Annotated in this window: 55 protein-coding genes and 2 pseudogenes (1 of these 57 cut by a window edge); 31 read left to right on the forward strand and 26 right to left on the reverse strand. The window is 58.8% G+C overall.

Features of this window, described 5'->3' with window-relative positions:
* The 4 genes from ACWGTI_RS26035 to ACWGTI_RS26050 form a co-directional block, all read right to left on the reverse strand.
* Positions 1-523: the 5' portion of an NAD-dependent epimerase/dehydratase family protein gene (locus ACWGTI_RS26035; protein ID WP_454589776.1), read on the reverse strand. The gene continues 449 nt to the left of window position 1, outside the view; 523 of the gene's 972 nt are visible here — the first part of the coding sequence; the start codon lies at positions 521-523; its stop codon lies off the left edge, out of view.
* Positions 524-632: 109 nt separating this feature from the next.
* Positions 633-1,838: a pectate lyase family protein gene (locus tag ACWGTI_RS26040; RefSeq protein WP_454589777.1), complete on the reverse strand. Its 1,206-nt coding sequence runs from the start codon at positions 1,836-1,838 to the stop codon at positions 633-635.
* A gap of 50 nt (positions 1,839-1,888) precedes the next feature.
* Positions 1,889-3,673: an HAD-IIIC family phosphatase gene (locus ACWGTI_RS26045; RefSeq protein WP_454589778.1), complete on the reverse strand. Its 1,785-nt coding sequence runs from the start codon at positions 3,671-3,673 to the stop codon at positions 1,889-1,891.
* Between the two features lie 79 nt (positions 3,674-3,752).
* Positions 3,753-4,043 carry an acyl carrier protein gene (locus ACWGTI_RS26050; RefSeq protein WP_454589779.1) on the reverse strand — a complete coding sequence of 97 codons (291 nt, stop codon included), beginning with the start codon at positions 4,041-4,043 and terminating at the stop codon, positions 3,753-3,755.
* A 1,184-nt stretch (positions 4,044-5,227) separates the two neighbouring features.
* Between ACWGTI_RS26050 and ACWGTI_RS26055 the strand changes: the two genes are divergently transcribed.
* From ACWGTI_RS26055 to ACWGTI_RS26080, 6 genes and pseudogenes are all read left to right on the forward strand, one after another.
* Positions 5,228-5,443 carry a hypothetical protein gene (locus tag ACWGTI_RS26055; RefSeq protein ID WP_454589780.1) on the forward strand — a complete coding sequence of 72 codons (216 nt, stop codon included), beginning with the start codon at positions 5,228-5,230 and terminating at the stop codon, positions 5,441-5,443.
* A 9-nt stretch (positions 5,444-5,452) separates the two neighbouring features.
* Positions 5,453-5,809, forward strand: a complete 357-nt coding sequence (locus ACWGTI_RS26060; protein ID WP_454589781.1) for a DUF2958 domain-containing protein — start codon at positions 5,453-5,455, stop codon at positions 5,807-5,809.
* Between the two features lie 246 nt (positions 5,810-6,055).
* A complete protein-coding gene (locus ACWGTI_RS26065; protein ID WP_454589782.1) occupies positions 6,056-6,943 on the forward strand; it encodes a hypothetical protein in 888 nt (295 codons plus the stop codon).
* 128 nt (positions 6,944-7,071) lie between these two features.
* A pseudogene (locus ACWGTI_RS26070) lies at positions 7,072-7,344 on the forward strand (DNA -binding domain-containing protein); the annotation flags it as partial.
* A 438-nt stretch (positions 7,345-7,782) separates the two neighbouring features.
* Entirely contained in the window at positions 7,783-9,729 is a 1,947-nt protein-coding gene (locus ACWGTI_RS26075; protein ID WP_454589783.1) for a ParB/RepB/Spo0J family partition protein, read from the forward strand.
* A gap of 189 nt (positions 9,730-9,918) precedes the next feature.
* The gene (locus tag ACWGTI_RS26080) at positions 9,919-10,497 is read left to right on the forward strand and encodes a SprT-like domain-containing protein (protein ID WP_454589784.1); all 579 of its coding nucleotides are present in this window, start codon (positions 9,919-9,921) and stop codon (positions 10,495-10,497) included.
* Between the two features lie 119 nt (positions 10,498-10,616).
* Here the strand turns inward: ACWGTI_RS26080 and ACWGTI_RS26085 are convergent, their stop codons facing one another.
* From ACWGTI_RS26085 to ACWGTI_RS26125, 9 genes are all read right to left on the reverse strand, one after another.
* Positions 10,617-11,036 carry a hypothetical protein gene (locus ACWGTI_RS26085; RefSeq protein WP_454508524.1) on the reverse strand — a complete coding sequence of 140 codons (420 nt, stop codon included), beginning with the start codon at positions 11,034-11,036 and terminating at the stop codon, positions 10,617-10,619.
* A 334-nt stretch (positions 11,037-11,370) separates the two neighbouring features.
* The gene (locus ACWGTI_RS26090) at positions 11,371-11,886 is read right to left on the reverse strand and encodes a hypothetical protein (protein ID WP_454589785.1); all 516 of its coding nucleotides are present in this window, start codon (positions 11,884-11,886) and stop codon (positions 11,371-11,373) included.
* A 17-nt stretch (positions 11,887-11,903) separates the two neighbouring features.
* Positions 11,904-12,203 (reverse strand): hypothetical protein, encoded by a 300-nt coding sequence (locus ACWGTI_RS26095; RefSeq protein WP_454589786.1) that lies wholly within the window; start codon positions 12,201-12,203, stop codon positions 11,904-11,906.
* 69 nt (positions 12,204-12,272) lie between these two features.
* Complete coding sequence (locus ACWGTI_RS26100; protein ID WP_454508313.1) at positions 12,273-12,866, reverse strand: hypothetical protein; 594 nt, start codon at positions 12,864-12,866, stop codon at positions 12,273-12,275.
* 22 nt (positions 12,867-12,888) lie between these two features.
* Entirely contained in the window at positions 12,889-13,251 is a 363-nt protein-coding gene (locus tag ACWGTI_RS26105) for a hypothetical protein (RefSeq protein WP_454589787.1), read from the reverse strand.
* 26 nt (positions 13,252-13,277) lie between these two features.
* Complete coding sequence (locus ACWGTI_RS26110) at positions 13,278-13,787, reverse strand: hypothetical protein (RefSeq protein ID WP_454589788.1); 510 nt, start codon at positions 13,785-13,787, stop codon at positions 13,278-13,280.
* 47 nt (positions 13,788-13,834) lie between these two features.
* Positions 13,835-14,074: a hypothetical protein gene (locus ACWGTI_RS26115; protein ID WP_454589789.1), complete on the reverse strand. Its 240-nt coding sequence runs from the start codon at positions 14,072-14,074 to the stop codon at positions 13,835-13,837.
* A gap of 102 nt (positions 14,075-14,176) precedes the next feature.
* Positions 14,177-14,392: a hypothetical protein gene (locus ACWGTI_RS26120; protein WP_454589790.1), complete on the reverse strand. Its 216-nt coding sequence runs from the start codon at positions 14,390-14,392 to the stop codon at positions 14,177-14,179.
* Positions 14,389-14,760, reverse strand: coding sequence for a hypothetical protein (locus ACWGTI_RS26125; RefSeq protein ID WP_454589791.1), 372 nt, complete (start codon positions 14,758-14,760; stop codon positions 14,389-14,391). The genes ACWGTI_RS26120 and ACWGTI_RS26125 overlap by 4 nt, the downstream gene beginning before the upstream one ends.
* Before the next feature lie 208 nt (positions 14,761-14,968).
* Here ACWGTI_RS26125 and ACWGTI_RS26130 point away from each other — a divergent pair, with 208 nt between their 5' ends.
* Both ACWGTI_RS26130 and ACWGTI_RS26135 read left to right on the forward strand, forming a co-directional pair.
* A complete protein-coding gene (locus ACWGTI_RS26130) occupies positions 14,969-15,526 on the forward strand; it encodes a recombinase family protein (protein ID WP_454589792.1) in 558 nt (185 codons plus the stop codon).
* Positions 15,527-15,644: 118 nt separating this feature from the next.
* Positions 15,645-15,818 (forward strand): hypothetical protein, encoded by a 174-nt coding sequence (locus ACWGTI_RS26135; RefSeq protein WP_454589793.1) that lies wholly within the window; start codon positions 15,645-15,647, stop codon positions 15,816-15,818.
* Positions 15,819-15,880: 62 nt separating this feature from the next.
* Here the strand turns inward: ACWGTI_RS26135 and ACWGTI_RS26140 are convergent, their stop codons facing one another.
* Positions 15,881-16,087, reverse strand: coding sequence for a hypothetical protein (locus ACWGTI_RS26140; protein ID WP_454589794.1), 207 nt, complete (start codon positions 16,085-16,087; stop codon positions 15,881-15,883).
* Between the two features lie 597 nt (positions 16,088-16,684).
* Here ACWGTI_RS26140 and ACWGTI_RS26145 point away from each other — a divergent pair.
* Both ACWGTI_RS26145 and ACWGTI_RS26150 read left to right on the forward strand, forming a co-directional pair.
* Positions 16,685-19,357, forward strand: coding sequence for a condensation domain-containing protein (locus ACWGTI_RS26145; protein WP_454589795.1), 2,673 nt, complete (start codon positions 16,685-16,687; stop codon positions 19,355-19,357).
* 140 nt (positions 19,358-19,497) lie between these two features.
* Positions 19,498-20,439, forward strand: a complete 942-nt coding sequence (locus ACWGTI_RS26150; RefSeq protein WP_454589796.1) for a class I SAM-dependent methyltransferase — start codon at positions 19,498-19,500, stop codon at positions 20,437-20,439.
* A gap of 81 nt (positions 20,440-20,520) precedes the next feature.
* Here ACWGTI_RS26150 and ACWGTI_RS26155 read toward each other — a convergent pair whose 3' ends face one another.
* From ACWGTI_RS26155 to ACWGTI_RS26175, 5 genes and pseudogenes are all read right to left on the reverse strand, one after another.
* Positions 20,521-21,516: a D-alanine--D-alanine ligase family protein gene (locus ACWGTI_RS26155; protein ID WP_454589797.1), complete on the reverse strand. Its 996-nt coding sequence runs from the start codon at positions 21,514-21,516 to the stop codon at positions 20,521-20,523.
* 269 nt (positions 21,517-21,785) lie between these two features.
* The gene (locus ACWGTI_RS26160) at positions 21,786-22,334 is read right to left on the reverse strand and encodes a GNAT family N-acetyltransferase (protein WP_454589798.1); all 549 of its coding nucleotides are present in this window, start codon (positions 22,332-22,334) and stop codon (positions 21,786-21,788) included.
* Between the two features lie 148 nt (positions 22,335-22,482).
* Positions 22,483-23,730: an ATP-grasp domain-containing protein gene (locus tag ACWGTI_RS26165; protein ID WP_454589799.1), complete on the reverse strand. Its 1,248-nt coding sequence runs from the start codon at positions 23,728-23,730 to the stop codon at positions 22,483-22,485.
* 178 nt (positions 23,731-23,908) lie between these two features.
* Positions 23,909-24,072, reverse strand: a pseudogene (locus ACWGTI_RS26170) (IS30 family transposase); the annotation flags it as partial.
* Between the two features lie 256 nt (positions 24,073-24,328).
* Positions 24,329-24,649: a LysR family transcriptional regulator gene (locus tag ACWGTI_RS26175; protein ID WP_454589800.1), complete on the reverse strand. Its 321-nt coding sequence runs from the start codon at positions 24,647-24,649 to the stop codon at positions 24,329-24,331.
* 487 nt (positions 24,650-25,136) lie between these two features.
* Here ACWGTI_RS26175 and ACWGTI_RS26180 point away from each other — a divergent pair, with 487 nt between their 5' ends.
* The 8 genes from ACWGTI_RS26180 to ACWGTI_RS26215 all read left to right on the forward strand — a co-directional run bounded on the left by ACWGTI_RS26180 (position 25,137) and on the right by ACWGTI_RS26215 (position 33,696).
* Positions 25,137-26,249: an ABC transporter ATP-binding protein gene (locus ACWGTI_RS26180; RefSeq protein ID WP_454589801.1), complete on the forward strand. Its 1,113-nt coding sequence runs from the start codon at positions 25,137-25,139 to the stop codon at positions 26,247-26,249.
* Positions 26,250-26,285: 36 nt separating this feature from the next.
* On the forward strand, positions 26,286-27,326 hold the full coding sequence (locus ACWGTI_RS26185) for an extracellular solute-binding protein (protein WP_454589802.1): 1,041 nt from the start codon (positions 26,286-26,288) through the stop codon (positions 27,324-27,326).
* A gap of 82 nt (positions 27,327-27,408) precedes the next feature.
* A complete protein-coding gene (locus ACWGTI_RS26190) occupies positions 27,409-28,233 on the forward strand; it encodes an ABC transporter permease (protein WP_454589803.1) in 825 nt (274 codons plus the stop codon).
* A gap of 8 nt (positions 28,234-28,241) precedes the next feature.
* Entirely contained in the window at positions 28,242-29,138 is an 897-nt protein-coding gene (locus ACWGTI_RS26195; protein ID WP_454589804.1) for an ABC transporter permease, read from the forward strand.
* A 317-nt stretch (positions 29,139-29,455) separates the two neighbouring features.
* Complete coding sequence (locus tag ACWGTI_RS26200; RefSeq protein ID WP_454589805.1) at positions 29,456-30,517, forward strand: C45 family autoproteolytic acyltransferase/hydolase; 1,062 nt, start codon at positions 29,456-29,458, stop codon at positions 30,515-30,517.
* Positions 30,518-30,735: 218 nt separating this feature from the next.
* A complete protein-coding gene (locus ACWGTI_RS26205) occupies positions 30,736-32,040 on the forward strand; it encodes an NAD(P)/FAD-dependent oxidoreductase (protein WP_454589806.1) in 1,305 nt (434 codons plus the stop codon).
* Positions 32,041-32,351: 311 nt separating this feature from the next.
* A complete protein-coding gene (locus ACWGTI_RS26210) occupies positions 32,352-33,050 on the forward strand; it encodes a CoA transferase subunit A (protein ID WP_454589807.1) in 699 nt (232 codons plus the stop codon).
* Positions 33,051-33,066: 16 nt separating this feature from the next.
* Positions 33,067-33,696, forward strand: coding sequence for a 3-oxoacid CoA-transferase subunit B (locus ACWGTI_RS26215; protein WP_454589808.1), 630 nt, complete (start codon positions 33,067-33,069; stop codon positions 33,694-33,696).
* Between the two features lie 150 nt (positions 33,697-33,846).
* On the opposite strand, the gene ACWGTI_RS26220 is transcribed toward ACWGTI_RS26215, so the two are convergent.
* Positions 33,847-34,809: a LysR family transcriptional regulator gene (locus ACWGTI_RS26220; RefSeq protein ID WP_454589809.1), complete on the reverse strand. Its 963-nt coding sequence runs from the start codon at positions 34,807-34,809 to the stop codon at positions 33,847-33,849.
* Positions 34,810-35,360: 551 nt separating this feature from the next.
* Here ACWGTI_RS26220 and ACWGTI_RS26225 point away from each other — a divergent pair.
* On the forward strand, positions 35,361-36,128 hold the full coding sequence (locus ACWGTI_RS26225; RefSeq protein WP_454589810.1) for a class I SAM-dependent DNA methyltransferase: 768 nt from the start codon (positions 35,361-35,363) through the stop codon (positions 36,126-36,128).
* A 23-nt stretch (positions 36,129-36,151) separates the two neighbouring features.
* On the opposite strand, the gene ACWGTI_RS26230 is transcribed toward ACWGTI_RS26225, so the two are convergent.
* On the reverse strand, positions 36,152-37,927 hold the full coding sequence (locus tag ACWGTI_RS26230) for a CocE/NonD family hydrolase (protein ID WP_454589811.1): 1,776 nt from the start codon (positions 37,925-37,927) through the stop codon (positions 36,152-36,154).
* A gap of 518 nt (positions 37,928-38,445) precedes the next feature.
* Between ACWGTI_RS26230 and ACWGTI_RS26235 the strand changes: the two genes are divergently transcribed.
* The 8 genes from ACWGTI_RS26235 to ACWGTI_RS26270 all read left to right on the forward strand — a co-directional run bounded on the left by ACWGTI_RS26235 (position 38,446) and on the right by ACWGTI_RS26270 (position 46,501).
* Positions 38,446-39,219 carry an enoyl-CoA hydratase/isomerase family protein gene (locus ACWGTI_RS26235; RefSeq protein ID WP_454589812.1) on the forward strand — a complete coding sequence of 258 codons (774 nt, stop codon included), beginning with the start codon at positions 38,446-38,448 and terminating at the stop codon, positions 39,217-39,219.
* A gap of 2 nt (positions 39,220-39,221) precedes the next feature.
* Positions 39,222-41,342, forward strand: coding sequence for an acetate--CoA ligase family protein (locus ACWGTI_RS26240; protein ID WP_454589813.1), 2,121 nt, complete (start codon positions 39,222-39,224; stop codon positions 41,340-41,342).
* A 74-nt stretch (positions 41,343-41,416) separates the two neighbouring features.
* On the forward strand, positions 41,417-42,277 hold the full coding sequence (locus tag ACWGTI_RS26245) for a hydroxymethylglutaryl-CoA lyase (RefSeq protein ID WP_454589814.1): 861 nt from the start codon (positions 41,417-41,419) through the stop codon (positions 42,275-42,277).
* On the forward strand, positions 42,274-43,059 hold the full coding sequence (locus ACWGTI_RS26250; protein WP_454589815.1) for a crotonase/enoyl-CoA hydratase family protein: 786 nt from the start codon (positions 42,274-42,276) through the stop codon (positions 43,057-43,059). Before ACWGTI_RS26245 ends, ACWGTI_RS26250 begins: the two co-directional genes overlap by 4 nt.
* A gap of 480 nt (positions 43,060-43,539) precedes the next feature.
* Positions 43,540-44,013: an IS66-like element accessory protein TnpA gene (tnpA, locus tag ACWGTI_RS26255; RefSeq protein ID WP_454589816.1), complete on the forward strand. Its 474-nt coding sequence runs from the start codon at positions 43,540-43,542 to the stop codon at positions 44,011-44,013.
* The gene (gene tnpB / locus ACWGTI_RS26260; protein ID WP_059185244.1) at positions 43,994-44,347 is read left to right on the forward strand and encodes an IS66 family insertion sequence element accessory protein TnpB; all 354 of its coding nucleotides are present in this window, start codon (positions 43,994-43,996) and stop codon (positions 44,345-44,347) included. The genes tnpA and tnpB overlap by 20 nt, the downstream gene beginning before the upstream one ends.
* Before the next feature lie 54 nt (positions 44,348-44,401).
* A complete protein-coding gene (gene tnpC, locus ACWGTI_RS26265; RefSeq protein WP_454589817.1) occupies positions 44,402-45,973 on the forward strand; it encodes an IS66 family transposase in 1,572 nt (523 codons plus the stop codon).
* Positions 45,974-46,207: 234 nt separating this feature from the next.
* On the forward strand, positions 46,208-46,501 hold the full coding sequence (locus ACWGTI_RS26270; RefSeq protein ID WP_454589818.1) for a hypothetical protein: 294 nt from the start codon (positions 46,208-46,210) through the stop codon (positions 46,499-46,501).
* Here the strand turns inward: ACWGTI_RS26270 and ACWGTI_RS26275 are convergent.
* The 3 genes from ACWGTI_RS26275 to ACWGTI_RS26285 form a co-directional block, all read right to left on the reverse strand.
* Entirely contained in the window at positions 46,453-46,983 is a 531-nt protein-coding gene (locus ACWGTI_RS26275; protein ID WP_454589819.1) for a hypothetical protein, read from the reverse strand. The two genes, ACWGTI_RS26270 and ACWGTI_RS26275, sit on opposite strands and share 49 nt — an antisense overlap.
* A gap of 13 nt (positions 46,984-46,996) precedes the next feature.
* A complete protein-coding gene (locus tag ACWGTI_RS26280) occupies positions 46,997-47,392 on the reverse strand; it encodes a hypothetical protein (RefSeq protein ID WP_454589820.1) in 396 nt (131 codons plus the stop codon).
* An 84-nt stretch (positions 47,393-47,476) separates the two neighbouring features.
* The gene (locus tag ACWGTI_RS26285) at positions 47,477-48,622 is read right to left on the reverse strand and encodes a tyrosine-type recombinase/integrase (protein ID WP_454589821.1); all 1,146 of its coding nucleotides are present in this window, start codon (positions 48,620-48,622) and stop codon (positions 47,477-47,479) included.
* Positions 48,623-48,676: 54 nt separating this feature from the next.
* On the opposite strand from ACWGTI_RS26285, the gene ACWGTI_RS26290 reads away from it, so the two are divergent.
* Positions 48,677-48,859, forward strand: coding sequence for a hypothetical protein (locus tag ACWGTI_RS26290; RefSeq protein WP_454589822.1), 183 nt, complete (start codon positions 48,677-48,679; stop codon positions 48,857-48,859).
* Positions 48,860-49,503: 644 nt separating this feature from the next.
* Here ACWGTI_RS26290 and ACWGTI_RS26295 read toward each other — a convergent pair.
* Positions 49,504-49,719 carry a hypothetical protein gene (locus tag ACWGTI_RS26295; RefSeq protein WP_454589823.1) on the reverse strand — a complete coding sequence of 72 codons (216 nt, stop codon included), beginning with the start codon at positions 49,717-49,719 and terminating at the stop codon, positions 49,504-49,506.
* 290 nt (positions 49,720-50,009) lie between these two features.
* Between ACWGTI_RS26295 and ACWGTI_RS26300 the strand changes: the two genes are divergently transcribed.
* On the forward strand, positions 50,010-50,924 hold the full coding sequence (locus ACWGTI_RS26300; RefSeq protein WP_454589824.1) for an ArdC family protein: 915 nt from the start codon (positions 50,010-50,012) through the stop codon (positions 50,922-50,924).
* 71 nt (positions 50,925-50,995) lie between these two features.
* Here ACWGTI_RS26300 and ACWGTI_RS26305 read toward each other — a convergent pair whose 3' ends face one another.
* The gene (locus ACWGTI_RS26305; RefSeq protein WP_454589825.1) at positions 50,996-53,074 is read right to left on the reverse strand and encodes a DNA/RNA non-specific endonuclease; all 2,079 of its coding nucleotides are present in this window, start codon (positions 53,072-53,074) and stop codon (positions 50,996-50,998) included.
* A gap of 417 nt (positions 53,075-53,491) precedes the next feature.
* Between ACWGTI_RS26305 and ACWGTI_RS26310 the strand changes: the two genes are divergently transcribed.
* Together ACWGTI_RS26310 and ACWGTI_RS26315 are read left to right on the forward strand one after the other, a co-directional pair.
* The gene (locus ACWGTI_RS26310) at positions 53,492-55,159 is read left to right on the forward strand and encodes a DUF4403 family protein (RefSeq protein WP_454589826.1); all 1,668 of its coding nucleotides are present in this window, start codon (positions 53,492-53,494) and stop codon (positions 55,157-55,159) included.
* A gap of 37 nt (positions 55,160-55,196) precedes the next feature.
* On the forward strand, positions 55,197-55,904 hold the full coding sequence (locus ACWGTI_RS26315; RefSeq protein ID WP_454589827.1) for a hypothetical protein: 708 nt from the start codon (positions 55,197-55,199) through the stop codon (positions 55,902-55,904).
* The last annotated feature ends 409 nt before the right edge of the window (positions 55,905-56,313 follow it).

Here is a 56,313-nt window from a genome sequence, read left to right on the forward strand (position 1 = left end):
TAAGCCCGTAAAGGTGCGAATACGTGTATGAAATAAGTTCGTCGGCCCTTTTTGTCGCAGCGTAAAGGGACTGCGGCTCATCGGCTGGCGTATCGACAGAAAAAGGAACTGCGGAATTGTTTCCATATACAGAGGACGAACTGGCATAAACAGTGTGCACAAGCTGCTTTAGCTTACGGGCAAGTTCGAGGATAATGACATGCCCCATGATGTTAGATGTGACGTATGCATACGGGTCGATCAGTGAGTACCGAACGCCAGCCTGAGCGCCAAGATGAACAATATGGGTGATGTCTGGATAAGTCTCTGCCAACTCGAGCATTCTGTCCCGGTCGGACAAGTCAAGCCGATGGAAAATGAAGCCTTTTTGTGCGGTCAGTTTCTTGAGCCTGGCCTCCTTGAGGCTAACCTCATAATAGGAATTGAGGTTGTCTACACCGACGACCTCTTGCCCTCGCGCCAAGAGGGCGCCGGCGACGTGATATCCAATAAACCCAGCGGCGCCAGTCACCAGGATTGTCATTTGCCTACCTCTTGAATGGCCCGTAAGGGGATGGGAGCTTGCGTTCGGCGGCATTATCCAGACTTGGATTGCCGCTGCTCTGGATCTGGTTTAGCCGAGCCTCAAAGACCTACTGCACGCCGATGCCCGCAGGACATCGATCGATCGCGTAGCGAGTCTCCTCTGGTGTATTTCCCGCCTCACCGCGTATAAGCGCCGCTAATCCGGTGCTGGGTGCCTGAAAGGACGTGCAGTAGGACGGCATAGGCACCTTTTCCGGTTTGTAGTCCTCAATCCCCTGACGCGCGTCGCCGAGGTAGAGGTTGTCGCGAATGCGAATAAACGCCTTGAGATCGTGTTGATATTGGTACCGCCCGGTCGTCGCATCGTAGTTCTTTTCGTCCGCTTTGCCGTTGGGCAGCTGGGAATTGGCAGGCGCACTGGAGATATATTTGCAATAGTTCATCTCCGGTCCTTCCTTAGTTGCAAAGGTGCCGGGCTCCCGGCAGGACCGCGCGGCACTGTTGACGAAGATGTTTCCTTCGACCAGGGCGCTCGCTTCGAGGCTGAAACTCATGCCATAGACATCCCAATTCTCCAGCAGGTTGTTGTAAGCGTGCAAATGGCCAATTTGCACTCTCGGGTTTCGCTGGACGGTATTCAGGAAATAGGAGTGATGAAGCGTGACGCGCGCGATCTTGTCCCTGTCGTAGAAAGCAAAAAGGTCCTTCGAAGGAAGATTATTGATCAGCATCACCTTGTTGTGGTCGTGGAACTTCACCCACGAGATTGTCACGTCTGTGGAACCGCTCTTCACGTTGATAAGCCGATCGATGAAGCGTGAAAGATCCAGATGATCCACCCAGATGTCGTTTGAAAAATTCGCAATATTGACTGCCTGAGCGATTGTCTTGAATCGCCCGTCAATCGTCAGATGTGTAAGGATGACGCTGTGGGTGTGATCGGTGATGCTCGACCCGTAGTCGTGGAGCGTGATTATATGGCCGCGCCCGTCGACGGTGGTGTCGGAAGGAACCTTAAGTTGCGATTTCAATTCGATGGTCATATCGCTCGCAAAGCGGATCCATCGCCTGCCGTGGCCCGACAGCGCCTCTCGGAGCGAGCCGGGGCCGGAGTCCGAGGCTGATGTCACGGTCACGAACGCCCCGTTCAGCCCGCCTTCTGCTAGACGCCCATAGCCTTCCCGCTGGCTCAACAGCGATTGAACGAACGGGCACGCCTGGGTAGGCGAGGTGCAATCGTCTGCCGCTCTCGGACCTGGCATGAAGCAGGCCAGGGACAGCACAACCGTTACGGCAGCTGCGGCGACCTTCACGAACGGTCGCTCACAGAAAGCACGAGATAATGGAGCAAGCTTCATGGGCCTCAAAGCGCGCTTTCGATCTTCATGGGCAAGGATTGCAATGTATCGTCCCTGATGGAGACTTCGTAATAGACGGCGCCGTCGGCGTGCTCCTTCACCCGTGTCATTCCCAGCCGATCGAAATGCTCGCTCACCATCCCGTTCTTCTTGGTCGGCAGATAGCTGGCGTTCAGCGTGCGGACGCCCCGCTTCGCCAAGCTATTCAAAAGAACGCCGTAGATGGCCTCCTCAACCTTGCGGCCCAGGACGCGGCAACTCATGAGCCAGTCGGTAACCGTGGCACTGGCGCCGTCGATCGAGCTGGTCACCACGCCGATCAGCCCTAGGTCACCGAAGCGGTCGCTAAGCTTTGCCTGAAGCGTGACGATCGAGGGGTCCCCCTCCATAGAGGCGACCTCGTTCTCCGTGAGCCGCCTCGTAAGCAAGTTGAACTGATTGGATTTGTTCATTAACTGCGTGACCCTCGCGCGGTTTGAGGCGTCAATCGGCCCACATCGCAGTACCATGTCGAGAGAGGTGAGGTAGTCGCCAAGATCGCGCGCCTTGGCAAAGACTTCGGCGCGCTGTGCATCTTGCGCATACGAGGCCGCGCGCAGAACGTCGTCGCCGTTGAAGCTCACTGCTTCAAAGTATCCCGCTGCCAGTAGGGTGGGTGCGAAATATGCGGGGTCGGCGGGGAGTTCCGGAACAGCTACCATTGGCAGGGCCGCCCGAACGTGGCCGCGTTCGGCCGGATTGTCGTCCAGCAACACCAGCGAATCGATCCCGATGTTGAGCGCGTTGGCAATCGCCTCAAGGTTCGACGACTTGTCAGTCCAGTTGGCCTGAAAAACGGCGATGTCGTTCTCTTTTAGGATCATCTCCGTGTGCTTCCGGAACGCCGAACGGGCAACCTCGTCGTCGTTTTTCGAGCTGACCGCCAGGATAACGCCGCGCTCTTTTAGAGCCTTTGCGGTGCGCTGAACGCTCAGAAAGGCTTCGCCGGCGGCCGAACCCTGACCGAGCACAATCCCCTCGAGCCCCTCGTCACCAATCGCCCCGCCCCAAAGTGTGTTATCGAGATCCAGCACCAGGCATTTGCGGGCCTTACCCCGAATGGCGCCGAGTAACCGGCCCAGGCGGTCGGTGTAAAGAGCGCTGAAAGCCGGCGCGAAAGGTTGTTTTTGCGCGTTCCACGTAACGGGATCGAACCACTCGGCCACCCCGACCGAGTTCGCTATGGCGGCTACATCCAGTACGTAGGCGCCTTCGTCCCTCGCAAAGGCGAGGATGGCCTGGTTGACCAGGGCAATCTTCGACGCGAGAGATCCCGTCAGGCTTCGCTCGAAGCTGCCGAACAGCGCCTCACCGGGCGTCGCGAGCAGGGACAGGACCGGGGTTCCCCCGCTGTTGGTCTTGAAGTGGCGCGCCGCCTGGAGCAGTCGGGTCACAGCCCCTTCAACCTCTGCGCCAGATGGATCCACCGCCAAGCCAAGCCCAAGCCAGCGGTGGTCCACCGCCAGGAATACGGCGTCCGGATTGCTGGCGTTGACTTTCGACGTCGCGGCGAGTGCCTCTTGCATCACCACGTCGAAATCAGTTTCGATGACCTCAAGGGCGACGCCATGTCTCGCGGCCGCCGCCGCCAGATGGTCGACCACGAAGTCCATTGTCGCGTTTGAGACTATCGCCAGCTTGAAAGTTGAGAGGGGGCCCAAATCTTTTCCGGCCGCCTGCGCCTTGGCCATCGCACGGCGGAAGCCTAAGGCCTCGATTCCGTTGAGGCGGAAGCAGGACAGGCTTTGCAAATGTAGGCCCACCTCTTTTTCTATGCCGGCGAGGGCGCGGCATCGCGCTGAATAATCTGCCGGCGCCTCAGGGAGCCAATTAAGATCTCGCACTGTGCATTCCTCCAGCGCCCGACAGATCAGACCTCGCAGCCAATTTGGAAGATATCAGCGCGACCAACTCTCCAACATTCTCAGGCGCTGTAATCTCCTCGGGCGTGAATCTTATTTCGAACGCTTCTTCGATTGCCATGATGAGGCGGATATGGTTGGTACTATCCCAATCTGCGACGTCATCTGCTGTTGTTTCGTTGGTTGCGACCAAGTCTTCTTCGTCGAAGACATCCTTCATTAGACCATTGACCGAGGACAATATCCTGAGGTGGTCCATGCTCCATTTCCTTCTTCTGGCAGACTAGTCGCCCTTGCTTGGTGGACACAGAACCACTCTGGACCTCTCAAAGAGCAATCTAACCTAGCGGTGCTCCAAAGCTCCCAGGGCCGGCGGGGCAAGCTCTGAACCATCGTTGCAACCCTTGTCAATGGGTTTTTGGAAATAGACCCAAAGATGACAACTCTGCGACAGAGGACTGATGATAAAAACGCGCAAAAGGCATGATAACATTACTGTTATCTGTCAGAACACGAGGAACAGACTTCGGTATTACAATTGCGTTTTCGAGGTGCGTTACTCGCACAGCAGTTCCTCTGACCGGGAAGGAGAAGGGTCATTCGTGAATCTCAATCGATTAAACTGCGATTTGGGGACATTGATCTCGGCCGCTGAGAGCTTTGTGAACTTGGCTCGCCTTCATATGCCGCGCGTAACGCGCCGGGTCGCTGCGAAGAAGCTTCAAAAAGGCCAGAATCTGGCTGGGGCTTTCCAGAAGTCGGCTTGATCTCGGCTCCGTTCATCGACTGGACAAGATCCGCAAGGATGACATTGCCAGGGCTGTAAAACATCACACCTGACTGGATCCATGTTCGCTCTCACAAACGCCTGGGCGGGCCAAGCCATCTGCTCTCTCACCCTCGAGCGACAAGGTGGGCTCTTAGAATCTGACAATCTCAAGAGGTAGCGGGCGAGGGCACTATCCTTGGTCCGCCCGTCACCGGCGGAGATGCGAAACCGACAACTATGGATGCGCATGCACCCCCCTGCAGAGTGCTTCTCCGTCATGGTCAGATCCCAATCGATCGCGACCGTGCCGGGCCGGCGGGTTTCGCGTCGACGGCATTGCAGGACTCAAGGGAAGCGGGCTCACGTCGCAGAGTTCATGGTTGACCACGCTAGGCGATCCATCGGGAAGGCTTATTTCCTAGTCCGACGGTCGCCAGTCGGCGTAATCGGCCGAAGCCCGGTCGGGGTCGTCGCATATCGTGATGTGGCTTGGCCTTTCCTGTTGCTGGATTGCCCGGAGCTGATGACGTTCCCTTCTATCCGGCCCAGCCGTCTTGTCCCGTTCCTGCCCGCTCCATTCGCTGCGCTCCCGTGTTGAGGACAAGCCGGCTCTGCGCGCCGTCTCCTTTGGAACCGTCCCCCGGGACAGAAACCAGCAACCAAAGGAAAAGACCATGACCAACAGACGTAACACCGAAACGAAACCCGAGCCGAAATCGCCGCTCTACCACGCCTATACCGTGCGCGACGGCAAGGAAGGCCAGAAGGGCTTCTGGACCCGCATCGGCTCCTTCTTCGCCCATGACGACGGCGAGGGCGGCACGCTCCTCCTCGAGGCCTTGCCCATCGACGGCCGCGTTGTCCTCCGCGCACCGAAGTCCGACGAGTAGGAGGCGGCCATGCAGATCCTGCCCCAGAGTCTGCGGGAAAAGCTGCTGGCGAATGGCCGCCAGCAGCAGCCCCTCCGCGGGACCGCACACGAAATCGACTTCGTCCCCGTCGTCAAGCTATTCACCCCGGACGCCGGCGCGACCTGGCTCCTGACCGAAATCGACCCGGATGACCCGGATATCGCGTTCGGACTCTGCGACCTCGGGCTTGGCTGTCCGGAAATCGGCAACGTAAGCCTCTCCGAGCTGTCTGCGCTGCGCGGGCAACTGGGCCTGCCGATTGAGCGAGACCTGTATTTCGAGGCGGACAAGCCCCTGTCGGTCTATGCCAGCGAGGCTCGACGCCTCGGTCGTATCCGGGTGTAGACGCTTCCGGCGTCGCTCAACGCCGTCCGTCGGGTCGGCGTTGAGTCGCGAAACTACCAGGGCGCGCGGTTCGCGCCTATGCGGGATATCCGCCAGCAAGGGTAGCTCCTAAGCCGTCTGGAGCCGCAGGGCAGTATGCAATTAGGTCGTGGCACGCGTCAGCGGTGTCCAACCCTGAGGTGTAATCTGCTACTGTGCCCGCCCATGCCGATTGGACGATTCAACGCAAAGGCCGGGGGACACCCAGTGGGAATTAGAAAGCTCTGGCGAGACTTTATCGCGGCGTTCCGGGCGGGACGGGCGGGCGGAGAAGCGCTACGGGAATTTCAGGACGAACAAGAGATTCAGCGGCTCGGCGCACAGTGGGGCAAGGCCAAGACACCTGCCGAGCGGGAGGCCGTCGGCTTAGAGGCCGTCAAATATGCGATCTATGGAGCTAGAGGTGAGCCCCGTGGGACCCATTTAGCTGAAAAGGACGAACTGGAATGGTCGGACGACCCCGGCGCGCACGAAGCCTATCTGATCAAAAGATGGAACAATCCATATTTTGGGCCGTCCAGGCGAGTCGTTTCGACAGAAGAGCTTTCTGAAGCCAGGCAGACCGACCACGACAAGTTCCTGCTCGCCCAGAACTCGTTGTCCGGTGTCGCAAAGGAAATTGGAGAGCTGCCCTCGCCAATGACAGTCGGCGACTTGCATAAAGCCCGGCAAAGCCTCGAAGAACTCATCCGATTTGCCGTGAGCGTCGGTGGCCCGGCGAAACATATAGCCGTGCAGGCTGACCAGATACGAGAAACCGTCATCTTGACCATACGTGAGGCCTATGCCGGTGACGAGGAAACGCTGGAGAAGATTGAGAGGGCGGATACTTATCACAAGGACCATGTCCGAAAATTCTATTTGCCGATCATGGCCGACATCATCGGCACAGAGAGAATCACCCCTGATGACGAGCTGGTTCCGTCGCTCGTTTCCGAAGATCCGGCCACAATTTCAACTGTCCTTGACATACTTCCCGAGGACGACCGCGTGGTTATGCAGGCAGCCGCTATGAAGCTGATTCTAAGAGTGCTGGAGGAAGGCTACATCGATCCCCAGCTCGATAAAAAGCTGGCCGTTCTTGCGCGTGAATAGCCCTTCATAGGATATCGATCGAGTCCAGTCGATCCGAATTCCCAAGCAAAGCCAAAGGGGTTGAAAGCGTCCCGATTGACGCTACTCTGGCGTGTAAGGGTGGGCTGTTGATTGAAAGCGAGATGTCAATGGTATTCAAATCACGCCAGTCGTCGGACAAAGCCGTTCCGACCGAAGTCCCGTGGTCGGATAATCTCACCGCATACGACAGGGAGCATTTCACAACCTATATGCAGTTTCTGGACGCCGGTGCGGATAATACCACTTACGAGGAAATGGCGGAACAAATCCTCGGCATCGACCCTGAACTTGAACCGGAACGCGCTCGCAGAGCCGCCCGCAGCCATCTCGACCGGGCGAACTGGATGATGACGATCGGCTATAAAGAGCTTTTTTCTAGTCAATCACCGAGATTCCACACGCCGGCAAGGTTCTCAGCTCGGCAATCATACGGTGCCCTTCGCCGGGGGCGGTCGGTCCCGCATCCCGCCTGACGGCGGCGCTATGCTGATGCTCCTACGGCCGCCCTGTTGAACCGGTCTCAGGGCCACGAACTTTCTCCAGCACCGAACTGACTTGTTCCCCCTTACGGGCATTTCGGTGCTTCCGCCTTGTACGCCCTTGTTTCTTTTGTCGGGAGAGAGGCGCGCGGCCCTCTCTCCCCGCAAGCCCCGACGGCGGTCTCCCCCATCTTCCTGCGCTTCGCTGCGTGCAGACCGGGGATACCCCTCCGCCGCCAACGCTTGCCCCCTCGCTCCCCGCTGCTCGCCGCGAGGCAGGGGTTCAGGGAGGCCTGAACCCTTCAGGTCAATCCCTGAAAGCAACCAAGGAGCAAGACTATGACCACGACAGAAACGACCATCCCACTCGGCAAGCTGGTGCCGAGCAAATCCAACGTGCGGCGCATCACCGACAAGGGCGACCGTGCTGCGTTGGCCGCCAGCATTGAACACCACGGCCTCATCCAGAACCTCGTCGTCCGCAAGGCTGACAAGGGCAACAAATACGAAGTGGTGGCTGGTGGCCGTCGCCTCGACGCCCTGAACCTTTTGATGAAGGACGGGCGCAACGTTGAGGGTGTGGCCGTCACCAAGGACTATCCCGTGCGGGTGGTGCTGAAAGCCGATGGCAGCGACACCGAGCTTTCCCTTGCCGAAAACGTGCACCGCGTCGGCATGCACCCGGTCGATGAAATCAGCGCCTATCGGGATATGGTCGAGCAGGGTGCGGAGGTCGAGAACATCGCCGCCCGGTTCGGGCAGTCGGTAGTGACCGTGCGCCAGCGGCTTAAGCTGGCGAGTCTCTCGCCGCGCATCCTCGACGTCATGCGCGACAATGAAATCAGCCTTGAGCAGGCGCGGGCGCTCGCCATCAGCGACGACCACGAGGCACAGGAGAAGGCTTGGTTCGAGCAGTCCAACTGGAACCGTGACCCGCGCAGCCTGCGGGCGTTCCTGACGCAGGCGCATGTGCGGGCGACCGACCGGCTGGTGCGCTATGTCGGGTTGGAGGCCTACGAGCAGGCCGGGGGCGGGGTGCTGCGCGACCTGTTCGCGGAGGATGCCACCACCTACCTCACCGACCGCCCCTTGCTGGTGACGCTGGCCAGCGGGCGGTTGGAAGTCGTCGCCGAGGAACTGCGGCAGCGCGGCTGGAAATGGGCCGAGGTCTCGCTGGAAAGCAATATCAGCTACGGCGGCGGCTTCGGGCGTATCCATATGCGCAACCGGGCGCTTGAAGAGGCCGAACAGGCTGAACTTGACGCGCTGGACGCGGAGTTCGACGCATTGGCTGAGCGTATCGACGGGTACGACGAAGGCGACCCGCAGCTTGAGGCGGACGAACAGCGGCAGCAGGAGGTGTCTGCGCGCATCGATGCCATCCAGTCGGCCAGTCAGACGTTTGAGCCGCAGGAAATGGCCGTGGCGGGCTGTCTTGTCGGTATCGGCTACGATGGAACGTTGGAGGTCGTTCAAGGGCTGGTGAAGCCCGAAGACCAGAAGGCGCTTGCTGCCTTGCAGAGGCCTGAGGGAGAGCCTGAAAAGGCGGACGATGAGGACGGTGACGGCGGGGAGGCCGACGAAAAGGCGAGCGGCCTTTCGGCAAGTCTGGTGGAGGAACTGACCGCTATCCGTACGGCGGCAATGCGCGTGGAACTGGTCGCGCGACCGGAGGTGGCATTGGCGGCTATGCTTATGCCCCTGCTGAGCCGCACCTTCCATGCCTACGCGCATCGTTCGGGTATGGATGCCGCCGTGGAAGTCCGGGGCGAATGCCTCACCCTGTCCACCAGCATCAAGGAGCCGGATGCCTGCCGTGCCCTGTCAGGCTGGAACGACATCATCGAGGGCTGGAGCCACCATATCCCCGGTGAACCGGCAGACCTGTGGCCGTGGCTGTTGAAGCAGGAGTTGACGCGTCTTCTCGACCTGTTGGCTGTGGTCGCCGCTGCGAACCTGAACGCCGTGGCGGGCCGCTATAACGCGAGCCGCAGCAGGCTTGCCCAGGCGGAAGGGATTGCCGAGGCCGTGGAACTGGACATGCAGCGGTGGTGGGAGCCCGGAGCGCCGTTTCTGGCCCGTTTATCAAAGGCCGACATCGCTGATGTCCTGCGCGAAGCCGGATGCACCGAAACCACCGCCAAGGCGGCCGAGCGGTCACCTAAGGACGAGGCAGTAGCTCTTGCCGAGAAGGAACTGGCCGGCAAAGGCTGGCTGCCGGTGCCGTTGCGTGGGCGCGAACAGCCCGCCGAGGCTATCGCGGCGCTGCCTGTAGCCGCCGAGTGAACGGCAGGCCCGGTGCCATCGGCACCGGGCTTGTTCTTTGGCCTGCGAATTGTATCGTACGAAACAACAGCGAGGACACCATGTCCAACGTCAATCCCACCACCACGACCTACGAGGGCCTGAACCGGGCCTACGGATTCTTCAACGAGCGCCTGTTCGGCGGCACCCTGCCGCCCTGCCTTCATCACCATGCAGCGTAAGGCCAAGGCCTACGGCTACTTCGCCGGGGGGCGTTTCGGCTCCAAGGACGGTGCAGTCGTCACCGACGAAATCGCCCTCAACCCGTCCCATTTCCACGAGCGCTCCACGGAGCAGAGCCTCTCCACCCTCGTCCACGAAATGGTGCATCTGTGGCAGCACCATTTCGGCAAGGTCTCGCGCGGCGGCTACCACAATGCGGAATGGGCCGCGAAAATGAAGGAAATCGGCCTCGTTCCCTCCGACTCCGGCCAGCCCGGCGGCAAGCAGACCGGCCAGAGGGTCAGCCACTACATTGCCGAGGGCGGAGCGTATCGCAACGCCTTCGGTGTGCTCGAGGCGAGCGGCTACGACGCGTTCTATGTCGAACTATGGGCCGAAGGGGCAGGGCGGGCGAAGCGCAAGGCCAAGAACGCCAGTAAAACCCGCTACACCTGCCCGCATTGCGGCCTCAACGCCTGGGCCAAGCCCGCCGCGCCGCTGGTCTGCGGCGACTGTGGCGTGCGCATGGAGGCTCCGGAGGACGAGGGGGGAGAAGAAGAAGCCGAGACCGTGCCGGAAGCCGCATAGGCTCCGGCGTCTCTGGCTTGGGGCGCCTCGGCGGTATCGAGCCGCCCACGCGCCAGCGAGGAGCCCTAGGCTCCCCTCCTCGCGCTCCTCCCACCCCGGATGTCCAGAAACGTGTCGAGCTACTTGGCTGGCGGGGACTGACGCCCACAGATCGTGACGATCGCGGCACTGCCCCATGCGGCGCGGGGTGAGAACGTAATGGAGTAGTCGCGGCTGCTGGGGGTCGGGCCAAACCAGAAATGCGGCGACGCGCTCGTCCACGCCGGCAGATCCGTTGCCGGTGTCCGGTCCTCATCGGCGGCCGGTGTCGGCAAGCCGTCCTGGCCGATGGTGATCATCGACACGCCGACATAGCTCCCGGCTTTAAAGCGGCCGACGAATTCGACCGCGTCGCCAATGTAGCGAAAGCACCCGTCACTTTGGCCGAGCTTGAATCTCTGGCTGGGGCCTGGTTGTGTCGGCTCCTCCTGGGCGCTGGATTGCCCCGGCAGGAAGGCGCCCGCCGCCACGGTGAACGCCAATATATGCCTGAAATCCATGCCGTCCTCTCACTTCAAATTTCGATAGAAGCGCCTCAAAAGCAAAACATGCCGCGCACGCAGATGTGAGCGGCACTACCCTAATGCACCGCCTCTGTCCTAGGGCGGACACCAGTCGCCATGTATTCTACGAACTGGAGGGCGGCCAGGAGCGTGTTCACATCGTTCACGTAGGACGCGTCATCTTGAATCTCGTCAAAGATCGGAACCAGCCTGTGAGCAAGAGCGGCTTGCTTATCCGGCAAGCCGTCTATCTGGCGGAGAAGAGCTGCCCTAGCTTCATCGCGGGTCAAAACCATTCAACTCCCGCTCCTGGCGCACTCGGATGACGGTGCTATTTTGTTTTGTAAGTGCTCAGAATGAACTCGTAATAGTTATCGGCGGAAACCCAAAAGCCCATGCCTGGAGGGAGGTATCGGCAATTGACGCGGTCGTTTTTGCCAAGCTCGCTGTTCGCGTAGCAAAGTTTGAGCGCATCGTAGATGGTCGGTGCAACCGTCTTCATAGGAGTTCCGGCTACATCGATCGCCGCAATTGTGTCCTGATAGAAGCGGTCGAACGTGGCGATATCGGACCGGTCGCCGACCCGCACGGTGAGGCTGTAACTCACGGACTTGTCATCGGCGGAAGTTCCAACTTCAACGTATGGAACGTGATATGCATTTCCGGCAAGTATGCAGCGAAGTGCCTTCCTCGTAGCCGACGAAACATCCTTGCACTGGGCGTTGTATTTGGTGGTGAGATAGCCGGTCAGTTTGCCGTAGTCGAGATTGGTTTCCTGGGCATAGGCCGCACCGGGGGAAGCGACTGAAAGGCCGAGCAGGCACGCTCCCAGCTTGAGAGTCATCATGGAATCCATCGTAATCCTCAGGGGTTGAAGGGCGGTGGTTCCGTTTCTAGAACAGCGGGTGACCGGCCCTCGTCGGCGGCCGGTGTCGGCAGGCTGTCGCGGCCGACGGTGATCATGGACACGCCGATATAGCTGCCGGCTTTGAAGTGGCCAACGAACTCGACGGCGTCGCCGACGTACCGGAAACACCCGTCGTCCCGGCCAAGCTTGAATTTCTGGACGGGTGCGGGCTGAGGCCGTTCGTCCTGGGCTTGCGCGGAGACTGACACCAGAATGGATGCTCCGAGAGCTCGCACCAGCGCGCGTAACAAGGTCATGTGGGCTCCTCGTTTTGCCAGGCAGAGCATTGCAGTGATCGTCCCACAGCGGCCAGCCGGACGGGGTCGTCAAATCCTACAAATCCTAGTCTTCAGGTACTGGACAGCCTCACTGAGGGCCTTTTCCTTCTGTTCCTTGTATCCATCTTGCTTTTCATCGACGTCGATCGGTCCGAACCGCACCAGGGTGCCTTTGGCGAAGTTCTTCTGCATCCATTCGCATTCGTTTCGGCCGCTGGTTAGACATTGAATTTTGGCGCCCCCCAACGCGATCGAGTCGGCGTTGCCGCCGTAGACGAGCTTGGCATCCGTGAGGGCCGAAAGGTCGATGCGCACTTGCCACGTCCCAAATGTACTCTGGTCCCCTTTGTCGACCACGCTGTATAGAAACGAGCAGTTGCCCTGATCGGTGACGCTGAAGGTTGCAACATGGCGGCTCTGCCCTTGGGCAGATCCGTTGATGGTGAGGACGAGCGGTTTGTCCTGGCTGGCCAGAACCTTCAGCTCGAGCTCTTTGTCTTTTCGAACAGTCCCTTTCTGGAAGCCGCTGAAAATGAACATCGCGACCTCCTCCGGCGACTGTCCATCAAAGGGATTGCTGGAGCCCGAGCAGGCAGAGAGCAGGACGCCGACAAGGGCACCTGCGAGCAACTTCGTTTTCATGACGTTTCCCCCGGGACGATGATTATGGTCTGAAGACGATCTTGTGGCGCAGCGCATCGCTCGGCACGTACCATGAAGCCTGAATGTCATAGCAGACAGCTGCGGAACCTCTGTTGGCTACGTCGCCCGGGAGGTCGATGTCTCTGACGTGCTGGTACTTGCCTTCCTGCTTGAGCTGGTCGGTGGTGAAGCCACCGGCCTGAAAATAAGCGGTGAGTTTGGCATGGTCGACGGCGAGCCCTGGGCAGTTCTTTTCGGCATATTCAGTGATCGCCAAGGTGGCCGCCGCTTCACCTAATTTCGGCGGTTTGGCGCTGGCGGCGGTGATACCGGCAGCAATCGCCATGATGGCGAGCGGACTCACTCTCGAAAGAATCTTTGTCATTATGAGAAGCTCCACAGCGCTGCGGTTCAGTTGTCGCACTTCCAGCCGCGGTACACGGCGCAGGCCTTGTACGTGGCGTCAGGACTGCATGCGGCAAAAATCGGCTCCGCCGCCGAGTGGGCCTTCATGAACTGGTTCAAGGTGGCATCCTTGACCACGAAGTTGTCCTCACAATCGTGGGGGTTATCGCCTCCATCTCCGCCGACAATGCAGGTGAACTTCGCGTCCGTGCCCGAGATCATGATGTCGCCCTTGCCGTCAGGAAAGCTGTCGGTCAGGCCGGAGAACGCGAAGACGTTTTTCGCCTTGGTGAAGTCATAAAGCCGCTGGAACGAGAGGTTGGGCCGGTTGATGCGGTAGTGGCAAAGGTCGATCTGTTCGACCATGTCAACCGTGACGTCCAGGGGCGAAAGGAGACCCGCGACGGCTTCCCGGACGATCCGACGGTTCTGCGGGTTGTCTTGGGGACCTGCGTGCGCCGTTACCGCGTTCGCGGCAATGCACGTGGCCAATAAGGCTGCTTTCCTAGTACTCATGAGATTTCTCCGGAAGGATGAACGAAGATTTGCATGCCAGCGGGAGGCTAGGCTTTGCGGGACGGCAGGAGCGCGCGGAGGATGCCGAAGAGCACGACGCCCCCGACAAGGCCGATTGCGCCGTAGGCCGTCAGATGGGACGTCAGCTCGCTGCGGAAGGGCGCATCCATGGGATTGGCGCTGAACAGAACCTCGAGCGGAATCTGAAAGCCGATATGGGACGGCCGGGTTGCGTAACCTACGAGAAGGCCAAGGATCAGGCCGGCGGGGATGAGCAGAATCGGCATTGATGGCTCCGGTAATGGGCTGGCGGGCGTTTGAGTGTGGAAGTGGCTGTTTCGAATAGGAGGCCGGCCCCTTGGCTGAGGGGCAGACGGGAGCCCAACTTGCTATTGGACCGCGTTCGTCTTCGGATGAATGCCGGTCTGGACCCATTCGACAAACTGCAGAGCGGCGAGGATGGTCCTGACGTTCGAGACGTAGTCCTCGTCGCTTCCCGATTCCTCCAGCGCCGCCATCATCGGGTCAAACGTCTCGTTTGACGGCGGAGAGGGGAGGCCCCGGACCTGCCGGATGATCGCAGTCCTGGCTTCGTCGCGGGTCATTGCTTGGTCAGGAAGATGTTGTCGCCCACCTTTTGCCACCCGTAAAAGCAGCTGGCTGGCGTAAAGCTGGCGTTGTTGGACGAGTCGAACTTAACCTCACAGCGACGGGTCTGGCCGGAGCTCGTTATCTGCAACTGGCCGCTTTCCAGGACCATCCAATCGCCCCAGTCCGCATGACCCCATCCGTCGAGATACTTCAATTTCCCATCGGCGGTGAATTGGGCATAGAGCGCTTGCCCATTGAGGTGCCATTCCGGGCTTTCCCAGCGGCCAATGATCTGCTCTTTCGGCTGAGGTTGGGCGGCGACGGCGTTGCACGCCGACAGTAGGACGCCCGCCAGCATCGGTAATGCCAGTCTGGTCTTCACGTGTCACCTGTTTCTGGAGGTTGCTCCGGGGCGACCTTTAGCCAGAAATCACGACTTTTGCGCACACCCTCGAGGGAGGCGCGCATGGCCTTTTGTGCTCATGCTTTGAGCAAAGTAGCTATCAGATAAGCCCAAAAAAGGGCAAAAACTAAATCTCGCGACTCTTGCAAAAGTCGTGATTTTTGAAGCAACAGGGAGGCGCATGTGAATGAAGTACGGATATGCGCGGGTCTCGACTGAAGGTCAGGACTTGACGGTGCAGGTCGAACGCCTGAGGACGGCCGGCTGCCAGCGGATCTTCTTTGAAAAACGAAGTGGCAAGGATGCGAACCGGCCTCAGCTCAAGTGCCTATTGAGGAGGCTAAAACCGGGGGATGTAGTTTACGCGGTGGTCAGCGACCGGGTCGCCCGCGATCCCTTCGACCTGCTCAGTATCCTGCGGACCGTCACGGCGGCTGGCGCCGGTCTCCGGCTCCTCGACGAGCCGTTCATTGATACCACCTCGGAAATGTCCGACCTGGTCTTGTTCCTGGTGGGATGGGCGGCCAAGTGGCAGCGGCGCAGGATTCTGGAGAACACGGCGAACGGCCGCGCCCGCGCTATGGCGATGGGGGTCAAATTTGGCCGCAAGCCGAAACTGTCCATGCAGCAACGTGTCGAAGCGCTGGCACGGCTGGCAGCCGGGGAGGCGAAAAGCGCAGTGGCCAGCTCGTTCAAGGTTAGCGGCAGCACGATTTCCCGACTGCAGTCGCAACATCTAAGATGAATTGAGATGGGGCTGGCCACAACCCAAGGCCGCTTGAACGCGCGACCCATTTCAGCCATTGTGTCTCACCCCTCAACATAGGTGAACGATGAAGCGGACGGATAAGGCGAGGCCTTTCGTGCCAACCGAAATCCACGTCGGCACCGTGAACGATGAGCAAGGCACTCTCGGCATCCTGTCGATACGGACGACCGAAGGTATCCTGGATGTTGCTCTCGATGTTCACGCCGCGGATGCCATCGTGAACGCAATCGGCACGATCCGGTCGAAACTGGCGCTTGCCGACAGCTAGAAAATGCCCGGCCGAAACCGGGCAGGTGGTCTTTCTTGGGAAGCCCGTCGAAGTCGGCCTCGCTAATCGGCGGCCTGATGATGACGTGCGGATGAACCCACACTGGGCCAGATCTGCCTGTCACCCTGCATCAACCGGTAATTATCATTCAAACTAGGGATGATCGTCCGTGCCTCTTTGGCTGAATAGAAAGTCGCGATGATACTGGTTGCGCCGCGTCCGATGCGCTCAAGGCGATACGCCTCCCGATATGGTCCATTTTCGTCCATGAAACGCTCCCCGAAATGGGCCCATTAGCAAAGCATCATGAACCTTTCGTAAGACTGGGAAGTCGCGAACCAAAATACCACGCACCGACCGCCATGCGCGTGTGAGCCTAAGGTGGCGGCTTGACGGCCACACATTTTCAAGGAAAGCGTCGGCTTGGCGACCGAAAATGCTGAGGAACTCAGCAAGAGCACGATTTCGCGGCTGTAGAGGGTGCTATGAGCGCCGGTTGTCTCGCTCGATGCGATCAAAGTAAAGCGGAGGTGGCCAGCATTGGGATCCCTCGGGTGCTCGATCGACGTCGGCAGCTTCAAAGGAACGCTACCTTTCGGCAGGGCCTTGTCGCAATAACTTCCCTTGCTGTGCAATGCGCATCTTGAGCGGCCATGGCTAGGAATTGCTGAAGCTGACACCGTGTCGGTTGAAGACGTCGCTGTTCGGAACCCGACACAATGAGGTGCAGCATTCCGTCCGTTTGCGGCTTGGAATACGTGGTTTGCCTCTCTGCTCGCACAACCTCCCGGTGGCACGCCGATTGCTTGGACACGGTGCAGGACCGTTGCGCCACGGCGTCTAATGCTTCGACCGAGGAGGTGTACGTGAGTCTTACTCGACCAACCCAAATCAATGCAACAGATGCACCACTGGGTGCGGTCCCGCCAATTGAAGCTTTGCCGCGTCCGTCACGGGTGCCACTGTCGCTTCCCCAACAGCGGCTTTGGTTCCTGTCCCAGCGGCTGGGCGGCAGCAAGGCCGATCTCATCTATGTGGGGCTTCGACTTCGCGGCGAATTGGACGAGGCGGCCCTCCAGTCGGCCTTGGACGGGTTGGTGGCCCGTCATGAGGTGCTGCGCACCACCTTCGGGGTGGAGGACGGCGAGCCGTTCCAAAGGTTTGGGCCGGCGGATATCGGCCTTCCGCTGAAACGAGACGATCTGACGGCGGTAGCGGATGTGGAGGCGACCCTTGCGGAGCTCATGCGTTTTGAAGGGAAGGCGGTGTTCGACCTGGAAGCGGGGCCGTTGATCCGTACACGACTGACGCGCTTGTCGGAGGACGATCATATGCTGCTTATCATCCTGCACCACATGGTCTCGGACGGCCGGTCGCAGGAGATTCTGGTCTGCGAGCTTTGCGAGCTCTACTCCGCGGCCCGGGAAGGCCGCGCGGATCAGCTGAGGCCATTGCCGGTCCAGTATGCGGACTACGCGATTTGGCAGCGAGGTCGGCTGGCAAAGGAACTCCTGGAGCGGCAATCGGAATACTGGCTCCGAATGCTGGACAGCACACCAGAAGTGCTGGAACTGCCGACAGACCGGCCGCGGCCGGCGCAGCGAGACTACATTGGCAATTATGTCGAGTTCGTGTTGGACGGGCAACTGAGTGGACAGCTCAAGGAACTGAGCCAGCATCATGGGACGACGCTGTTCGTGACCCTGCTGGCGGGCTGGGCGCTGGTACTGGCGCGGCTGTCGGGTCGAAACGAGCTGGTGATCGGCACACCTCGCGCCAACCGCACCCGCTCCGAGATCGAGGGGCTAATCGGCTGCTTCGTCAGGACCCTGGCGTTGCGGATTGATCTGTCGGGAGATCCGACACTGGAGACATTGCTAGAACGAGCGAATGCCGCCGTGCCTGGGGCGCAGGATGATCAGGACCTGCCATTTGAGCAGGCGGTGGAACTCATCGATCCGCCCCACAAACCGGACGTTATATTTAAATGGCAAAACAATCTTGGGGAGTCGGCCCAACTGCCGGGACTCGAGCTTGAATATGTAGGCGTTGGCGATCGTGTCGCGCAACATGATCTAGCGCTTAACCTTTTCGAGGTCGGCGAAGCGATCTGCGGAAGGCTGATCTATCCGACGTCTCTGTTTGAGCGGAGCACGGTGGAGCAGTTCGTGAGCTATTTGCAGCAGGCGCTGAGCCAGATGGCGGCTGCCCCCGGGCAACGAGTCTGGTCGGTACCCCTTCTGTTGGCGGAGGAGTGTCGATTTGCGATAGAATCAAACCCAGCGGAAGATGCCCGTCTTCAGGACCGCTGGGTTCACGAACTGCTTGGGGCGCAGACGGAGCGGGATCCGAAAATCGCGGTTGTCTACAAGGACCAGAGCCTTAGCGATGGAGAGCTGAAGACGCGGGCGACCGCCGCGGCGCCTCTCGTTTGCCCTCCTCAAGCATCTCCCGCCAACTCGGCCCCGCGACCCGACACAACGGTGATGAATTTCATTGAGGGGCCGCGCGTCGTTACCGAGGGTGAACTGCAAGCCAGTAGCATCATGCGCTACCATGTCACAAAGTCTTATCGTGAGCAGATCACCAACAGCGGTTATTACGAACAGCTCAAGTACATCGTGGAGCCTTCGTTCCAAGAGTTCGAAAGTCCCGGAAACCTGGACACGAGCGGCGAGCTAGTTAATACGGTCTTTCCCGGGTTTCAGCACAAGTACGCCCAAACCGGGTTGGTGATGGCAACGGACCGTTGCGCCTCATATTGCCGCTATTGCCTTCGCAAACGCCTTGTCGGAAAGGATTCCGATGAAATCGCAGCTGATTTCGCGCAAATTGGGCAATATATTCGCGGCCATCCCGAAATTACGAACGTGCTGATAACAGGGGGCGATCCGCTGGTACTCAGCACGGCCAAGCTCGACAAGATGCTTGATCATCTGCTGCCAATCCGACATCTGGATTCGATTCGATTCGGTACAAAAACACTAGCCTATCAGCCAAAACGGTTCGAGGATCCCGCGTTAGCGGCTTTGTTCAAACGGATCGATGAAGCAGGTAAGGCCGCAGTGATCGTCACGCACTTCGACCACATTGGCGAAATCTCGGTTGAGGCGGAGCACAAGATTCGCTCCTTGCGCGCACAGGGCGTGCAGTTCCTGAACCAAACCGTGCTTCTCGCAAAAGTCAACGATGATCCTGAGATCTTGGCTGCCACATTCGCCAAATGTCACCAAATGGGTATCCGCCCGTACTATCTCTTTCAGGCCAGACCGGTGAAAGGCGCTTCCCATTTTCAGGTTTCACTGCGCCGCGGAATAGAGATTGCTCGCGGCATCAACCAACGCCTCAGCGGCATCCACAAAACCTTCAAATACATCATGTCCCATCACACAGGAAAGATCGAAGTCCTCGACCTTGGAGCCGATGGCCGTATCTATATGCGGTATCATCAAAACAAGAGTCCCGAAAAAATCGGAATGATCTTTTCCCGGCCGCACCTTGAGGGCGCCTGCTGGTTGGACGATCTGCCCGAAGGATGAGATCCAAAGGCGCGCATGAATACGGCGTGCACAAGACTCCCACGGCCGCCACAGTCTCTCCAAGGCCGGAGTCCACAAACTCAACCACGAACAGATTCTATCGCTCTACCCGCCGGCGCCTGGTCACCATGGAGAACACAATGTTTCCCAATACTATAGATTCGCACCTCTCCCAGTTGAAAAAAATAAACCCGGTGGCCTTCAAGGCCATCGAGCCCCGAATCCTCAGAGAGTCATTCGACCGCCTTGCCAAACTGTCGCGCAACGAGTTCACCCCGGAAGGGCGTGGTTCGGACTACCTCGATAGCATCCAACTGTCCCTGCTGGCACGATCGGAGGGCGTGATGGATTTATTGGGAAAAATGCACCCCAATGGTCGCGACGGATTGTGTTCATCACTGATCTTCTGCGATCTTCTCGCCGGTGACGGCTACGTGAACAAGGTAGCGCACCGGCTCTTGGGTGCAGCGCGCTGCCCAAGTTTCATCAACTCTGACGTCTCACAGTTCATGGTAGACCGTTGCATCCGAGATGGCCTGTTTGCGACCTGGCAGGGCGCGACCGATCCGTTCTGGATAAAAGATGGATCGGTGGATGGTGTGCTGATGGCTTACGGCACGCACCACATCCCGCGCGCTGAGCGCGGCACTGCTGTCCGGGCGGCTGCGCGTATTCTCCGGTCCGGTGGCATCTTCGTTCTTCATGACTTTGAAGAGGGCTCCCCCACTGCCCGCTGGTTCGCTGACGTGGTGTCAACGCATTCAGTGACCCCACATGACTATCCTCATTTTACCGCAGGCGAGGTGCTCGATCTGTTCGCTGCTGCGCAGTTTGATGACGTAACTGTGCAGCGAATCTCAGACCCGTTCGTCTTTCACGGAGGAGACGAAGAGAGCGCTCTCCAACTGTTAGCCGAATACGTCGTGAAGATGTACGGGCTAGAGCAGCTCCGGAACCACACGCAGCGCGTGATCGCCCTCCTTGATGAGTATTTCGGGGTCGTCGTGACACAAACATCTCACGGTGAGTTTGAAGCACGCATAGCGCGCAATGCCTTGGTCGGGAGCGGTCGACGGGTGTGAACACAATATCGTTGGCCCCATCGAGGGCCAGCGTTCGACGGACATGCAAAGTAGCCTGTCGCCTGGTGCGGTGTTTGCATGTCAGGGGAATGCGGATCCGAAATACCGCGTGTGAGCGACATCCAGGATGCGATTGACCAAGCCTGAGAAGCTGTATCCGGCGGTCATCGCGGCTAAGGCATAAGCATTGCCCGTATCGAACCCCGGCATGGTATTGATCTCCAGGACAAGCGGCTGGCCGGAGCGGTCGATCCGGAAGTCGATGCGAGCGTAGTCCCGGCATTGGCAGGCAAGGAAAGTCGCAACCGAAATATCCCGCAGCACCGTCGCAAGGCTGCTTCCGATCTGAGCGGGGCAAATCTTCGGCGGCGCCGCAGCCTCCATGTGCTTCGCTTCCCAAGTCACAAAACGCGTGTCGCGGTCGCCGAAATCCTGCTCCACAAGAGGCAACACTTCGAGTTCTTCGTTTCCCAGCAGCGCGACCCAAATTTCTTGCCCCTCGATATACTCTTCCACGAGCGCATCCTGAGCGAACTGCGTGACGATCACTTCTACGGCCTGCCTCAACTGAGCGGGCTCATGTACGAGCTGCACTCCACAGCTGTCCGATTCGTGACGGGGCTTCACTATCATTGGGAATCGCAGCTCGCCGGTACTTTCGGTGCCGTGACGCATCACGCGAAAATTCGGTGTTGGCAAGCCACGATCGCGGACGAGCCTCTTGGCGATAACCTTATCGAGCGCCAGCCCATGCCCGAGCGGACCGGATCCAGTGTACGGGACGCCAGCCATCTCGAGCATTGCCGGAACGTGGGTGAGACGGCTCTCCCCCTGAATTCCGTATGCCAGGTTGAAAACGATTCCCGAGGGGCAGGCTTGGGACGCAGGTGGCATGAACCGCTCGAGCGTGGCGAGCAGTCCTTTATCGCCTTCGCACAGCAGCGTCTCGTGCCCGCCCTCTTGTAGTGCCGCCGCCACGCGGTTGCCTGAATCGCGGCCGAATTTCTCGGGACAAGACTGACCAAACCGGTTGATCACACCTGTGGTTTCATCATTGCGCACAATAGCTATTCGCATGGGCTCCTCCTTGGATGGTTGCTCCGCTGTCACCTTCATTCGTTCGAATTTCTTCGACCGAAGACAACAACTCGTCTGGCGCCGCGTGCCCGCCGGTATCGGTTGGCCAAGCGGCGAGCTTGTTCCGACCTCCTCGGTCGGGAGTATGCGACACCGCTATGGCGCAACGGTCGTGCACCGTGTCCTAGCAATCGGCGTGCCACCGAGGAGGTTGTGCGAGCAGAGGGGCAAACCACGTGTTTGACGCCGTGACAGCCGGGATGCTGCGCTCATTGTGTCGGGTTCCGCTTCCGGTAGACCACGCCCGGCCGCAACCAATGACCCTCGCCGAACGTCCGGTTTTCGTAGTCGCGTGTTGGATCATAGATCATGCCGATCTTCTGCATGACCCTTTGGCTCGGCGCGTTCTCCCTGGCCGTGCAGGCGGCGACCTCAGGCAGACCGATTGACCAAGCGTAGTCGAGCCATGCCCGCGCGCCTTCCGGCGCGAGTCCTTTGCCCCAATGCTCCTTTGCGAGTACCCATCCGATTTCGACGCGCAGATGGTTGGGAATTGCCGCCTGCACCGTCTCCGAGAGGACGCCAAGCCCCATCAGGCCAATAAGCTCGCCGCTGCCTTTCAGCTCCGCCGCCTGATAGTGAAACCCGTTGGTCCGGGCGCGCTCGATCGCTAGGTCAATCCTGACATTCGCGTCCTCGACCGTCAGCACTTTGGAAGAGAACCGTCTGACCTGCGCATCCCCGTAAATTCTTGCCATTGGGCGTCGGTCTTTGTCCTCCCAGGGACGTAATATTAGACGTTCGGTCGTCAGCCTCATCGGTACAACTCATCGATATTTCGAGATGGATGTCGGCGACTATTCAAGCGGGATCGACCGAATCTTTCCACGAGCTGAGATACGTCCTCTGCCGCCCGCCTGCGTTTCTTCCGTCCTATCAATACATAAAGCTCGGCACCCACCGCCTCTACGAGACGCCACGTGTTGGTGGCCACCAATTCTTACTGTCCGCCGGGTTCGGGAACGGTGAGATCGACAAATCGATTGAGTCGACGGCACGCTGAAGTAGTGCCTCTGTCTCAGCACGGCTGGGTGAAACTGCAATGACAAAGCCAATCCAGTCGCGGAAATCGCCGTTCCTGACGATCGGCATGTTGGGTTTGGCGTACAATTTAACCTCGGCGATACCTGGCATAGCAGCCGCCCCACGCTCGCCATCGATCCAATCGAGGATGCCATCGCGATCAGGAACCAGGATCCGCGCGGCCGCAGTCTGCGAATGCTTTGTTCGCAAATCCCATTCCTCGCCAATGACGAGCTTGATGTGCTCGGTGACGAGGTCGACACCGCAAGCCAGTTGGACCAGTTGAGGAGTAGGCACGGCACCAAGGCGCGGATTGACCTCAATGACGACTGGGCCACGCTTCGTCCATCGGAATTCGATATTCATAGGCCCCCAGCCGACGCCGAGAGCTCGCATACAGCCAAGCGCAAGACCGGCGATACGCGAATGCTCCTCTTCAGTAAACGCCTCCGGGAACGTGAACTGACGAAGCACAAAATGCGGTGGGGGACCGAAGTCAGCGGCGGCAATCCCAATGACCTCATTTCCCATAGTTTCAATGCTATACTGGGGGCCTTGTGCGAATTCTTCGACCAATATCCCCGGCGAAGACCGCCATTTGTACTTCCCGCCCAAAAGATAGATCGTATGTTCGGCCACCTCGTCTGCGTTGCGGCACAATCGGACACCTTTGCTGCCTGCGCCTACGGCTGGCTTAAGAACCACCGGAAGGCCGATCTCTGTGGCAGCGCTTTCCACCTCCGCTGCATTTGCGGCGACGCGAAAAGCGGGTATTGGAACGCCGGCCTCTGCGAGGAGCTGACGTTGAGCGGGTTTGTCGCAGCATCGTTCAATCGATGCGGGGTTCGGTCCGGGTAGGTCGAAATGCCGGCAAAGTTTGCCAATGGTTGCGTAGTAATCCTCAAGGGACGACGTGATGCCAGCAATGTCATATGTAGCCCCTAAATGGGAACATTCGCGGATCAGCGCGTCGAGATTGTCGGTATCGACACAGATTGCCTCATAGTCGTACTGAGATGGATCAGCCGACAGGGTGATTGGATGAAGACCAAGACGCCGGGCCGCTTGGACGTATAGAAGACCAGTACCCGTCGTATCGCCTTCGACCAAGATGAGCGCTCTACTTGCCATTGGCGATGGCCTCCGTTGCATTTCTGTGCGGTTGAGCCTAAAAACAGGCACCAATCTTTCAGGGTGCTTGAGCTCGAACTTTGCAGTGAGGTTACCATCGTCAGTGATCCGCGGTCGCAAAGGTTCTGTCAATTTCGTTGAAGGATTTGTTGCGACGTAGATTAACTTTGTTGCGGATTCACGCAGTCGTCGCTACACCGATTGTGTTCACTCATGGCAGCAACGCGGCAATGCCTCTGCGAGCGTTTTCCAGCCGAGCGTCTTTCTCGGTCGGGCATTGAGGGCTGCTGCCACGGCGGCGATCTCCTCGGCGCTGTGGATGCTCAGGTCTGTACCTTCGGGAAGTACTGGCGCCCGGCCCTGGCGTCGGTTTCGTCAGGTTTTCGACATTCTTGTCCAGCTTAGGACACGAGGTTTGTGGATAGAGATGCGCGGGATCACGGTCGCGCAAAGCCCACGGCAGCGCCGCGCCAACAAGAGCACCAACGGGCTGCTGCGCGTCATCCCGCCACAAAAAGGGACAAAGCCAGAGCCCTTGATCGTTCCGTGGCATCCTACCGCGGGGAGCGGCTCAGGATCTCGCCCTAGCCGGCCCCAGTCAGGTTCGATCCATTCGACGTGCGGGGTCGCAGGTCGGGAATAGTTGCGGAATGATCCTTACGACTTCCGACGCCCGTGCAAAGCTGCTTGCGAGCAACCTATAGAGGTCTTCACCAGCACTGGTAAGCACGACGTCAGCCCCAGGCTCTACAATCAGCCGAACGCCAAGCTCCTCCTCGATGGCTTTGATCTGCCGACGGATCTGTCCCGATGTCAATTCAAGCTCGGAAGCCGCAAGCCTGAACGATAAATGGCGTGCCGATGCCTCGAATACCTCAAGGGCAGTCAGGAACGGGATGTCATAATGGAGATGGACCATTGAACACTCCAATAGAGAATTGGCAATCGCGAACCGAATGACATCGTATCCCGTGTCACCACTGACTCCGTGACGGATTGGGGCCGTCCGCCGCACCCGCGCAAATTGCGTGCCGAATTGGCGCATTTTAGTTGCACCACACACCCGTACTGACGGCCCCGCCCGAGCCACCCTGGCAATGCCCGGCGGCTGCAATGATCTCGGCCGGAATGCAACGACGATGATTCGCACCCTCTGATCTCCGCGAAGCTGTGAGCTGAGCCTCGCTGCGGCCGCTGCCAGGAATTTACGGTGACAGCGCGCTGTTCGGGAAGCAGGGCAGCAGCGGTATATCGGCCGAGCTCCGCATTCGCGATGAACGCCCGCAGATGCCTGAGAGGGTATTATTGCTCATTCGCGATTGATCTATGTCCATAAAATGTTAGACGCGCAATGGTTTTTAACGAAGATACAGGAAGCAGAGGAGAACTAGGGAGGCGCTCGGCTAATGGCATCGGTCAGTCTTGAGGGGCTTTCGAAGCAATACGGCCAGTTCCGCGCGCTGGAGCGGCTCGACTTCACGGCCGAACAGGGCGAGTTCGTGACCATTCTCGGACCCAGCGGGTCGGGAAAAACGACGGTCCTTTCGCTGATTGCCGGCCTGACGGAGCCAACCACCGGTCGTATTGTTCTCGGCGGGCGCGACGTCACGGCTACCCGGCCGGCGCAACGCAATATCGGGCTGGTGTTCCAGAGCTACGCGCTGTTTCCGCATATGTCAGTGTTCGACAACGTCGCCTTTCCGTTGAAGGTGCGCGGCGTGCCAGCAGAGGATGCGCGGCGGCGGGTCGGCGATGCGCTGGACCTAGTGCGCCTCCGCGGTTTCGAAGCGCGCCTCCCCGCCCAGCTTTCCGGCGGCCAGCAGCAGCGCGTTGCGTTTGCCCGGGCCATCGTGTTTCAACCGGATATCCTGCTACTCGACGAGCCGCTTGCGGCTCTGGACCGAATGCTGCGCGAGCAGTTGCAAGTCGAGCTGAAACAATTGCAACGCAAACTCGGGATTACTACGATCCTGGTCACCCACGATCAGGAGGAAGCACTTTCGCTCTCGGATCGCGTGCTTGTCTTGGCCGATGGTGCAGTCCAACAGATTGCTGAGCCCTTGGAAGCGTATACTAGACCCGCCAACCGGTTTGTCGCAGGCTTTCTCGGTACTACCAATTGCCTTGATGGCGAAGCGATCCGGCATGGTACCGGGAATTGGGTTATCCGGCTCCGCTCAGGCGAGGAATTGCCCTACCGCGCTTCGGACGAGCCGTCCGGGTCACTCGTTACCATCAGCATACGGCCTGAACATGTTCGCGTGCTCGGGCCTAATTCGGAGCGGGGTGTCCCCGCGACCGTCATCGAATCCGTCTATCTCGGCCAGACCGTTCGTTATCATGTCGAGACAGTGCACGGCACACCATTGATCGCCGCTTGCATGCAAACGGGGCGGCCATATCCGCCTGGGGCATCCGTTCGCCTCGATTGGGATTCTGAAGCCGTGTGGCTCATTCCTGAGGGCGGCACGTCCCGGACCAAGGCCCAGCCAGCCGCGCCCGAATTACTAAGAGTCTAACTCAACCACTAAGAAGATGCTGAGAGGAACTCCACGATGAAAACGAAAAGAACACTTTCCACTTTGTTAGCATTGCTTGCAGGCGTAACGATCTTCGCTGGTGCTTCCTTCGACGCAAGGGCGGATGATGCGGTAACTGAACTCCGCATGGTCGAAGCCGGCGGTCAATCCGGTGACTCGATCCAGAAAGGCTACATCGAGCCGTTCACGCAAAAGACTGGCGTAAAGGTGGTCCGCGAGAACCCGAACGGGATCGGAAAGCTGCAGGCGATGGTCGCGTCCGGCAGCATCTCGGCAGTGCTTTTCGAGCTCGTTGGCACTGAGGTCCAGCAGGCCAAGGCTTTGAACCTGATTGAACCGCTCGATTGGGGTGCGATCGCTCCCTTGCCGATGTTTCCCGAGGCGCGCGATGATTACGCACTGGGATATGAGTATTATTCAACAATCATGACGTGGCGTAAGGACGCCAAGGCGCCAAAGACCTTGGCCGATTTCTGGAATGTCAAAGATTTCCCGGGTAAGCGCGCCATCCCAGACATAGCATTTTATGCTATTCCGATGGCTTTGTTGGCTGACGGCGTTAAGCCTGAACAGCTCTATCCACTCGATCTTGACCGAGCCTTCAAGAGCTTGAAAAAGCTTAGCCCCGACGTTGCTGTCTGGTGGTCCACCGGTGCCCAGCCGCCCCAACTCCTGAATGACAATGAAGTTCAGTATGCTATCGCATGGTCAGGACGGGTCACCACCGAGCCGAAGCTGGACTACTCATTCAACCAAGGTCTGATCGATCTCAGCTTCTTCGCCGTCCCGCGCGGCGCCAACCCGGCGCAAAAGGCTGCCGCGATGAAGCTGCTGCACGAGATGACGGTGCCGGAGAATCAGGCTCTGGCGGCGACCGTCATTTCGTATACCGGAACCAGCCCGGATCTTAGTGCCCTCTTGCCAAAGGATAAGATCGGTCAGTTCCCGACCGCCAAGCAGAACAAGGATGTCCAGGTCGGTTACGACTACAAATGGTGGGTCGATCACGGCAAGGAAGTCGAAGAGCGCTGGCAGGAATTCAAGTTGGGACTTTGAAAGTATATTGAATCCTCCGGCTCGCTGCCCGGAAGTGAATAGGGCAGCGAGCCGGAAATAAAACAGCTGGCGGAATTAGGACATGGGACGTACCGGGTTCAATCGCAACGGCTTTGCATACGTGCTTCCGTTAGCTGTGATCATGTTGGTCGCATTCGACGTTCCGATTTTGCTAATGTTGCGTACCAGCTTTGCGCCCTCATGGACGATGGCAAATTACCAACACCTCATTGAGCAAGAGGTTTATCTCAAAGTCCTGCTGAACACCTTCAAGGTGGCCGCAATTACCACCTTTTGCTCCGCTTTGCTTGGATATCCAGTTGCCTATTGGATGACCCGGCTATCACCAACTGGGCGGTTGGTCGCGATGGCTTTCGTAGTCATACCCTTCTGGGTCAGCGTCCTGGTGAGGAGTTATGCCTGGATCGTACTCCTCGGAAATGCTGGCATCGTCAATCGGGCGCTGCTGTCTCTGGGTGTTATAGATCAACCAATCGCTCTGATGTACAACGAACTCGGGGTGATCATCGGCATGACGAACATTCTCATCCCGTTCATGGTCCTACCCCTCTATGCCGCGATGACGAAGCTCGACCGACGCCTACTGCAGGCCGCAGCGACCTTAGGCGGATCGGACGTCCAGACATTCTGGATGGTTTTCTTTCCCTTGACTCTGCCAGCTCTTGCCGCGAGCACTCTCCTGGTCTTCATCTCAGCAATCGGGTTTTACATCACTCCGGCACTCCTTGGCGGCGGGCGCGTCTCAATGATCGCAAATGTCCTCGACGTCTTGATCAATAAGATGCCGAGCTGGGAACTTGCTGCAGCAATTTCTACCGTATTGCTTGCGGCCAGCCTCGCTCTCTACGCGGTTTATCGCCGCGTCGCGCCGCATTCGGGCATGTGAGGAGTGTCATGAGCAATCGACAAGGGCGAAACGACCGCCACGACATGCCGATCACCCCGAGTGCATTTGATGCTGTGCCGATCGTGGTACACCAGCGCAAAATTGCCCTCGACCGCGTAATCCTGGGTGCGGCGGCGGTCTCAGTTCTCCTTTTCCTGTCTCTGCCGATCCTTGTTGTCGTGCCAATGTCGTTCTCGAGCGCGAGCGCACTCCAATTTCCACCACCTGGATTATCGCTTCGCTGGTATGCAGCATTCTTCACGGATCCACGCTGGATCGACGATCTATGGACCTCGTTAGAAGTGGCGCTTGCTGCAAGCACTCTGGCGCTACTGCTTGGAGGCTCGGCCGCATACGGCCTGGTGCGGGGGAGGTTTGCCGGACGGCTGGTTATCGAGGCCAATTTCATAGTGCCGATCGTGGTTCCGTCCATCATCACCGCTCTGGCGCTGTATCTTGTGTTCGCGCGTACCGGTCTGCTCGGAACCTTGCCGGCGCTTATCATCGGCCACATGGTCCTTGGGATTCCGGTAGTAGTCCTCGTGATGACCGTCGCCTTCCGGAGTTTCGACGTCAGATTAGAGCAAGTGGCCTTCACATTAGGGGCTTCTACGCGAGTAATGCTGTGGCGAGTCCTGCTTCCTAACGTTCTTCCCAGTATCGGAGCCGCCTGGATCTTCGCATTTATCACCAGCTTCGACGAGGTCATCGTCACGACCTTCATCTCAGGAACCTATGAAACCGTTCCGAAGCGGATGTTTAATGAGCTGGCACTCCAGATCAATCCGACGATCACGGCCATCGCCTCTTTGCTTACCGGAATCAGTATTTTTCTGCTCGTCGTATCGGCCCTGCTGATGAGGTTTGGAGAGCGGCCAAATCGGGATCTGACTAGCCCTATCTAGAGGGATCGCTGAACGAGCGGAATTATTCATGCATGGACATGAATGAGTGAGGGTTAGTCATGCGTCTGGCGAATAGGCGCCGCTTGGTCGGGGGTCAATGGACAGCGAGAGGTTGGCCGCCTTTGTTAGATCAAGTGCGTTCTCGGTGTCGACAGAGCTTCTTCAACGTACCACCAACCCCAAGGGACGGATTCTGAGGGAACGGATGGTGCTAACCGGGCCGGCCCTGCAGTTGGTATAGCCTCGCCGAATGCCCAATGTTGCGCCGGCTCGCTCCGGTAGATTCATAGTAACCTCAAAGAAAGCCGAGGCCGCATATGTCCAGAAATCCCATCTCCCGCGTTCGCGCTAAGGGCGACGCGTTTTCCATCGGCTTCACACTCGGGCGGGCGACCGCCTCCGGCTTCCGCCAGCGCGTCCTGGGCACCGAGGAATTCCAGGCTCTCTACGCTCGCTGGCGTGGATCGGAATATCTTCGTGCGCTCGAATCAGCAGCCCGCGCGGCCTATCCTCATATTGTGCGTGAGATCGAGGGCATCGCCGAAGGCGCCGGGCAGGATTTCGAAACGGTCTTCCTCTGGAACTGCCGGGGCGACCTACGACTTCCCGAGCACGTCTCTTCATTAACGAAAGCCGTAGCCGCCGCCGGTTGCACCACTCTTCTCATTCCAGCGGTAGGCGACGCTCCGGCGATAATCGCCCATAACGAGGACGGTGCCGCGGGGTTTCTAGGCGGTTGTATGTGGCTTGAGGTCGAGCCCGACGAAGGCCTCGCTTGGAGCAGTTTCATGTACCCCGGCATGCTGCCGGGGCACACATTTGGGTTAAACGAGGCTGGGGTCGTTCAGACTGTCAACCACATCAGCGCTCAAGATTTTCAGCCTGGCGTGCCCCGGCAGGTCATCTGCCGCGCGATCCTCAATGCGGGAAGTCTGGACGAGGCAGTCGACATACTTAAGCGTAAGGACCGTGCCAGTGGCTTTCATCACAATCTCGGTGAGGCGAAGACGCGACGGCTTGCCTCTGTCGAGGCGCCGGCCTCTGGCTGCGCCGTTCGGGAGGTCGCCTCACCGCGTGCCCACGCCAACCACCTCCTCTTCGAGGAATTCGACGGGCTGGAGCAGACGATCACCCTCTCTTCCCGCAACCGGCAGGATGCGGCGGACCGGATGATCGCGGAAGGCGCGCTCGTGATGGGCGCGGAGGCGGTGCTATTCGACAAGACCACCCCGATCTTTTGCGACAACAATCGGCAGGATGATACCGTCCAGACCCTCGCCACGAGCGTCTTCGCGCTTTTCCCTGATCGCATCGAATGGCGCGTGCACGCCACGCCGGCCGAACTCGACGCGCTAAGCGGAACGATACGTGTCGTCTAAATCAAAGCATCGCTATGATTCCATAAGACAATTACCAAGGCCTTGATGGCAGAATTGGCGGAGATGGTGTTACTCGGCCGCCTCATACGGTGCGCACCTCCGAAATCTTCGATCGGTGCTGCCTTCGATGCTGATCGCCAGAAAAGGCCGGCAGATCGCCGGCTTCGCTGTGATGCCGGAGTACAAACTCGGCGCTTCTTTGGAAATTGTGTGATGTCATGAGACAGAAATCGTATGCCGGCGACGGCAACTATCCGAACAGTTACTACGCCGCCTCCCGCAACATGCTCCGCACCCCAGTGCGGCTTCAGGGCCGGGTAGAAACCGACATTTGTGTCGTTGGCGCCGGCTATTCCGGGATGGCAACGGCAATCCACCTCGCGGAGAAGGGCTATAAGGTCGTTGTCGTCGAGGGTGCGCAGGTTGGCTGGGGTGCTTCCGGACGCAATGGCGGCCAGGTCATCAACGGCCTCGGTGCCAGCCTCGCGACGATCCAGCGCCGCTACGGCGAGGGCGCGGCGCGGTTTATCGGTGGTCTGGTCCAGGAAGGCGGCAAGATCATTCGCCGCCTCGTCAGCCAATATCATATCGAGTGCGACCTGAAGCCAGGAAACATCTATGCGGCCTATACTCCGGCGCATATGAAGGAGCTCGAATCCAAGCAGGCGCTCTGGCGCAAGTACGGCATGGACGACCATCAACTGCTCGACCGCGAGGCACTTCGCAAGCTGGTCAATTCGGGCGCCTATTGCGGGGGCATGCTCGATTCCAGCGGCGGCCATATGCATCCGCTGAATCTCGTGCTCGGCGAGGCCCGCGCCTTCGAAGGCCTCGGTGGCACCATATATGAGATGTCGCCGGTAATCCGCATCCGTAATACGGGTGCCCGGCCGATTGTCCAAACCACAGAGGGTGAAGTATCGGCTCGCGTCGTGGTGCTTTGTGGCAATGCCTATCTGGGCGACACCGTTCCCGAGCTCGTTTCCCGCGTCATGCCGGTCTCGACCCAAATGATCACCACCGTACCGCTCGGCGAAGAGGTTGCTCGTTCGCTGATTCCGAGCGACATGTGCGTCGAGGATGCCCGCTATATCCTCGACTACTTCCGACTCTCGGCCGACAAGCGGATGATCTTTGGGGGCGGCTCCGTCTATGGTGGCACGGATCCAGCCGACGTGGTGGCTAAGCTGCGGCCGAACCTCGAAAAGGTCTTCCCGCAACTCAAGGGCATCGCGATCGACTATGCTTGGAGCGGCAATTTTGCGCTGTCCTTCACGCGCGTGCCGCAAATGGGGCGAATCGGAGCGAACACCTATTTCACCCACGGCTGTAGTGGTCATGGCGTCACCGGATTCCACCTTTTTGGCCGCATCCTGGCCGAGGCAATCGACGGTGATGCGACGCGCTTCGATTTCTTCGAGAAGCTGCCATGGTATCCATTCCCAGGGGGTCGAATGTTCCGGGCGCAATATTCGACGCTGGGGTCATGGTGGTACATGTTTAGGGATGCGGTCGGATGGTAGCGGTAGCTCTCCGGGGATTGTGGTATCGAGCCGTCCTATCTGCCATCCGTTTGGTGACTTTCGATACGCAAAGCAACAGCCTGCCGCCGTTGTCCAGTCGTCACGCGACCGAGACCTACGCGCGGCGCGCCCTGCCGGTGTCCTCCCCATCGGCAGGGCGGTATATCCACGCGCTGGACGGGGCGTTTGCGGCGCGTCTGGACGACCTGTGAGCAGGCTCTAGCTTACAAGTCCTCGTTAAGAAATGCCAATTCTAACGGTGAACGTCGGTCCGCCGATCGGCTCAGCACTATCCATTTTGGAGGCGTGACGTGAACAAAATTTATACCGACGCGGGCTCGGCGCTTGATGGTTTGTTGTTCGACGGGATGTTCGTTGCCGCGGGCGGGTTTGGGCTTTGTGGCATACCCGAACTCTTGATCACCGCGATCCGGGAGGCATGCACCAAGGACCTGACGATTGCTTCGAACAATTGCGGCGTCGACGATTTCGGTCTCGGCGTGCTGTTGAAGTCGAAACAGATCAAAAAGATGATTTCCTCTTACGTCGGCGAAAATGCCGAGTTCATGCGCCAGTATCTGAGCGGTGAACTGGAACTCGAATTCAATCCGCAGGGGACGCTCGCCGAGCGCATGCGCGCCGGCGGCGCCGGCATCGCCGGCTTCTATACTAAGACCGGCATGGGCACCTTGGTCGCGGAGGGCAAGGAGCACAAGAGCTTCAACGGCGAGACCTATGTGCTTGAAACAGCCATCGTCGCGGACCTGTCGATCGTCAAAGCCTGGAAGGCGGACACATCAGGCAATCTCGTTTTTCGCAAGACAGCACGCAACTTCAACCCGCCGGCCGCGACCTGCGGAACGGTTTGCGTGGCGGAGGTCGAGGAGATCGTCCCTGCCGGAAGCCTAGATCCCGATCAGATCCACCTGCCGGGGATATATGTGCATCGCCTTGTCCAGGGCGCGCACGAGAAACGTATCGAACAGCGCACGACACGCGCGGCAGCTTGAGGGCAGGGAGAGACGAATGGCTTGGGACAGGAACCAGATGGCGGCGCGGGCCGCGCGCGAACTTGAAGACGGCACCTACGTCAATCTCGGCATCGGCATTCCGACGCTTGTCGCCAATCATATTCCCGAGGGCGTTCAAGTGACGCTGCACTCGGAGAACGGCCTGCTCGGCATAGGTCCCTTCCCGACCGAAGACGCGGTTGACGCCGACCTCATCAATGCGGGCAAACAGACGGTGACGGCACTGCCGCATTCGGCCTTCTTTGACTCGGCTCAAAGCTTCGCAATGATCCGCGGCGGCAAGATCGCCATGGCTATCCTCGGCGCTATGGAAGTTTCGGAGAGTGGGGACCTCGCCAACTGGATGATCCCCGGCAAGCTGGTTAAGGGCATGGGCGGCGCAATGGATCTGGTTGCCGGCGTGAAGCGGGTGGTCGTCGTCATGGACCATACCAACAGGGCAGGAGAGTCGAAGGTCCTAAAAGCGTGCACGCTGCCGCTGACGGGCCAGGGCGTGGTCGATCGGATCATCACCAACCTTGGCGTGCTCGACGTCGTCGAAGGCGGTTTGAAGCTCGTTGAACTTGCCGACGGCATCACTGACAGCGAGCTGCGCAGCGCAACCGAAGCAACGATCGTTGAGTGATCTACCAACGGTCCTTTAGTGCAGGCTAGACGTCACCGACCCCTGTCGACATCGGGGGGCTACCCCGAGCACTCCATCCATCGGTCAGCGATCAAGGCCTGTCCGAACTCTTCCGAAATCTACGATAGCGGGTGCGCTTTCGCTCGTTTCCTATTTCTTTTTCGTGGGATCAGGCTGCGACTTGTCTAACCATCTGGCTCCGGTCGGAATTCTGAATTCCTGCTTTGCTCCCTGCCGCAGCATTTCCATGAGAATTCCGGCAGCCGGAGGCATAGGTGTCTGTGGATCGTGGATAAGATAGATCTCGCGTTCGACTACCGGATCCACCAACTTTTTTTGGGCAAATTCGCAAAACTGCATCATGGGCAGGACAAGGCTGGGCACTGCGGATACGCCTAGATCGGCGGATACGAGGCCCGCAACCGCGCCGACGTCACGAACCTCTGTGACGGTCCCGAGTTGAATTTCGGCAATTTGCAAAGCGCGATCCACACACGTGCGAATGCTGCTCAAAGGATCGAATGCGACGAAGTCTTCCCCAGCCAAGTCGTTCCAGGACACTGTTTCCATGTCCGCAAATCTGTGAGATTTCGAGCAGATGCAGATCAGTCTATCCGCAACGATCCGTTCGCAGACCAGCCGTCCTTTCGCCCTTGGAAAGGAAGTGATGCCAAAATCGACTTGTCCGTTGGATACGTAATTAACAACCTCCTCCGCAAAACCGTCCTTTACCGATATTCTAACGTTGGGTCTGGCTTTCCGGAATTCGGAAATGACCGTTGGCAGTATGATGGACGCGACCGACGATAGTGCCGCCAGGCTCACGACCCCATTCAGTCCGCTATGGTAAAGCTGGAACCGTGACATCGCGCTGTCGAATTCCTCAAGGACACGGCGCGCGTTCATTAAAAGCTGTTCGCCGGATGCTGTGACAACGACCCGCCTTGTAGTGCGCTCGAACAGGCGGGTGTCCAGTTCCTCCTCGATCTCCACAATTGTTCGGCTTAAAGCCGACTGCGAGACGTTCAGAAACTGGGCTGCAGCGGTATACCCGCCCCGGTCCGCGATCGCGACGAACGCACGCAAATGCCTGAGAGTGATATTATTCCTCATTCGCGATCGATCTTTACTTAAATCATGTTGGATGCGCAATAGTGTGTGACGAATGCATCGATGTCAGCGTACGCGCGAAGCTGAGGCCCGTTCAGTGCTGGCAATTCCCCCGTCAAAGTGACCTCTTAATCTTCTGGGCCGTCACCCCGACATCCGCTCCGTCCTCAAAACCGCCCGACAACGGATCATCAATCCACTCTATGGTTTAACCTCAACCCTCAGCGCCCACCGCAAGCGGAGGGGTGAGCAATTATCGATTCCGTCTGTCTGCAACGGCACAATTTTGTGCGGTTTCCGACAATCGCCAGTCGGTCGCTGAACTGGTCGCAATCCTGCGGCGGATGCGCCACGCGCCGCCATAGATCTCGTTTCGCATCACCACCGGTTGGATCCGACTAGTTGGCATAGCGCTTGCTCTTTGAGCCGCGAGGTTCACCCAAGAACGGAGCCGTCCAATGTCCGTTCTGATGACACACTTGAAACCCTGAGCACGTCGTCGCCCTTCGGCCAGTTGCTGGTGACGGATATACAAAAATACAGGAGTATCGAATATGTCTAATGAGTATGGCTATGACGAGAATTCGGCTCCAACCTATGAACAAATTACCAGCATGCTAGGTAAAGTCGCTGAGGCAGACGAAACTGCCGCCTTTCTTGAGCGATTTTCCGGCGAAAGGGGTGCCCTTGAACTTGGTATAGGCAGCGGGCGCGTGGCGGTGCCATTGAGCGAGCGCGGCGTCAAGGTCGAAGGTATCGACAATTCGGACAGCATGTTGAAACTTCTCGCCAAGCGTACCGGTCTGATCAAGGCCTGGAAGGAGGACATTGCCGATTTCAGTCCAGAGCAACGCTACGATCTGGTCTATTGTGTTTATAACACGTTTACGCTGCTTGCCAGGCGTGAAGAGCAAATAGCTTGCCTCAGATCTGCTGCACAGGCGCTAGGTGAGGGGGGAGTTTTTGTGATAGAACTGCGTGTTCCAGCCTTGGCCGGTTTCGTCAACGGCCAGAAAACTTCTACTACACTCGTTGATCACGATAATACATTCATCAATGCGGCAATTCACGACCCACTTAACCAGAACTTGATTTCAACCCTCCTCTGGTTTTCTGGCACATCGGTCAGACGTTTCCCACAGCGTAGTCGGTACGTTTTTCACCAGGAGCTCGATACCATGGCCGAATACGTAGGACTGGAGTTAGCGGAGCGCTGGGGAGATTGGGCGAGAGGTGCGTTCACTGATGCATCCAACCGTCATATCTCGGTTTACCGCCGAACAGGATCGCCGAAGACCTCTCCCCATTCGGCAGATCCCTAGTTTGTAACAATATGGGCTTCTGCTCAAGGCTCGATAATCGGCAGGTCGATGTAACAACCGGCCGGGCCTCGATGAAATTGGAGGATGGGCGGCTCGCCGTCGACGGGAACATTTGCAAAGGTGGTCTTGTCGCTACCAGCGAGACACACCCTCAGACGGTAGCCGGCCGGGACACGGGCGGAAATCGGATGCAACGTGAAAGTCAGGATCGCGGCCTCGCCCGGTATAAGCGGTTCGGCGTCGCGTCTCAGGTAGCTGTGCTGTGCTCCCAGCGCGCTGAATGGTGAGTCCGCCCACACCTTTCGGTGCAAGGCGCGAAGCTGGCCGTCGGTGAGGTAACAGGACACTCCGTCGGGCTTCACGGCTTCCAGATAGGCGAAAAAGTTACCGTCCTCGCGGGTCGACGTGATGTTCAAATGGACTACTATATGTCCTGTTATCTCGACATCGCCGGTCAACGGCTCGCTCGTGTAGCAAAGGCGAGCGGCGTCGAACTGTTGCCGATCTCCATAATCTACCTTGCCCGCGTCGTTATTAGTGGCCCACCGATTCGATCTGACATCTCCCAAGGCAGGGTCGACCTGGAGCGTGTCGAAACCCATCTCGCCACGCGACGCGCTTAGGCTGAAGTTATTTGCCATGTGCCACCGACGGAGGGTGGCGCGGGGAGGCCATGAGCGCGTCGATTTCCAAACGCCTTCCCCGAGGGTGTAGTAATGGAGAACTTTTCCCTGCTCGGCGGCGGCCTGACCGCTAAAGCACGCGTCCGCGAAACGGATGTCGTTTGCCTGCTGCGTTGGTGTCGTGGGAAGGATCGTCTTACCGGGGCCGAGGAGGGGGTCGTAAGGAATCTCGCCGCCATGGTTCCACGGACCTATGATCACGTTCATCGGATATGACTGTCGCAGGAAACGACGAATGGCCCCTTGCGCGGTGCCGGCATCGAACCACCCCGCCCAGGTCTGGGTTGGGGTCGCTGAGCTATCCAGTGTGTCCGCTACTTCCTGAATACTCCAGTCAAGCATGGAGGCCCCGCCCCAGGACGCGGGACGATCGTCCTTAAACGCCACCTGTCGAAATCCCTCCCAGACAGACGGAACGCGCTCGTGATCGCGCAGGGCCGCGTGAAGCTCTGCCTCGCCGTTCGAGCAGACTGGACGCACGCCCACCGATTTCTCGCCGTCCGCGAGCGTCAACAGATTGCGGTCGAGATCTTTGACCCGATTGCCCCACGTTTGCCCTATGAAGGCATTCGGCACTCCTCCAGGAAAGTAGTCATCTTCATAAGGATCGTAGTCTGGAAAGCGTGGAATGATGCCCTTGAGCGCAACGTGGTTTCGTTCCGCCATCCAGTCGGCAGTAATGGCGGTGTAAGAAAAGCCATAGCCTACGACGCGGCCGGTAGACCAAGGCTGCGCGACGATCCAGTCGAGCACTTCGCTGAAATCCAATGTCTCATCGCGCGCGCGATGATAAGGCCACACTCCGAAAGAGGCTCCGGTTCCGCGAACATCTCCAACAACAACGGCATAACCGTGCGGCACAAATTGGTCGGCAAGGTGGTTGGACGGACGGCCTTTGATCCCGCGCCAGTAGCGGGTCATGATCAGAATAGTATCAAGACTAGTGCTGGGATCAGCCTTGTCTAACGGGCGGGAGACATCCAAGGCCAGTTTCACGCCGTCGCGCATCGTCACATATGTCGATTCCACATGTCCGATCTTAAAGGGCATCGCAGCAGCACCATCAAGATCGAAGCGGAAAATCGAATTTGGCGTCCCCTGACGAGAGCGACTCATACAGTCTCCTTATCCTCTAATCTTTCCCAAATGCATTATCGCGTCCGATCCGCAGGTGAGGCTCGTTCTCACGATCGGAATGATTGGCGCGTACTACGGCACTGCGTCCAACATTATTTGGGTATAGATTGATCGCAAAAGGACACTAATAAACCTGGCTGGTCAGGTATTTGCGTGTTGGTTGCGATCGTGGGGCGAGGCGACACAGGGCCGCGGCCCGGTCTTTGAACATCACTCTCGGCTAGTGGCACGAAGGCGATTACATCGCCGGATGTTCGTTCATGGAAGGATGACAACCCGAACTGCTTGACCGCCGATCGCCAAGCTCGTGACTAACATTTCGGCTTTTGTCGGCGTCACGGCCCGGATTTTGCGCGCGACCTGCCGTCCGCGCCAGCAACGAATGTCCGGAGTGCCTACCGATTATTGCGCTCGCACGATCAATCTATGTTCAAAAAATGTTAGACGCGCAATATTTTTTGGCGACACTGGAGGGATCAGCCGCAAAGAGAATATCCATGAACGAAGTTGTTACGAAGCAAGAAAAACAAGCGTTTCACATTATCTTCAACCGCCCAGAGCGGCTGAATGCCGTCAACGAAGTCCTTTATCAACAAACGCTGGATGCCCTGCAGTATGCAGATAAAGACCCAAATATACGCTGTGTGGTCCTTTCCGGAAACGGTCGGGCATTCTGTGCGGGTGCCGATCTAAAGGCCCACAAATCGGGCGAGCGGACGCGCGGTGAGCGCGAGGCTTATATCACGCTTGGGCAGCGCGTTTGCGAACAGATTCAGACGATGAAAACGCCCGTTATCGCCCAAGTGCATGGTTATGCCGTCGGGGGCGGAGCGGAAATCGCGACCTCTGCTGATTTTCTGATCATATCCGAGGATGCCCAGCTCGGGTTTCCGGAAGTCGCCATTGGCACTTATGTAGGGGGAGGTGTGACGGTCCGACTCCCTAGCCTTATTGGATTAAGAAATGCGGCAAGTCTTTTGCTGCTGGGCAACAGGATCACCGGCGCGAAATGCTTGGAGATTGGCCTGGCAACCGAGGCTCCGCCAGCGGATCAGCTGGAGGAGCGTACCGCCGCGCTGGTGGAGCGACTCGTAAAGAACGCGCCATTGCCGATGGCCCGCCTTAAGGCGGCGATCAATTTCCCGAAAAGCCCTGAAAGCCTGTTCCGTGCCGAGGCCGAAGACGTGCTGGCCATCATGGAAACGAAGGATTGGGCTGAGGGAGTCGCAGCTTTTGCCGAACGCCGCTCCCCCAAGTTTGAAGGAAGATAGGAATGGACGCCCTCAATAAAGCAACAGCGGTGAGCCGCATACTTGAGCCGCATTCCGTCGCGGTCATTGGCGCATCTGCAAGTCCCTCCAAGCGCGGATATCAGATCATCAGCGCGTTGCAAAAGGCCGGCTACAGTTGTTCAATCCTTCCGGTCAACCCAAAGGGAGGGACTATCCTGGGTTTGCCCGTCGTCACCGAAATTGATGCCCTTCCGGAGGGCGTTGATATTGCGGTGATAGTTCGGCCGGCTGAGGAGGTGCCAGATCTTCTTCTCCAGTGCGGCAAGAAGGGCCTCGCGGGTGCCATTGTTGTCGCACATGGGTTTGGCGAGCGGGGAGACCAAGCAGCAAGCACGGAAAAGAGATTGCGTGACGCCTTAGCAGAAAGCGGGGTCCGCATTATTGGGCCCAACACGTCAGGCATGGTAAACTGTACCGTGCAGGCGGACCTAATCGGCCTGCCGGAACTGCCGCCAAAGGGACCCGTCAGCGTCTTAACGCAAAGCGGCAACATGATTTTGACGGTGCTCGAAGACAGCCGCGCGATTAACGGTCCCGGCTTCGATGTCATTGCTGGTTTAGGGAACCAGGCTGATGTTGGATATGACGAACTGATCGAAGAGCTTTGCCTGCGCAAGAGCACTCGTTCAATTGCGATCTACAATGAAGGTTTCATTGATGGGCGGCGTTTTCTGAATTCGGCCGCACGAGTAGCGGAGAGCTGTCCGATTGTAATGCTCCGAGGAGTGCGATCCCACGAAGGTGGAAAGGCGGCGCTTTCTCATACGGGTTCGATTGCTGGCGCTGACGATATCGCTCTGAGGGTGCTGCCGCAAATGGGCGTTACGCTGGTCGATCGCTCGGATGAATTGCTTCCGATAGCTGCGCTTCTGGCAACCACTCCTCTTCCCAGACCAGGGGCTGGGATTGTGGTTCTGGCTGACGGTGGTGGACATGCCACGCTGGCGGTTGATGCTCTATCTCGCGCGGGGGTACCCTTTGCATCTCTTTCTGGGGAAACCAAAGCTAAGTTGAGAAAGGTGCTCGGGGAGGAAGCCAGTGTCGAAAATCCGATCGACGTTTACAGCGCCATAGATGCCCATCCGGATGTCTTTCCGGAATGCATTGAGATCTTGGCGGCAGATCCAGAGGTAGGGCTCATTCTGACATCCGGGATGTTTGGAGCGTACCACTTAAGATTCGAAGCTTCTCTCGTGACAGCTGAGAATTCGGCCGCCGAGCGTATCGTTGCATTGCAAAAGACCTCTGGCCTTCCTCTAGTTTTCCATAGTTGCTACGCCAGCCGAATGCCTGAGAACCACCAGATCTTGCGAAATGGCGGCATGCAAGTCTTTACCTCGTTGGATTGGACTGTTGCAGGCGCGAGAGCGCTCTTCGAGAGGGCAACTTGGCTTTCGAAGCACAGCAGCCACAACGCAACGTTGGCAACTGGGGGGCCGCGCGTGGTCGTTCCCAACGGCTTGTCGGCAGAGACGACGGCTCGCGAGATACTGCAGAAATTGGGCGTGGACACTGGTCAATGGTTGGCTGCTGTCGATGCGGAATCCGTCGAGGCAGCCGTTTCCGGGTTCGCAACTTCTTGCGCGGTGAAGGTCGATTCGGCGGCGGTCAGCCACAAGTCTGATGTAGGCGGCGTGCGTCTCGGTGTGACGCGAGAGGCGGCGCGAGCTGCCGCCGCCGATATCGCAGGGGCCCTGGCGTCCCACGCCGCTCCGGTGACAAGCTTAGGCTTTATCGTCACGCCGATGGTGGTTGGGGGTGTGGAATTGTTCGTTGGCGCTACCAACGATCCTATTTTCGGTCCGGTGGTCTTGTTCGGCTCAGGCGGCGTGCTGGTTGAGGCGGCCAAAGACGTGACCTTCCGCGCGGCACCGGTTTCTCCCGAGGAAGCCTTGAACATGATTGAGGAAACGCGTGTTGCGAAGATCCTCGACGGTTTCAGGCACTTTCCGAGAGTCGACAAGCTATCTCTCGCCAACTTCATCTCGTCCTTGTCTATGGCGGTCTTGAGAATGGCAAATCTTGCGGAGCTCGACATCAACCCGATTATCGCTAACGAAAGCGGTATCTATCCGGTGGATGTGAGGTTGGTCGGAAAATAATAGCCGCCGTGCACGCAGGCGATCCTTTGGTTGCCGATGATTAAATCGCTTATTTTCAGCCAAAGGCCTAGCCGATGGGCAAATTCGTTCGCATTTTCGAGATGTCGGCACGCGACGGGCTCCAAAACGAGGGGCGCCTCGTGCCGGCTGCTGAAAAGATTCGACTTATTGACATGCTGTCAAACTGCGGCTTGCAGAAGATCGAGGCAACCTCCTTCGTGTCGCCGAGGTGGGTGCCGCAGATGGCTGACGCTGCAGGGGTTATGGCCGGCATTCGCCGTGCGCCCGGCGTCGTCTACGCGGGGCTGGTCCCCAACTTGAAGGGCTACGAAGCGGCGCGGGCGGCCAACGCTGACGAGATCGCCGTGTTCGCCTCGGCCTCCGAAACCTTCAGCCATAAGAACATCAACTGCTCGATTGCCGAGAGCCTCGAGCGGTTCCGCCCCGTGCTCGCTGCGGCTTCCGCCGACGGCATTCCGGTGCGGGGCTATGTCTCCTGCGTCACCGACTGTCCTTACGAAGGGCCGATACCACCGGCTGCCGCCGTGAGGGTTGCGGCCCAACTCCTCGCGATGGGCTGCTATGAGATTTCGCTTGGCGACACAATCGGGCAAGGGACCCCTGCCACCATCGCTGCCATGCTCGATACCGCGTTGGAAGAGGTGCCGGCCGAGAGGCTTGCCGGACATTACCACGACACGCGGGGTTGGGCCCTCGATAACATCCTCGTAAGCTTGGAGAAGGGCTTGCGCACCTTCGACGCGGCGGTTGGAGGCCTGGGCGGCTGTCCTTTCGCCCCCGGTGCGAAGGGCAATGTGGACACCCTCTCCGTCGCCGCAATGCTAGCCGACAAAAGCTATGAGACGGGCCTCGATATCGAGCGACTAGGGGCGGCGGCCCGCTTCGCGGACAGCCTGAGAGGGGGGCGGCCATGAACTTCGAGACCATCCGCGTCACAACTGACGAGATCGGCGTCTCTACGTTGACCCTCGCCCGCTCGGACAAGCACAACGCCATGTCGGGACAGATGATCGCCGAGCTTGCGGCCGCCGCCGAACTGCTCGCCAATGACGACAACGTGCGAGCGGTGGTCCTGACGGGCGAGCGGGATAGCTTCTGTGCCGGTGCCGATCTCGCCTGGATGCGGGCGCTGGCGTCCGCCGCGCGTGACGAGCGAATCGCCGAGGCCAGGAAGCTGGCCCTGGCTCTGCGCGCGCTCAACGAACTACCCAAGCCGCTGATCGGCCGCATCAACGGCGAAGCATTCGGCGGCGGTCTCGGCCTAATGAGCGTCTGCGACGTCGCGATCGCAGTCGACACCGCGAAGTTCGGCTTCACCGAGGTCAGACTAGGCCTCATCCCCGCGACGATCTCTCCATATGTCCTGGCTCGGATGGGGGAGGGCCGGGCGCGGCGAGTCTTCATGTCAGGCAAGATATTCAACGCCAATGAAGCCAGCGAACTCGGACTGCTTTCCCGCGCCGTGCCTCTAGCCGACTTGGAAGCGGCCGTCGAGGCCGAGATCCGACCCTATCGCTCGGCCTCGCCGCAGGCCGTCGCCGCCGCCAAGGCGCTTGCGCGCCAACTCGGGCCCGCTATCGACCACGCCGTGATCGGTGACACGATCGCTATGCTGGCCGATACGTGGGAATCGACCGATGCCGCCGAAGGAATCGCGGCTTTCTTCGATCGCCGCATGCCACGCTGGCAGGCGTGAGGCGGGGGATTGCATTTCAATCGCCGACAACTCCGAATGAGAGCAGTCTGTTTCCGCCATTTAACATAATGGATATTGGACTAACCCGCGTCGCGGAGCGGGAAGGAAGCGATGCACCGCCAAGCGCCGTCTTGCGGTAGCGTCGGTCATGCATGCAAAAAGAGCTCCAACTGCGCGAGCATGCGGTGGCTGCTTGCAGCCTAAACCCACAGATCGAGGACCGCAGCCCTCCAAGACGTTACTGGAAGGCTGATAGCACGGTCAGCGTTCCTTCATTAGCATCCAAGACGGCTTCAGTGCCGACGGGCACGGCAACGGGCACAGGTGCCACCCCCGGGAGTATCCGAGGATGGGCGGAATCGAACTTTCGGTAGCGTGGCATCCGCTTTCGATTGAACGTAAGCGCGAATTTCCCCGCACCTTTTGCCATTGAGTGGGTTGATGCATGAGGTGTCCACCAAAATAGGTGGACACCAAGTTATGGAAGAAGATGATCAGAAACTGCTGGTGAGACTTGTCGGTCGGAACATGCGACGCCGATACGACCCCGCATCGAAGGACCGTCTTGTCGCGGCCTGCCTCGAGCCTGGCGTTTCGGTATCGAGGCTTGCGCTCGAACATGGGGTCAATGCGAACCTTCTTCGGAAGTGGATAAAGAAGCGCAGGGAGTCCCAGTCCCTCCCGCCGTCCTCGCCACCGGCGTTCATCCCGGTTCAGATTGAAAGTGCTGCCGATCGGGCCCTGTCGCGACACAGCAGCATGGCTGCGGTGGACTTGCCGGCGACCTATGATGAAGTGCGTGGGGCGGAACCCAAAAGGGCTGCATCTTTTCCCTCTCCAGCCAAGATGAGCGCGTTGCTGCCGAACGGCGTGAAGTTGACGCTGGAATGCGGTGATGTGGATGCGTTGACGGCGATCATCGGAGCGCTGGGTCATGTTCAGACTGGGCGCTGACCTGAAAGTCTACCTGCACCGCGAGCCGATCGACTTCAGGGCCGGGATCAACAGCCTTGCGGTTCTGGTCCAAGAGACGATGGCGCTCGATCCGTTTGCTGCGGCGGTTTTTGCGTTCTGCAATCGCCGTCGCGACCGGATGAAGCTCCTGTTCTTCGATCGGTCGGGCTTCGTGCTGGTCCTGAAGCGGCTGACCGAGGACAAGTTCCGGTGGCCGCGCCGCGAGGCAACGGTGGTCACGCTTACGACCGAGCAATTGCATTGGATCCTCGACGGCATCGATATCGATGCGATGGTCCGCCATCCGGTGCGGCAATATCAGGTTGCCGGTTGAGGGCTCTCGAATTGAGCGGTTGACGCGACGGCATGCTTTCGATTCAAGAATCTGATGGATCGACCCGGCGAACCGACTGTTGAAGAGTTGACGGCGCGCATTGCTGCGCTGCAGGCGGAGAACCGTCAACTCGTCGAACGCGTCGTCAAACTCGAGGAAGAGCTGGCGCTTGCGCGGCTGCATCGTTTTGCGCCGAAGAGCGAAAAGCACATTGATCGTCTCTTCAATGAAGCCGAACAGGCCGCGGATGAGGATGACGCCGACAGCGACAATGACGATGTCGCCGACCTTCCGGATACTGGATTGCCAGTGGTCGAAAGCAAGACCGGAAAGAAGCGCGGCCGCAAGGCCTTGCCGGAAAACCTGCCGCGCGAGCGTGTCGAGTATGACCTTCCCGACGATCAGAAGGTGTGTCCTTGCTGCGCCGGCCAGATGCATCGCATGGGCGAGACCGTTACCGAGCAACTTCATATCGAGGTGAAGGCGAAGGTGTTGCAGAATGTGCGGTTCAAATATGCTTGCCGTCATTGCGAGCGCACCGGGATCAACACGCCGGTCTTGATCGCGCCGATGCCCACGCAACCTTTGCCGGGCAGCATCGCTACGGCCTCGACGCTGGCCTTCGCACTCGTTCATAAGTATGTCGACGGCACACCGCTCTACCGCCTGGCGCAGGCCTTCGAGCGCGCAGGTGTCCCTGTCAGCCGAGGCGCTCTGGGCCACTGGGTGATCGGCTCGAGCGAAAAGCATCTCTCCCGCATCTATGACGCGCTGAAGCTGCGGCTCAGATCGCAGCCCCTCATCCATGGTGACGAGACCACGGTCCAGGTCCTGAAGGAAAAGGACCGAGAGGCCACCAGCACCTCGTACATGTGGGCATACCGGAGCGGCGGGGACAGTGACGAGCCGATCGTGCTGCTCGATTATCAGCCGGGCCGCGGCCAGATACACCCGCAGGCCTTCCTCGGCGATTACCGCGGCATAGTGATGAGCGACGGTTATTCCGCCTGGCGCACGCTGGAAGGGGCAACGCATCTTGGATGCATGGCCCATTCGAGGCGGCGCTTCGTCGACGCACTCAAGACGAGAAAGAAGGGCGGCGGGCCGCCGGAACAGGCGCTCCGGTTCTTCGAACAGCTCTACCGGGTTGAAAGGCAGGCGCGGAACGAAATCGCCGACGACGGCGAAACGCGAGATCACCGCATCCGCCGCTTCCGCCAGCAACATAGTGTCCCCATCCTCAATGCTCTCAAGGCATGGCTCGACGACATCGCCCCGAAGGTCTTGCCTGACAGCAAGCTCGGCGACGCCGTGTCCTACACCCTGAACCAGTGGGACTATCTGACGCGCTACACCGAGGACGGCAGCATGCCGATCGACAACAACCTTCTCGAACGCGATATCAGAATCTTTGCCACCGGCCGGAAAAGTTGGCTGTTCAGCGATACCGTCGACGGAGCCAAGGCCAGCGCCATCGTCTACAGCTTGGCGCTGACCTGCCGCGCCTCACGCGTCGAGCCGCTCGCATGGTTGCGCCACGTTCTCACCGAACTGCCTCGACGCGCTGTCGATACTGATATCGACGACCTGCTGCCCTTCAACTTCGCCAAAACCGCTGCAGCCTGATCCGCCCGGACGCGTCCGTCTGAAAGCGACCGTCGTTGAAAGGGCGGCGGCGACGTGCAGGGGAATTCGCGCTTACGATTGAACCCTGCCAAATCCGGCGTATTCTGGCGATGCGCATGTGAGCATAAGGTGGCGCCTGGCGCTTGATTGGCCACCACACGAAAAACCAGCATCGGCCTGGCGACCGAAAATGCTGAGGCAAGAGACCGCCCTTCCATAAAGGAAACAGTCGTCATGGATTCCCATGCCGTTATTACGTCCCTGCCAGTGGCCGGTGCCGACCGTACCGTGCTTATCGATGCCGCTAACGTCGCTTTCGAAAGGACTATCGAACGGATGGAGCCGGCCAATGAGGATCTCACTCGGAGCTATTGGGATGCCGAGAGTTATATCGACAATGAAATCACCGCATCCATGCTGCCGATCTCACTGGACCACGCCGCGTACCTCGTTGATGTATTTCTGATGCCTCATGTCGCTCAGCTGGCGGGTGCCGCAGACAACGAGGCTGCCGAGTCTCGGACTTGAGCCTTTCCGGCGGCAGTTGGCTCTAACTGCTGCCTGGGGGACTTCGCGATCAGGACCGTGACCTTTGCCGCCACCTCTTCCAGGGTGGCGGTTAGGCGGTTGATCTGTGAGACGGTTGTGGCGAGCTCGGGCCCATAGCGGGTGACAAGATATTCCCGGTTCTGGCTCAGGGACTGAAGATGCTTGGCGGTTTTCCCGCGAAGTTGCAGCCCCGCTGCCAGAGTGTGTTCCGTCCGCGCCGACAGGTCGTGGTGCATTTTGCGGATCTGATTGGGATTGTGCCCACGGTGGAGCAACAATGCGGTCAGGTAAAGTTCGATGGCATGGATTGCGGACAATCTGAACGGCGCTCGGGTGAGTGGCTTGCCGGGCCGGCCGAGGGGAAGGAGCTGGTGTGCCGCCTTTCGGTATTCTTCTGCCAACTCGTGAATCTGCTGCGGGGAGGCCAACTCGCCCGGATACTTGCCTTCCTCGATTGCCACTTCCGCTTCCCCCTTACCGTTTGCGGTAGTAAGCATCCCATGCCAGCTTGATGTCCGCAAATGTCCATTCCCGCCGTCGGCCATAGGCGGGACTTTGGCGGGTACAGCACTCATTCAGGCCAGTCTCTCGGCAGAACTTCATAAACCACGATGTGGATTTCGGCTTGCCGCGCGGCGTCGGTTCAATCTGGCAGAGGAGGCCGCTATGCGCCCAATGGTCTTGTGGGCTAGCAATAGAGGCCGGGTCCGTCAGGTAGGCGCGGAGCTTTTGCAAAGTGGCGTCGTCGGGCGTCTGATGGAGTTCCGCACGCATGGACGCGACGGCTAAGTTCGCGCCTTCCCGGGCGGCTTGCGTCAGCATCTCGCGCAACTGGGCACTGGTCAGCACAAGCGCCTGCATGGCTTCCATGGGCAAAGGCTTTCATTGTTGGATTGTCGCGGGTGAAGGTCGCCGCAAGGCCATTGCCTCATAACCAAAAAATGACGTCAAGCGTTAGATGCCGAGCAGGACGCCAAGCCGTTCGGTGACCGGGCGCAGCGGATCCACGAGGCCGAGGTCGTAGATCATGGTCGTTTCGAGATTGCCCTTGTGGTCCACATAGTGGGAGATCGCCTCGTGCGATACGCCCTGACCCGTCAGCATCAGCGAAATCGCAATCCGCTTGAGGTCATACAGCTGGAAATACGCCGGCACGCCGGGGAGGGCCTTGAACCGGTCCAGCCCCTTGCGGAAGTTATCGCGGGGCCGAGTATGATCGGTATGGGACGGGAACAGCAGCGTACTTTCCGGCCAGCGGGCACGTTGCGCCCGAACCATGGCAGCAACCCGGGAATGGATGGGCACCGAGCGATAGGCATATTCATAGAGCGAGCGCGACAACTGGATGCCTTTGGTGTTGTGCTTGTGCCAGACGAGCTGCTCGAGGTCGAAGTGGCTGAACTCGGCCTTGTTGAGGTCGCTGGGACGGGCCATCGTCAGGAACAGAATCCCCATGTAGTTGCAGAGTTCCTGCATCTGGTCGTTGGCGGTCGCCATCTGGCCCTTGACCAGCGCCATGTTTCGCTTGGCAGGCCCTTCCAGATGGTTGATTTCCGGCACCGCCTCGTACACCGGATAGAAGATATGCGCCGCAATCTGCCGTATCTGTTCGGTGGAATAATTGCGGCGACGTCGGATCTGCTTGCGCGCACGGATTGGCGTGCACGGGTTGCGCATGTCCACCAACTGCATGCGGATGGCCCAATTGTAGAGAGCCAGAACGTGGCGAAGAGCGCTGTTGAACACGTACGGGGAGGTGAACTGCCTCTGGAATTCCTCGATATGGATGGGCTTGATGGCTGTAAGCGGCCGGTCGGCAAACATCGTGCCGAAATCCTTGTATAGCCGCTTGCTGTTATACCCGCGGCGGCTGGCCACCTTGGGCGCCGGCCGCAGCCAGTGAGCCACGAAAATCGCGAAGTTATAGCGATAGCCAGCGGATAGGCCGCTGACGTGGCTTTCCCAGTATTGGTCAATGGCCTCGCGTACGGTGAGGAAATGCTTGTGGCGTGTGTCGATCCGATCCAGGTCAGGGTCTTTGCTGGCCTTGAGCTGCTGGTCTCGTTCAACGATCGCCAGACGGGCAGAGGCGACGCTCATCGTAGACGTCGAGCCCAGAACCTTCCGACAGCGCCTTCCGTTGAATTGGTAGGCATGGACGAAGGACTTGTGACCAAGAACGGTAACGCGGAGCCCAAGGCCGGCCACCGATCCGTTGCGAATTTGGCCGTTGCCGGCGACGGCGTGATCCCAATAGAGTTCCTGATCCTTGTCAGCCGGGCAAATCGCTTCGAAAACAACATCGTCTGTCAAAAATATCTTGGGCATTTCATGTAACTTCCATGTAACCGATTTATAGCAAATTTTACATGAGAAGTGAAGTAATGATTGATACGGATGTCCATAAAATGACGAAATAACAAATGATTACATATTTCAATATTGTGGTAATATTAGCCTGGAGGCACTCCGAAGGAAGGGGTCGTGCGTTCGAATCGCGCCGGGTGCGCCAAGTTTTTCAAATGGATGGCATGGTATTCAGTCTCGTCGGTTCCTGTCATGTAACTTTCATGTAACCGTAGTTGCCGGTCTCATATTGAACGGCCGTTATAGACCCCCCGGATCGCCCCATTCCAGACCTGAGCGTCTCGCGGAGGCGCCGCAAAGGCTGACATCCTGTAGGAGGCTCATTCAGATAGAAGATTGGGTGCGCGCTTGTAGAAGTTCGCCGCGGCCAGGAACTGCGGAAGGTCAGGTGCTTGTCGCGGGCCTCGCAGGCCTGCAGCTTGTCGGCGATATGCCAATCCCCTCGGCCGCCGCTTCCGGGCTGAGGCGGGCCTGTTCCCCGACCATCGCAGGATGGCCGGATTGATATAGGCGAGGGTGCTTTTGGTCATGGTTGCGCTATCACAGCTGTCAATATGGCCGCCGCCCTCTTGTTCCAGCTAACGCCTTTGGCTCGTGGTGGCGTTGCCTCCCGGTCATACTCGAAAGGACATCGCAAGGGCGTTGCGGAAGGCCACAGGACCGTTTTTGGCGTTCTCCCACATCCATGCGATCTTCTCTCCGGTGATCCTCGTATCGGGTGCAACTGACGCAAGCCCGGTGCTCTCGCCCAGATCGTCGTCGTTTTCCCAGTCGCACAGGCCAGCCATGGGCTCGTTGTCGTACCTGAAAACGGCTGTGGCAGTGTTCATCTCTCATAGAACGTCCATTTGCCTTGACGCGCGTGCTGCCTGATTTTTGCAGTAGCGCTTCCTATCTCGTTCCCTGCCGCGCGGGTCGGCGCTCCGGCGATCTGCCCATTGCAGCGGTTTTTCTCAATCTTTTCCGCGAAATCGGCCAGGCGCGCCGCCCGGTCAAACCCCGCCCGCACCACTCCCGCCGGGAAGAGGCGGGACCGTGTTAGGGCCTGACCGGCCGGCTCAATCGCCCGGCCCTGCTTCTCCGCGTCTTGAGAAAAACCCGACGCAAAAGGAGCAAGGTCATGTCAGACACCAACGAAACCCCGCGGCAGGACGTCTACAGCCGCATCACCAACCAGATCATCGAAGCCCTTGAGCAGGGCGTAAAACCCTGGACGCAGCCTTGGAGTGCCGCCCATGCCGCCGGCCACGTCTCCCGGCCGCTTCGCCACAACGGCCAGCCCTATGCCGGCATTAACGTCCTGACGCTCTGGGCCTCGGCGATGACCGGGCGCTATGCCGCGCCGATCTGGATGACCTTCAAGCAGGCCATCGAGCTGGGCGGTCGTGTCCGCAAGGGCGAAAAGGGCTCTCCCGTCGTGTATGCCGACACCCTGCGGCGCACCGAGACCGACGAGGCCACCGGCGATGAGGCCGAGCGCTTCATCCCGTTCCTGAAGGCCTACACGGTCTTCAATGTCGAGCAGGTCGACGATCTGCCCGCTCACTTCTATGCCCGCGCCGAAAATGTCCGCAACCCGGATGAGCGAATTGCCCATGCCGAAGCCTTCTTCGCCGCGACGCGCGCGGATATCCGTCACGGCGGCGACTGCGCCTACTACAGCCCGGCTCTCGACTTTATCCAAATGCCCGCCTTCGAGGCCTTCCGGGATGCGCAGGCGTACTATGCAACAATTGCCCACGAATCGACACATTGGACCCGGCACGCCACGCGCCTTGACCGTGATCTCGGCGGCAAGCGGTTCGGAGACGACGGCTATTCCCTTGAGGAGCTTGTCGCCGAGTTGGGCGCCGCGTTCCTTTGCGCCGACCTGGGGCTGCGCCTCGAGGATCGCGACGACCACGCCGCATATATCGGTCACTGGCTGTCCGTGCTGAAGGGGGACAAGCGAGCGATCTTCGCCGCCGCGGCACACGCGCAGCGCGCCGTAGACTATCTGTCGCGTTTCAGCGCCTCCGAAGCAGCCGCCGCGTGAGCGGCGGCCTTCTGGACCGACGCGATTATAATATGCGACAGCTGGCCGTCGCTGCCACGCCGAGTGCCTCGTTACGCCTCGGCGTGTGTATCGGCGCGCAAGAGGACATCGTCAAAAATAACGCCGGCCTCGTCGCTTATGGCTGACAGGGCGACTTGGTAGCGTGCATACTCGCCGGGCGCGAATTCCACTCCGAACCGGTCGACGACATCCTTTTGGGAAAGCCTGAAGCCGTAGGTGCGTAGTGACCGGCGCCCGTTGGTATCGCGTGCCGAGACCGCAACCACTTTCCAAAAGACAAGTGGATACTGCACGACGCCGGTCCCAAAATCCTCAGACGGATCGTTCGCGTCCAAGATCGGTCCCGCTATGATGCAGGCGCGCGTGTCACCGGATTGCAAGTCGCGTTGAATGTGATTTTCGAAGCCGCCCCACAAGCCTTGAACTCCCGGCCATTGCTTTCCCGGTTGGGAGCGGTTGAAGGCGGCGTGCTGCGGCGTGCAATTTGAGAAGTGAAACGTGTCGGAATTGGCAAACTCGATTTCCGTCGGCGTATCGCCCCAGGCATTGTCTTCCCTGCGCACGATATGGCCCCGGTCAATTTGCTTGGCGGGCGCGTAGATATCGGGATCACCCAACTGGTATTGCTGCGGGATTCGCGGGTCAAACACCCAACGATCTAGACCGAAGAAGGCGCGGCCGCTGGAGGTCCTTTTCGATGCATCGTAATCGACGTTAACCGCTGACCACATCTGCATTCGCCGGGAAGCGTTCATTGCCAGGCTGAAGTGATGGTACTTGAGCACGACGGTCTGGCCATTTTCCTTATACATCTCCTGGTCCCGCTCCTGCGAAATGCGAGGCAGCGGCACGGTGATATCGTTTTCGAGGAAATCAGGGTTGTAGCCTTCTCGATCGTCGTAATTGGGGTCGAAGCGAAGTGCTTTCTCGAGCGCCTCGTCTCCCGCGATCTCGGCCGTCGCCTGAGGAAGCTGTGATGCCGGCCCGCCGCTACCAACGAAAATCGTCACTGGTCCGGAAAAATTCATGGTAACGCCGCCCATCACGTTTCCTTTCGTGTTTGCGAAAATTTTGGAGGGATCAGGTTGTAGCAGCGCTTCTGGCGCGCGAGGCGTCGCTAGCTTCGCGACCTCATCGGTAGGATCGGTCGTGTTGGCCAGCAATTCGTCCAAAAGATGCTTGGAGGCGGGCGTGGTCGGCACAAGCCCGCCGAAGGCCTTGACCAATGCGCTTATCCGCACACCCTCGTTAGCGATCCAGTCTATTCCGTCGTCTGGTTGCCCAGGTGACCACGGAGAACCGTCCTTGTTGAGGATCGTGTTGCCACGCATTTTTGGGATGGAGGCGTGGTGCAAACCGACGACCTCCCACATTTCCGAATAGCAGGCGGAGCCCGATGATCCTTCCTCGGTGTCGGTCTCGTACCGGAGGAAACCGTCGTCCCGCAGCTCAAGCAGCCGGCAATTCTGCATCGCATAGCGTTTTGGCCCGCCGTCAGGATATTCGATCATCCGGATCGGCATTCCAGGTAGGATCTTTGACCGCGATCCATTGATCGCCAGGAAGTTGACAGAGGAGAGAAGCTCGCCGGTGATCGCCTTCGGCTTCACCGCGACGAGCGCGAAATCGAGATCCTCCGCCGAGAAGAAAAGGGCGTCCGGATCAAACTCGAAAATGATGCCGCGGGCGACACCCGATGCCGTCTCATCATGAAGAAAGTTGGCGCCGGTTCCTCGTACCGAGCCGGGATCCGGAAATACGTGCCAGTTGGTCAGAAGAACGTTAGGTGAAACCATGAACCCGGTCGCAAACCCGACCGGATCGACCTTCGGATCGACGTTGGCCACGATGCGCGCGACCGGCCGGCCAGCGGCTCGGGCAGCATCGTCTGGCGGCAAGGTGAACCAGTCAAGGGTAGGGCCCATCTTCCGCTCGACGAACACCGGAAGACGGCCTTGTGCCTTCAGCTCGCTCGCCTGATCAAAGCTCGAACGGCGAGCGTCGTAGCGCGCCTGTTCCGATGGCGTCACTTGCGTCGTCGCAGGCGTTGGCGGCTGCGCTTTCCATCGTTTTGCAGCCGCAATCATGACCGCGCGGCGGCGCTCGTCGAACAAATTAGTCGCGGCCATGGTAGATTCCTCCGTCCAAGGAATAGGGAAAGTCGATAGAACTCTATTTGACGACAGCAATTGAGAGATTGGACTTAAAACGATTAGCGTTCAAACGATGTATGTTTAAGCGGCTAACAACCTCCACTAGCAGGCCTTTCGGTTCACGCTGCTGATCTGGAAATTTCTTTCAAAAGCCCTAGCCCCCTCTTACATCATTATGCAACAGAGAGTAATGTGCGGTCAATGTGAAGAATAGAGTTCTCAACGAAGTTCCTAGGGCGGGATCGCTTGTTTGGTTGTCTTTGGCGGCAGGAGCTGCGGCGCCGGCCTGCGCATGGGGGACCTGAAAGGTCATTCGATCACGTAGAGATCACAGAGCGGTGACTTCAGCGCCACCGCTTCAGCAGGTGCAGAGCATTCTTGGGGGAGACGTCCATGACAGCGCGTACCGGACCGGACACGAAGTTGCGTGTCGCTCACTTTGCCGCCGCCGCTCGCCGGTTCGTTCCGGTCCTTCTCATCTTGCTTAGCGTTTCGGGCTGCGAAAAAAATCTGTTCCAGGCGCCACCCCGTGGTGGCACTGCCGATGTGCCGCCGGCACCCGTGACGGACAGCGTTCTCACGCTGGTGGCACAAATCCCGTATGGGACGCTAGTGCAAGCAGCGCAATCGAAGATACCGCAATCCGTTCCGGTGCAAGGAGATGGTCACATCGGATGTGTCGGTATTCCTCATATTAATCCCGGACGCTTGGGACATCATACCGAGTGCAAATGGATCGGTGTCCGTGTTTGTGTTGAAGTGCCAGACGTTACCGCTCCCAGTATTGGCACTACGAACCAATGTGCCGACTATCATTGGCACGCCGATATCAAAACGGATGGCCCTCTTGTCGTGGCCCAGGCGGGCAATGGCGTTCACGTCGAACAGCCGCTGTTTGTCAGGGGTCAGGCCGGCGTCGGCGGCGACCTCGCCAAACTGCTTTCGCTTTCCGGAAAGAACTTCGAGGCTCGGCTGGTCCCAGGCCTCGATTTGCAGCTCGATATGAACGATAAGTGGTGCCCCGTGCTCGCGGGAACCCCAACCGGCAGATGGGTGAGCAGTGCTTCGGTAGAGGTAGTGGGCAAAAACTGCCTCGGCTTTGATTTTGGAAACCTAGGGCACCCCCAAGTCTGCGCAGGGCCGATAAATCTGGGACTGGCTGACGTGTTGAACGGCCAGATCAATGACCACCGTTCCAAGATACAGGATGCCATCGCCAAAGCTCTGCCCTGTGACGCGATTCGGTCAAAGGTTGAGGCCCAATGGCACGCCATTTCGATCAAGATCGACCGAGCGGACAGCACGCCCGTCTATCTCAACATCGTCCCCACAGCGGCGAGCTTTTCGGGCCTGGTCGGTGAAGCGCAAGGCATGAAGATGACCGTGCGTGTCGCGGCAAAGACCAGTCTTGCTGCAGAGCCAGTTCCCACACAGATCCTGTCTCTGCCGCCATTGGGCAAAACATCAGCCGATCGAAGTCAGGCCGATATCACCCTGCAAGCAACCGCACCCTATGGATTGCTGTTGGCCGAGCTGTCAAAGAACCTTAAGGGTCGCGATTTCCAGCAGCAGACGCCCGCAGGCGCCATCGATGTCAAGGTCGACGATGTTGACCTCTATCCTAGCGCTGGCTCCGTCGTGATTGGCTTGAAGGTACAGGCAAAGCTGCCGGGCAAGTTCCTGAATACGACCGGCTGGGTTTACCTCTCAGGGCTACCCCGCGTCGAGAAAACTGGAACAGCGATCTCGATCGATGAATTGCATTTCGCGACCGTCCTCGACAACGCCTTCTGGAAGGCAGCTCAATCCCTATTTGAAACCCAGATCCTGGCAGATTTAGAGGCTCATTCGAAAGTCGATCTCAACAAGCAGATCAACGACGCGTCCGATGAGATTTTGAAGGCCGTTCACAATACCAACGTTCCGGGATTGAAGATTTCCGCTGACACTCCGTCGATTGAACTTCTCGACATCACAGTCGGGCCGAAAAATCTGATTGCCAGTGCCCGCCTCAAGATGAATTTCGATATGGCGCTATCGGCTGATTTAGTAGGTCAGTAGCCCGTGTGCCGCCACCCATAACGACCAAGAGGTGCAAATGACGCAATCGCAGCTTAGCAAGGTTTGGTTTGTGGTCAGTGCGCTCCTTCTCTATTACGCCCTGAATTCTTGGGTGGTAGCGCAAGGCGGCGAAGAGATATTCGGTGCAAAGCTGGTCATGAAGGCGAGGGTGCCTGCAGTAATGATCGCAATCCCGATATGTTCAATTTTGCTCGCACTAACCTCACTCGTTGGACGCGTCTATTCTCTGCGCGGCGGCTCGAAATGGCATGATCGAATACCGGTTGTCGGCTTCGACGGGATCGATACGGGCTCGCGTGAAGGCCGCGTCTATCAAGGCGTGATGATTACAGTCTTCTCCCTGCTGCCCGCGATTGCGCTGGTCTATTTCTGGTGTACGTTCCTCTCCGCGACGGTAATGCTGAACGACGGCAAGAGGGACCCAGGCGCCAGCCTTTGGGATTGGTCGCAGCTTCGGACGCTAAACGATCCCGCTCGTATCTGCACTGAATTTCACAAGGAGCTGGCCGATCCGTGTATCGGCAATGCGACCGTGCTGCCGGGCCTTGAGCCAACAATCTTCGGCGCGCTAACCCTCGCGGCCATTGTCGTACTCGCGATGCACTGGCGTGTTGTGGCGACGGGCCAACCGCACGGCGGTCGAGGGGGAGTTGGAGGAGCTGGAGGAGATGGAGGAGATGGCGGGAACATCACCTTGATAGTAGTCGAGGAGGTTATCTCATAAGCCGGCAGCTGTGACCATTGATACCAGCGGCGGCCACGGCGGCGAACCTGGACTTGGCGGTTCCGGCGGCGGAGGCGGCCTGGGCGGAGTAGGTGGCAGCGGGGGCGAGGTGGCCTAGGTAGTGATGGCGGGCTTTTGCCCGGCAGGTATGCAGGCCGGATAGGGAATCCCGGCAGACCGGGACATCAAGGGAAGGTAGGGCCGGCAGGGCCGGCCGGCGAAGACGGTAATTCGGGCCAAATTGGCAGAGGGTTCACGGGCACCGTACCAGCAAATGTGCTCGACAAACTCCTGAAGCAAGAGAACTAGCCAAGTGCATTTGCCGCGCTTGAACTTGCGGACGTTAATCGTAACCACGGGAGCGTAGCTCCACGAACATTCGCCCAGGCGTCCATCTACCCTGCGGGTC

The sequence above is a fragment of the Mesorhizobium sp. ArgA1 genome (assembly GCF_053714375.1).

What these genes read in the sequence shown, in the direction of transcription:
- ACWGTI_RS26050 (WP_454589779.1), bottom strand. Translation starts at nt 4,043, where the DNA reads ATGGACCACCTCAGGATATTGTCCTCGGTCAATGGTCTAATGAAGGAT.
- ACWGTI_RS26055 (WP_454589780.1), top strand. Translation starts at nt 5,228, where the DNA reads ATGACCAACAGACGTAACACCGAAACGAAACCCGAGCCGAAATCGCCG.
- ACWGTI_RS26060 (WP_454589781.1), top strand. Translation starts at nt 5,453, where the DNA reads ATGCAGATCCTGCCCCAGAGTCTGCGGGAAAAGCTGCTGGCGAATGGC.
- ACWGTI_RS26075 (WP_454589783.1), top strand. Translation starts at nt 7,783, where the DNA reads ATGACCACGACAGAAACGACCATCCCACTCGGCAAGCTGGTGCCGAGC.
- ACWGTI_RS26080 (WP_454589784.1), top strand. Translation starts at nt 9,919, where the DNA reads ATGCAGCGTAAGGCCAAGGCCTACGGCTACTTCGCCGGGGGGCGTTTC.
- ACWGTI_RS26085 (WP_454508524.1), bottom strand. Translation starts at nt 11,036, where the DNA reads ATGGATTTCAGGCATATATTGGCGTTCACCGTGGCGGCGGGCGCCTTC.
- ACWGTI_RS26090 (WP_454589785.1), bottom strand. Translation starts at nt 11,886, where the DNA reads ATGATGACTCTCAAGCTGGGAGCGTGCCTGCTCGGCCTTTCAGTCGCT.
- ACWGTI_RS26095 (WP_454589786.1), bottom strand. Translation starts at nt 12,203, where the DNA reads ATGACCTTGTTACGCGCGCTGGTGCGAGCTCTCGGAGCATCCATTCTG.
- ACWGTI_RS26100 (WP_454508313.1), bottom strand. Translation starts at nt 12,866, where the DNA reads ATGAAAACGAAGTTGCTCGCAGGTGCCCTTGTCGGCGTCCTGCTCTCT.
- ACWGTI_RS26105 (WP_454589787.1), bottom strand. Translation starts at nt 13,251, where the DNA reads ATGACAAAGATTCTTTCGAGAGTGAGTCCGCTCGCCATCATGGCGATT.
- ACWGTI_RS26110 (WP_454589788.1), bottom strand. Translation starts at nt 13,787, where the DNA reads ATGAGTACTAGGAAAGCAGCCTTATTGGCCACGTGCATTGCCGCGAAC.
- ACWGTI_RS26115 (WP_454589789.1), bottom strand. Translation starts at nt 14,074, where the DNA reads ATGCCGATTCTGCTCATCCCCGCCGGCCTGATCCTTGGCCTTCTCGTA.
- ACWGTI_RS26120 (WP_454589790.1), bottom strand. Translation starts at nt 14,392, where the DNA reads ATGACCCGCGACGAAGCCAGGACTGCGATCATCCGGCAGGTCCGGGGC.
- ACWGTI_RS26130 (WP_454589792.1), top strand. Translation starts at nt 14,969, where the DNA reads ATGAAGTACGGATATGCGCGGGTCTCGACTGAAGGTCAGGACTTGACG.
- ACWGTI_RS26140 (WP_454589794.1), bottom strand. Translation starts at nt 16,087, where the DNA reads ATGGACGAAAATGGACCATATCGGGAGGCGTATCGCCTTGAGCGCATC.
- ACWGTI_RS26150 (WP_454589796.1), top strand. Translation starts at nt 19,498, where the DNA reads ATGTTTCCCAATACTATAGATTCGCACCTCTCCCAGTTGAAAAAAATA.
- ACWGTI_RS26155 (WP_454589797.1), bottom strand. Translation starts at nt 21,516, where the DNA reads ATGCGAATAGCTATTGTGCGCAATGATGAAACCACAGGTGTGATCAAC.
- ACWGTI_RS26160 (WP_454589798.1), bottom strand. Translation starts at nt 22,334, where the DNA reads ATGAGGCTGACGACCGAACGTCTAATATTACGTCCCTGGGAGGACAAA.
- ACWGTI_RS26165 (WP_454589799.1), bottom strand. Translation starts at nt 23,730, where the DNA reads ATGGCAAGTAGAGCGCTCATCTTGGTCGAAGGCGATACGACGGGTACT.
- ACWGTI_RS26175 (WP_454589800.1), bottom strand. Translation starts at nt 24,649, where the DNA reads ATGGTCCATCTCCATTATGACATCCCGTTCCTGACTGCCCTTGAGGTA.
- ACWGTI_RS26180 (WP_454589801.1), top strand. Translation starts at nt 25,137, where the DNA reads ATGGCATCGGTCAGTCTTGAGGGGCTTTCGAAGCAATACGGCCAGTTC.
- ACWGTI_RS26185 (WP_454589802.1), top strand. Translation starts at nt 26,286, where the DNA reads ATGAAAACGAAAAGAACACTTTCCACTTTGTTAGCATTGCTTGCAGGC.
- ACWGTI_RS26190 (WP_454589803.1), top strand. Translation starts at nt 27,409, where the DNA reads ATGGGACGTACCGGGTTCAATCGCAACGGCTTTGCATACGTGCTTCCG.
- ACWGTI_RS26195 (WP_454589804.1), top strand. Translation starts at nt 28,242, where the DNA reads ATGAGCAATCGACAAGGGCGAAACGACCGCCACGACATGCCGATCACC.
- ACWGTI_RS26200 (WP_454589805.1), top strand. Translation starts at nt 29,456, where the DNA reads ATGTCCAGAAATCCCATCTCCCGCGTTCGCGCTAAGGGCGACGCGTTT.
- ACWGTI_RS26205 (WP_454589806.1), top strand. Translation starts at nt 30,736, where the DNA reads ATGAGACAGAAATCGTATGCCGGCGACGGCAACTATCCGAACAGTTAC.
- ACWGTI_RS26215 (WP_454589808.1), top strand. Translation starts at nt 33,067, where the DNA reads ATGGCTTGGGACAGGAACCAGATGGCGGCGCGGGCCGCGCGCGAACTT.
- ACWGTI_RS26220 (WP_454589809.1), bottom strand. Translation starts at nt 34,809, where the DNA reads ATGAGGAATAATATCACTCTCAGGCATTTGCGTGCGTTCGTCGCGATC.
- ACWGTI_RS26225 (WP_454589810.1), top strand. Translation starts at nt 35,361, where the DNA reads ATGTCTAATGAGTATGGCTATGACGAGAATTCGGCTCCAACCTATGAA.
- ACWGTI_RS26230 (WP_454589811.1), bottom strand. Translation starts at nt 37,927, where the DNA reads ATGAGTCGCTCTCGTCAGGGGACGCCAAATTCGATTTTCCGCTTCGAT.
- ACWGTI_RS26235 (WP_454589812.1), top strand. Translation starts at nt 38,446, where the DNA reads ATGAACGAAGTTGTTACGAAGCAAGAAAAACAAGCGTTTCACATTATC.
- ACWGTI_RS26240 (WP_454589813.1), top strand. Translation starts at nt 39,222, where the DNA reads ATGGACGCCCTCAATAAAGCAACAGCGGTGAGCCGCATACTTGAGCCG.
- ACWGTI_RS26245 (WP_454589814.1), top strand. Translation starts at nt 41,417, where the DNA reads ATGGGCAAATTCGTTCGCATTTTCGAGATGTCGGCACGCGACGGGCTC.
- ACWGTI_RS26250 (WP_454589815.1), top strand. Translation starts at nt 42,274, where the DNA reads ATGAACTTCGAGACCATCCGCGTCACAACTGACGAGATCGGCGTCTCT.
- tnpA (WP_454589816.1), top strand. Translation starts at nt 43,540, where the DNA reads ATGGAAGAAGATGATCAGAAACTGCTGGTGAGACTTGTCGGTCGGAAC.
- tnpB (WP_059185244.1), top strand. Translation starts at nt 43,994, where the DNA reads ATGTTCAGACTGGGCGCTGACCTGAAAGTCTACCTGCACCGCGAGCCG.
- tnpC (WP_454589817.1), top strand. Translation starts at nt 44,402, where the DNA reads ATGGATCGACCCGGCGAACCGACTGTTGAAGAGTTGACGGCGCGCATT.
- ACWGTI_RS26270 (WP_454589818.1), top strand. Translation starts at nt 46,208, where the DNA reads ATGGATTCCCATGCCGTTATTACGTCCCTGCCAGTGGCCGGTGCCGAC.
- ACWGTI_RS26280 (WP_454589820.1), bottom strand. Translation starts at nt 47,392, where the DNA reads ATGGAAGCCATGCAGGCGCTTGTGCTGACCAGTGCCCAGTTGCGCGAG.
- ACWGTI_RS26285 (WP_454589821.1), bottom strand. Translation starts at nt 48,622, where the DNA reads ATGAGCGTCGCCTCTGCCCGTCTGGCGATCGTTGAACGAGACCAGCAG.
- ACWGTI_RS26290 (WP_454589822.1), top strand. Translation starts at nt 48,677, where the DNA reads ATGGACGAAGGACTTGTGACCAAGAACGGTAACGCGGAGCCCAAGGCC.
- ACWGTI_RS26295 (WP_454589823.1), bottom strand. Translation starts at nt 49,719, where the DNA reads ATGAACACTGCCACAGCCGTTTTCAGGTACGACAACGAGCCCATGGCT.
- ACWGTI_RS26300 (WP_454589824.1), top strand. Translation starts at nt 50,010, where the DNA reads ATGTCAGACACCAACGAAACCCCGCGGCAGGACGTCTACAGCCGCATC.
- ACWGTI_RS26305 (WP_454589825.1), bottom strand. Translation starts at nt 53,074, where the DNA reads ATGGCCGCGACTAATTTGTTCGACGAGCGCCGCCGCGCGGTCATGATT.
- ACWGTI_RS26310 (WP_454589826.1), top strand. Translation starts at nt 53,492, where the DNA reads ATGACAGCGCGTACCGGACCGGACACGAAGTTGCGTGTCGCTCACTTT.
- ACWGTI_RS26315 (WP_454589827.1), top strand. Translation starts at nt 55,197, where the DNA reads ATGACGCAATCGCAGCTTAGCAAGGTTTGGTTTGTGGTCAGTGCGCTC.